Consider the following 56766-nt stretch of genomic DNA (forward strand, 5'->3'; position numbering starts at 1 on the left):
TAACCGTAGCGCGTGATGAGCGGCGTGGTGACACGTTTGACCAGCATGCCGGCAACGGCCACGGGAATCATCATCATGCCGGCGCGGAACGGCGAGAAGTTGAGGCTGACCTGCAGCAGCAGCGGCACCAGAAAGGGCATGCACGAGCTGCCCAGGCGCGAGAACAGGTTGCCCAACAAGCCGATGCTGAGAGTGGGGATTGAAAACAGTTTGGGCGAAAAAAGCGGGTCTGGCCGCTTGGTCGCATGCAGCCAATAGGCCGTCAGGCTGGCCATGCCGAAAACCAGCAGCACCAGCACACTCACCTGCTTCAGCCCCAGCCCCGATACGCCATCGACTGCCAGCGACACCGTGACCATACCAAACGCCAGAAACAGATAGCCGGTGATGTCAAAGCGCGGCATGTTGGTGCGCGGGTTGTGCTGCATGTAAAACAGCGTGGCAACGGCACCGATCAGGCCAACCGGGATGTTGATCAGGAACACCCAGTGCCACGTGGCCACTTCCACCAGCCAGCCGCCCAGCGTAGGCCCCACCAGCGGGCCGACGAGGCCGGGAATTGCAATAAAGCTCATGGCCTGCAGGAAGCGCTCCCGCGGATAGGCCCTCAGCACGGCAAGCCGGCCGACCGGCATGAGAAATGCGCCGCCAGCCCCCTGAAGCACACGCGCCATCACCAGCTGGTCGACGTTGCGCGCCAAGGCGCAGGCGATGGAGCCCAGCACAAACAGCGTGATGGACGCGACGTAGACACGCCGCGTGCCGAAGCGGTCGGCGATCCAGCCCGAGGCCGGTATCAGCATGGCCATGGTCAATGAATAAGCGACGACTACCGACTGCATGCGCAGCGGGCTTTCGCCAAAACTGCGCGCCATGGCCGGCAGTGCCGTGTTGACGATGGTGGCATCCAGCGTCTGCATGAAAAAACCTATGGCCACCAGCCACAGCAGCATGCGCAGGGATTTTTCTTCGCTCGGCGAAACGGGTTTGATCAGCATGAACTTTTACAGGGTCTGAAAGCAAAAAGCCGCCTCAGGGGCGGCTTTTAAAAGCAGGTAGGGGCCAGTCCTCAGGCAGAGAAGCTGGAGCCGCAACCGCAGGTGCTGGTGGCGTTGGGGTTCTTGATCACGAACTGGGCGCCTTCGAGGTCGTCCTTGTAATCAATCTCGGCGCCAACCAGGTACTGGTAGCTCATGGCATCGATCAACAGCGACACACCGTTTTTGGTCATGGTGGTGTCGTCCTCGTTGGTGATTTCATCAAAGGTGAAACCATACTGGAAGCCGGAGCAACCGCCGCCCTGAACAAACACGCGCAGCTTCAGGTCCGGATTGCCTTCTTCGGCGATCAGGTCCGCCACCTTGGCCGCTGCGCTGTCAGTGAAGACAAACGGTGAAGGCATTTCGGTCTGGATATTTTCAGCAACTGCGCTCATGTGGAACTCCGTATTCAGGGCTTGAAGAGTAATAGTACAGCAAATTGATCAACCATACCGGCCTCATGCCTTCATGCCAACCCGCTCACCGCGGGCACAGGCATGTTGGTACTTACTCCCTGCTTCTGGAGCATCAGCCGGCTATTGCCAATGGCGGGTTGGTATTGTCTGCGGCAAGCGTGAGCAGGGGTTTTTCTTCCATGCCCTGGCTGGTAGGTCGCAACTGACCAAAGATGACCGCGCCCTGGTGCATTTCGAGCGCCTTGTAGGATACGTCTCCCTGAATACTGGCCTTGGGCTGCAATTCCAGCAGTTCAGATGCATGAACAGGGCCCAGCACCTTGCCGTTGATGATGACGTGGTCGGCATGGATGCGGCCCGTCACGCTGGCCGACTCACTGATCACCAGAATGCTGGACGAGCCTTCAGCCGCACAGATGTCGCCCACCACATCGCCGTCAATGCGCAAACCGTCGGTGAATCTCAGATTACCTTCGATGGCAGTACCCTGCGCGATAAGGCTTTTGATGGGAGGCTGCTTTTTCTTGCCGAACATGTGCGTCATTCCTGTAAGTAAAGAAGCTATTTCAGCTTGAAGGTTTGCACGGAACGGGTGGCCGTTCCCTCTAAAACCTTCGCTGTAACAGTTTGTACCACGGCTTGCGGGGGCAAATCCAGAACCCCCTCAACCCGCCGGTACTGTTTGAGTTGCAAGACCTGTGCCCCGCCCGGCAGGGTGGTCGTCCAGGCTTTGCCGGAAAGCGTTCCATTCACGGTCATCTCCAGCTTGCCCTTGAATTCTGCCGCGCCCTTGACCGGCTGAATCACCAAAACCTGCCATTTGAGCTGGGAACCCGAGACCATTTCAGCCTGCAGACTGCGGATGGACACGCCATCTGCACCACTCGCGGGCAGCAATTTCTCGAAAAAACCCAGATCATCCCGCAACAAGAGGTTGTCAGCTTCGAGTTGGCGGATCTGGGCCGCCATTTTCTCCTGGGCGGCTTTTTCTGCCGTCAGCAGGCTGCCTGACGTGTTCGCGATGGACTGGGCCTTGTCGCGGTCCGAACGCAAGGCCTGCACCTCGGCGCGCAGGGTTTGCAACTCCTGCTTGGCATTGGTGTCCAGGCCGGCGATGCCCTTGCCGAATTCAAATGCCCAGAGCGCCACTGCGGCTGAAAAGCCCAGCATGACGGCGCCCAGCAGCCAGCGCAGGGGCCAGGGCAAGGCGCTGCGTACAGACATGCGGGGGGAACTGATGGTGAGGCGGCGGCGAAAGAGGCGGAATTTCAAAAGACGTTCTGCGTTTTTTCAAAGGAAAGGCATTGTGCACGCAAACCGGGCGCCGTCCGGAAAATTGGGACGTAAAGCGTCGTAACTGTTTGCACTCACTTACATTCTGAGGCTCAAACAACCTCAATTGATGCCCAATAAAAAAAGCCGCCAGGCAAAACCGTGGCGGCTTTTTTGCAGCAGGGCTGCAAGCGGGATTAACGCTTGCTGAACTGCTTGCGGCGGCGTGCTGAACGGAAACCGACCTTTTTACGTTCGACTTCACGGGCATCACGGGTCACAAAACCAGCCTGGCTCAGGGCCGGCTTGAGTGTGGTGTCATAGTCGATCAGCGCACGGGTGATGCCGTGGCGGATCGCACCGGCCTGGCCGGACTCGCCGCCGCCGTGGACGTTGACCATGATGTCAAACGTCTCGACGTGGTTCGTCAGGAACAGGGGCTGGCGGCAGATCATGATCGAGGTCTCGCGACCGAAGAACACCTGGATGTCACGGTCATTGATCGTGATCTTGCCAGTGCCTTTTTTGATGAACACGCGGGCGACGCTTGATTTGCGGCGGCCGGTGCCGTTGTTCCAATCACCAATCATTTGGCCGACTCCTTGACTGCATTGGCAGACATGCCTGCAATTTCCAGCACTTTGGGCTGTTGGGCGGTATGCGGATGCTCAGCACCACCGTACACCTTGAGTTTCTTGATCATGGCGTAACCGAGCGGGCCCTTGGGCAGCATGCCCTTGACGGCTTTTTCCAGGGCGCGGCCTGGGTGCTTGGCCTGCATGTCGCGGAAATTGGTGGCAGTGATGCCGCCTGGATAACCGGAATGGCGATAGTAGATCTTGTCGAGCGGCTTGGCGCCGGTGACACGCAGCTGGGCTGCGTTGATGATGACGATGAAGTCACCGGTATCGACGTGAGGCGTATAAATGGCCTTGTGTTTGCCGCGCAAACGGAGAGCAACTTCGCTGGCTACTCGTCCGAGGACCTTGTCGGTCGCGTCAATCACAAACCACTCGTGCGTCACGTCAGCGGGTTTTGCGCTGAACGTTTTCATGAGTTTTCTCTTTAAAGAAGGTTTGGCGGGTTCTTTTCTACGGTCGGCGTTCTTCTGTTGAGAACCTCTTAGGTAGGAATTTTCGGCAAGGAAGGCAAATAAAGGCCGTCCTGGCCATCTTCGCCGCGGAACCACATATGCGCTGCGAAGCCCTCGATTATATGAAATATCGACCGGGTTGGTCAATTTCCGTTTTTTGGGCCAAAACACGGGCAAATGCCGGTTTTGGCACCACTGGCAGGTGCCCGGGCAGGCTTCAAGCAGGTACCATCAAGCCATGTTTTCCTACCGCCACGCCTTTCACGCAGGCAACCACGCCGATGTGCTCAAGCACACCACGCTGATCGCGTTGATGAAGTATCTGACCCAGAAAGACACGGCGCTGACCGTGATAGACACCCATGCCGGGGCCGGCCTGTACCGCCTGGACGGCGATTACACGGAAACCAGCGGGGAAGCCAAAGACGGTGTTTTCAGGCTTTTCCAGAAAGCTGAAGCGCCCGCCGGGGCGCCTGCAGCCGCTGCAACATCCGTCAAAAAAACAAAGCTCGCAGCGCCCATTGTGCTGTGTCCCGCCCTTCAGGCGTACGTGGACATTCTGCGCGGGCTGAACCCGCAATTCGCCGAAAGCGGCAACCCCGCGCACCTGAAGATTTATCCCGGCTCACCCTTTATTGAGCAGCAATTCCTCAGCGGCCGCGACAAGCTCAAGCTCTTTGAGCTGCACCCGACTGACTACAAATCCCTTTCTGGCAATATTGAGCAACTCAGTGTCGGCCGCCAGGTTGCGGTGGCGCGCGAAGACGGCTTTGAGGCGCTCAAGACCTTTTTGCCCCCGCCTGCGCGCCGTGCCATGGTGCTCTGCGACCCGAGTTATGAGATGAAGTCTGACTATGGCCGCGTCAGCGTGTGCATGGCTGACGCCCTCAAGCGCTTTGCCACGGGTACCTATGTGGTCTGGTACCCCGTGATTCCGCGGCCGGAAGCGCATGACCTGCCGCGCAAACTCAAAACCCTTGCAGTGAAGGCCTCAAGAAGCTGGCTGAATGCCGTTCTAACCGTCAAATCAAGCAAACTGACAACCGATGAGGCAGGCGATGTGGTCCGCCCTGGCCTGCCCGCCAGTGGCATGTTCATCATCAACCCGCCACACACACTCAAGGGTGAATTGCAACTGGCCTTGCCGCAGATGGTGGCCTTGCTGGGCCAGGACCGAAATGCCTCATTCACACTAGAACATGGCGGCTGACGGATTGCTGTTGGCTTGATTCCAGCGGCGCTGCACCCACTGTCCTGATCCAGACCGGCCGATGACCACCATCCTAGTAGTTGAAGACGACGACGCGATTCGCAACAACATCGTGCGCCTGCTCAAGCTCGAGGGCTTTGACACCATCTCGGCACCGGACGGCAATGCGGGCCTGGAACGCGCCCTCAGCTTCAAGCCCGACCTGATCGTCTCGGATGTCAGCATGCCGGGAATGAACGGCTTTGAACTGCTGGCGGTCATACGCAGCGACAAGGCCACGGCCACACTGCCCTTTATCCTGCTGACCGCTCTGGACGACCGGGAAAGCATGCGCAAGGGCATGACGGGCGGTGCTGACGACTACCTCTCCAAGCCTTTTACGCGTACGGAATTGCTTGATGCCGTCAACGCGCAAATCAAAAAACGGGGCCGGGTTGAAGCCGTCATCCAGACAGAAGTCGCTGCCGGCGAAGAGCGTTTGCGCGCGGCCTTTGCGCACAGCATTGGCGGCGGCATTCCGCAGGCCTTCATGGTCGAGGCGCCCGAAGGCGCTGTCACCGAACAATTGCCCGATGCCACCGTGCTGTTCTCGGACATACGCAACTTCACATCACTGGCGGAAAAGCTGGGCTCCAGCGAAGTCGCTGAACTCCTCACCGAATACTTTGAGCGCGCCTGCCAGCCGGTCCTCAAAAACGGCGGCCGCAACGTCAAGTTCATAGGCGACGGGCTGATGGCCGTATTCACCGACAGCGCCAAAGGTTCACCCCTGCCGGCGGCGCGCCGGGCCGTGTCTGCGGGTCTGGCGATGGCACTGGCGGCACACGAATTCCGCGCCTGGCTTGAGCAGCGTTACCCGGATCGCGGGCTGCCGCCGTTTGCCATCGGGGTCGGCATACACACCGGGGAAGTCACGCTGTGCCAGCTCGGTGCCGTGCAAAGCAGGGAGACCGCGCCGATTGGAGACACCGTCAACACTGCGGCCCGGCTGGAGGCAGCCAGCAAGGAACTCGGCTGGACGGTGGTGGCCAGCACCGCCGTCCTGATCAGGGCCGGCGACGGCATATTGACCGGCTCCAGTACCTCGCTGGCCGTACGCGGCAAGGAACTGGTCGTGGATGTGCTTGAGGTCACAGGCCTGGTCACCACCATGGCCGACAAGGTTCACGGCATGGCCAGCCTGACAGAGCGGGCGCAGGAAATCAGCGAGGCGGTCAGGGCCAATTCGGCCATCACGGCGCGCGCCGTCAAGAGCGCCCTGGACGCCAAACTCGCGGCCCTCAAGGCACAGGGTTTTGACCCATCCGTCGCCACTGTGCGCCTCAAGGGCTACCGCATTACAGGCAAGATTGGCTCCGGCGGCATGACCGAGGTGTACCTGGCCGAGCGCGAAGCCGATGGCCTGCTCATCGTGCTCAAGGTGCTTGACTCGCGCGGCAAGGAGGCATCCGAACACCTGGTGCGCTTCATCCAGGAATACGCGCTGTTGTCGAAGATCGACCACCCGCACGTGATCCGCATTTACGACCAGGGCTTCACCGACGAGCACGCCTATATCGCGATGGAATATTTCGAACGTGGCGACCTGCGCAGCCACTTCGGTCCGGACCTCACCCAGCAGCGCGCGCTCCGGGTGATCGATGAAGTTGCTCAGGCACTCGATGCCATCCACCGGGCCGGCATCGTACACCGCGACATCAAGCCCGAGAACATCATGCTGCGCAAGGACGGCAGCGTCGCACTGGCGGATTTCGGCATTGCCAAATCCATGCTCAAGGCCGAAAGCATGGGCCTGACGCAAACACGCCACGGCGATGTCGTCGGCACGCCTTACTACCTCAGTCCCGAGCAGGCAGGCGGCAGGGGCGTCACCATACAGTCAGACCTCTACAGCCTTGGCGTGATGATGTTTGAAATGCTGGCCGGCAAGCGGCCCTATATTGCCGAATCGCTGGAACTGCTGCTTGCCAAACACATGAATGCCGAGACGCCCCCCCTGCCCGCGTCGTGCGCGCACCTGCAGACGGTTGTCAACAAGCTCATGCAAAAAGACCCTGCCGCACGCTATGGCTCGGCAGCAGAACTTCTGGCAGATCTCAGGCAGGCCAGTTGAAGGTCTTCAGGTATTTATTCCAGTTTCCATTAGAAGCGAGAACAAGGCGCAAAGTCGCAGACAGTGCTGTGGCACGGCAAGACGAAGCAACGCAGTTATCGTTTTTAATGGGAACTGGAATCAGTTGGTACGTGAGTTCCAGACGTGAAGCTCAAAAAAAGCTTCGCGCACATTGATCTTCAACTGGCTGAATACTGCGCGGGTCGCTGCCTCGGCGGCTCTTTCCCAGAGGCTGATGGCCTGCAGCTCTTCAGGCGTCCTGGCGTCGAGCGGGTTTTCTGCATGCAGCGACCTTGCGGCCAGCCACTCGACATAGGCGCCACAGACTTTCGAAGGACTGCCAAAGGCCGACTCCAGTACCTCCAGAAACTTCGCCTCAGCCTGCGTTCTCACGCTCTCGGGGAGACCATTGGCAGCTTGAAGGGATGCGTTGTATTTGGCAGCTTTTCTGTTGGACATAACACCAGGGGGGGATGCAAACTTACGGTCCTAAGTATTACACGACGGCCCGAATATCTTAATACTTCAGTTCAGTATTTCAGCGCCGCACTCTTGCCCCAGAACACCCGGTAAGCAAACACCGTGTAGCCGATGATCATGGGCAGCACCACCGCCGCCCCTGCCAGGATGACGGCCATGGCCTCTGGTGCAGTCGCCGCCTGCCAGATATTGACCTTGTCAATGACCAGCCACGGAAAGAGACTGTAGGCCAGGCCGTAAAACGCGAGCAAAAACACACCCACGGTCGCACCAAATGGCACCCAGGCACCGTACTCGTTGCCCTGCCCCAGCCGCACCGGCAGGCGTTGCAGGCTGCGGTAAATCACCCAGAACAGCACGCCCGTGGCGGCGGGAATCGGCAGCAGCAGGATGATGTTTGGGAAAGAAAACCATTTGGCAAAAATCACCGGGCTGACCAGCGGCGTTGCAACCGAGATGGCTGCAATGCCGGCCATGGTGAGCAGCAGGCTGGCTTTGGCCCAGCGCACCGCGCGCAGTTGCAGTTCGCCTTCTGATTTGATGATGAGCCAGCCCGCACCCAGCAGGCAGTAGGCCGCGACCAGCGCCAGGCCGATCACGGCGTTGAACAGCATGGTCCACCAGGTACTTGCAAAGCCGGTGATGAGCGAGCCCAGCATGTAGCCCTGGCTCCAGCTGGCCAGCAATGAGCCGCTGTAAAACATGCGGTTCCACAGGGGTTTGTAGCTGGCCCGCGCCTTGACGCGAAAGTCAAACGCCACCCCACGCAAAGTCAGGCCTATGAGCATGAAGGCAACCGGCAGGTACAGCGCACCCAGAATCACGCCGTGCGCCAGCGGAAACACCGTGAGCAAAATGCCCACGCCCAGCACCAGCCACGTTTCGTTGGCGTCCCAGAAAGGACCAATGCTGGCGATCATGGTGTCCTTGTCGTCATCGCTGGCGCGCCGCATCAGCACACCGACGCCGAGGTCATAACCGTCAAGAATCACATAGGCCAGCATGGCCAGGCCCATGACGACCAGAAAGACAATCGGCATCCATCCTGCAGCCTGCGTGAGGTCGGGTGCGAGATCAAGCATTGAGCGCTCCTTCTTTTTCAGGATAGTTCACGACGTTGAGTTCCTTCTCGGTGTCGCCCGCCGTCTGGTCGTCTTCGCCGAACGGCCTGTCTGCATGCTTGCGGTGCCGCGCCAGGTAAAACACCACAGAGACATATGCGGTGATCAGCGCAAGGTAAAGCGTGAGGTACATCGCCAGCGTGAGTGCAATGCGCGGCGCAGGTACTTTTGAGGCCGCATCTGCCGCCGTCAGCACACCCGTCACCAGCCAGGGCTGACGGCCTATCTCGGTCACGTACCAGCCGGCGATCAACGCGATCCAGCCGGCAAAAGTCATGGCGACGAGCACGCGCGCGTGCCAGACCGTCAGCGTGCGCCCTGAGTTCTTCTTCCAGGGAGCGAGCTGAAATGTGGTGGCCCAGCTCACCAGCAGCATCAGCATGCCCACCCCCACCATGATGCGGAAGGCCCAGAACACGGGCGCTACCGGCGGGTGCTTGCCTTCAAATTCATTCAGGCCCCTGACCTCACCGTCCCAACTGTGGGTGAGATAGAGCGAGGCGAGTTTTGGAATCGCGATTTCGTAGCGATTGCTCCTGGTCTTTTCATCAGGCAGCGCAAACAACACAGCAGGAACACCTTTTTCAGTCTGCCAGATGCCTTCCATCGCGGCGAGTTTGGCGGGCTGGTGCTCCAGTGTGTTCAGGCCGTGCGCATCACCGGCCAGGATCTGCAGCGGGATCAGAAACGCCGCCAGGTAAATGCCCGTCTTCAGCCCCGCCATCACCTCGGCACTGCGCTCACTGCGCAGCCAGCGGTAGGCAGAAATGCCCGCCACCAGAAACGCCACCGTCAGGCCGGAGGCCAGCAGCATATGCGTTAGGCGATAGGGAAAGGACGGGTTGAAGATCACGGCAAACCAGCTCGTCACATGGGCCTTGCCGTTGATCATTTCAAAGCCTGCCGGTGTCTGCATCCATGAGTTCAGCGCAAGAATCCAGAAGGCCGACAGCGTGGTGCCACCCGCCACCAGCAAGGTGGCAGTGGTGTGCATGCGCTCGCTGACACGTTCGCGCGCAAACAGCATCACGCCCAGCATGGTGGCTTCAAGAAAGAAAGCCGTGAGCACTTCATAAGCCAGCAACGGCCCGGCAATATTGCCGACCTTTTCCATATAGCCCGGCCAGTTGGTGCCGAACTGGAAGCTCATGGTGATGCCGCTGACCACGCCCAGCGCAAAGGTCAGCGCAAAAATCTTAACCCAGAACTGGTAGGCGTCCATCCAGTACTGCTCTTTGCTGCTGACAAAACGCAGCTTGAAGTACAGCAGTACCCAGCCCAGCGAAATGCTGATGGTCGGGAACAGGATGTGAAAAGTAATGTTGGCCGCAAACTGTAGGCGCGCCAGCAGGAAGGGATCAAGACCGTCCATGTTCAGTCCCTTGTATCTTCGCCATCGCTGCCATCCGGAACGTGGTCAGCAGGCATTTCACTCCGGGTCAAAACCGCTGCCGGTTTTTTCAAACCTTTGCCGGTCAGGCCCGCCACCACCTTGTCTTTGGTCTCCAGCAGCTTCTGCACCTTGGCGCCCATTTTCATCAGGCTCATCAAGGTAGCCGAATCCATCTTCTGCACATCGGCCAGCCAGCCCGTCATGAGCTCGATGAGGTCATGCATCTGCTTCATGCGCGCCTGGGCGTGGATGTCGTCCTGGCTGGCGGGCTGCTCCATCAGCGCATCACGCAGCATCGACAGGGTAGGGTCAATCTCGCGCTTGCGGCGCTCTTCAGCCAGCGTCCGAAAAATGGCCCACACATCTTCAGGCGCCTGGAAATACTCGCGTCTGTCGTTGGGCAGGTGTTGCAGCCGCACCAGGTTCCAGGATTGAAGCTCCTTGAGGCCCATGCTCACATTGGAGCGCGAAAAAGCCAGCGACTCAGCTATTTCATCAGCATTGAGCGCCCGTGGTGATACATATAACAACGCATAAATCTGCCCGACAGTGCGGTTAATGCCCCACCGGCTGCCCATTTCGCCGAAATGGAGGACAAAACGCTGGGTGAGTGGGGCGAGGTTCATGGCTGGATTTATTGAATTTTCAGTAATTACTGAAATTATAGGAACCCATCCAGATTTGTACCAGCGCAGGCCCGGAGTCGCCCTTGCAGCGGGTCGGCATTAACCGCGCGCCGCTGCTCCCGGACTTGATCCTGGGTAAGTGCCCCTTTTCAGGCCTCTGGTTTAGGCGCGCCGATCGCTTCGCAGAGCTGGTCAGTACATTTGCCCCAGCCTGCGTGAAAGCCCATCCTGTCGTGCACGTCGCGGTCAACGACCGACCAGTGTTGTATGCGTGCGGTGTAGCGGGTCTTGCCGCCCTCGTCGTCAAACGTCAGTACAGCCGTCATGAAGGGTTTGGCGGAAGGCTTCCATGCCTCCACATAAGCGTCGGTGAACACCAGGCGTCTGTTGGGCACCACTTCCAGGTAGACGCCGCGATTGGGGAACTCCGTGCCGTCGGGTACAGCCATCACGACAAGGCTTGAACCGCCGGGACGCACGTCCATTTCCACCCTTGACGTGGTCCACGGCCTGGGCGCAAACCACTGCTGGAGCAGTTTGGGGTCTGTCCACGCCTGGTAGACCTTGCCGGGCGGTGCGTCTATCAAACGGGTCAGTACAAGTTCGCATTCGGACGCGGGGGCGGAGTGGTGGTCAGTGCTCATGTCACCAAATGTACGCCCGACGGCGCCTGTTCGGAATCAGGGCGCAGGCTTTGGCGCACCAATCAGTTCGCAAAGCTGCTCGGTGGCCTTACCCCAGCCTTCATGAAAGCCCATCTTTTCATGTGCCTCGCGGTCGGCGGCGTTCCAGTGCAACACCCTTGCGGTGTAGCGCGTCTTTCCGCCTTCTTCTTCAAAGCTCAGCACGACCGTCATGAAGGGTTTGTCCGAGGGCTTCCACGCTGCGGTGTACGCATCGGTGAATACCAGGCGCTCGTTGGGCACCACCTCCAGATACACGCCGCGGTTGGGAAATTCTGTGCCGTCGGGGCCGCGCATCACGATCAGGCTGGCCCCGCCTGGCCGCACATCGGTTTCGGCGCGCACGGTCTGCCAGGGTTTGGGCGTGAACCACTGCACGATGAGTTCTGGTTGGGTCCATGCGTCATACAGCTTTGCGCGCGGCGCGGCAATCAGGCGGGTGAGGACAAGTTCGCGGTCAGAGGCCGTGGTGGCATTGCTGGCAGAGGTCATGAAGTTCTCCTTGATATCGATGAAGGTATTTAACAGGACTTTTCAGCCCTTGCCTGTACGACGAAGGAGCAAAAGGTTTATCGACACGCCGCTACAGATTTATCTGCGCCAACCAGCAAGCAAGACGTGAAATGTAAAGTCTTCTTTACATTTTTGATGATTGTTGCCGACCAAGACCGCACCGGGACTGGTTTTTTGACCCCAAAAGGCATTTCCAGGTGCCAAAAACGGCTACAGGCCAATAGATCCGCACGTAAGCAGCTACAAAATAAATAGCAGAATTCCTCAAACCAGCTCTGGCAGTGCTTTTACTGGTCAGGCCGAAGGCAGCGTGCCGGCGGGTTGAATGCAGGCCCGCGCGCTACTCGTTGGCAATGACGTTGCGCAATATGCCCACGTGCCCTACCTCTATCTCCACCACATCACCTGCGCGCATCCACACCGGTGGCTGGCGCCGGGCGCCCACACCGCCGGGCGTACCCGTGACGATCACATCGCCCGGTGACAGCGGCGCGATTGTCGACACATAGGCAATCTGCCGCGCGATGCTGTGGATCAGCATCTCCGTGGTGGCGTGTTGCATGACCTGGCCGTTGAGCCGCGTGGTGAGCGACATAACCGTGCCGAACGGAATCTCATCGGCGGTCACCAGCCAGGGGCCAAAGCCACCCGTGCGCCAGAAATTCTTGCCCGGGCCCCACTGGGAGGTGTGACGCTGCCAGTCCCGGATGGTCGCGTCGTTGTAGCAGGTATAGCCCGCCACATGCGCCGCAGCGTCTGCTTCAGGAATGTGCCGGCCGCCACGCCCGATGACAACCGCAATTTCGCCCTCGTAATCCAGTTGTGTGGAAATTTTCGGGCGCACGATGGGCTGGCCATGCGCGACCTGCGAGTCCGCCACCCGCAGGAAGAAGGTCGGCTGTTCGGTCACTTCGCGCTGGGTTTCCTGCACGTGCTCGTGGTAGTTCAGGCCGCAGCACCAGATCTTTCCCGGGTCCGGAATCACGGGGAGCAGCGTCGCATCTTCGAGCGCCATGTCCGGCTTGCGCCCCCTGATCAGTGTGTCGATCTCCGCCAGTAATGCCGGCTCCAGAATCTCCCTGATCGCGCTGTACCGGCCAGCAGAAGCGTTGACGATGTCGACAATGCCGCCATCAACGACTGCACCGAAGGATACGCGGCCGCTGTTCAAATAACTCACCAGTTTCATTGTTTTATCTCGTCAGTTGTCCGGACGGCGTCCATGCATGACGCCAATGCAATATGGCTAAGCCTCGCCCACAAGGATCTGCGCCAGCCAGTCCGTGACGATGCTGTTGCGCTCCGCCGCGTGGTTGTAGACGCAGTGAACACCGTCGGGCCAGTAAGCCAGGGATGCGGCATGCGCGCCGCGGAATTCGGTGATCTGCTGCGCCTGCTCGTTGGACACGAGCAGATCCTTGCCGCCCTGCACGCACAGCAGTTGTGCCGGCATGCTGCGGATGGCCTTCGGGAAATCCAGCGACTCATAGAACGAGGCCACGTCGATCTCGGGCCCGAGCATGCGACCCACGCGCTGCGTGACGCGCGGGTATTTGTCGTCTGTGCTTCGCTGCCAGACACCGCCGTTGTTCACGCAGGCCTTGACGCGCGCATCGGCAGCGGCAGCAGACATCGCCAGCGTGCCACCCATGCTGTGGCCGAAAACGCCGAACCTGTCCGGGTGCGCGCCGTGCGCCGCAAGCTCATCCATGGCAGATGACACCATTTGCGTGAAATCGGTCCGCAGACGGGAGCCATCCCGCAAGCGTGCAAGACCCTGCCCCGGCAGTTCCAGCAAACACACAGACAGCTTGCAGGCGAGAAAGGAAGGCACACTGCGCCAGAAGGCTTCACACCAGCCGTCCGCGCCGCCCCACACCAGCACGCAGGGTGCGGGCGAATCCGTGTTGTCAGGCCGGACAAACCAGCCCTGATGGCGTGCATCCTGAAACCTGAATTCCAGCGGCTGCACGTCGAGGCCGGAGGATTTCACCCCCTTGCCAAAGGCCTCGGCCTGGCGTTCGTACAGGGCCAGTCTTTGCGCCGGGGCCTCTTCAGCCCCTGCCTGCGCGAGGCGAAAACACGCGGCCGCCAGCAAATAGAAATCAGACGCTGGTACGGCACGCTGGCGCTGCTCCTGCAGGCGCGCGCGCGCGAGGTTGTCCTCAGCCAGGTGCTCAAGCACCTCAACCCACTCCGCACCTTCGCGCACACGGGCATCCAGCCGCAGGAAGTCGTCGATGGCCATGCCGTATTCGAGGGCACGTGCCACCGTATACGAGCGGAGCATGGCCTCGCCATGGGGCGAAGGCCCCTTCACGCCACCGTCCATTTCCGTGGCTTGTGTCCAGCTGTCGAGGGGAGAGATGCGCTCTGCAGCCATGCTCACAACAGCAGTCCGCCAAGTTTGGCCAGTGCTTGTTCCAGCGACGCAGAATCAGCCACAGACGCATGAACATAACGGTCCGGGCGCAGGATCACGGCAACAGCAGCGTAGGGATCCAGCAATGCGGCCTGGTCCGGTGAAAGCTCCACAACCTTCAGGCCAGGCCATTGCCCTGCCAGTGCTGCGGGGCTGGCCGCGCCGGTGAGAAAGCCTGCGCGCGCCACCAATGCGAAATCATGGCCCACCAGGTCGTCGAGGCGCTGGCCGTTGACCACGGGCTGCACAAACTGCCGGCCTATCCCGTTGTTGCCGTTCACCTCGCTCAGGCCCGGCCCGAGATGGGGGTTAGGCGGCGCAAAAGATTTCGGGTTGTCCTGCATGTCCTTCATGCGCGCAGCGATTTCCGTCGGGTCGCTCATCTGCACAAACTTGCCGGCCTCGATGGCACCGCGCGTGAAAGCTGTGACATGCGGCGCGCGTTCGCTTTCATAGGTATCCAGCAGCGCTTCGTCTGCGCGCCCCTGCAGCACGGCGGCCAGCTTCCAGGCCAGGTTCGAAGCGTCCCGCACGCCCGCGCACATGCCCTGCCCCAGGAAGGGCGGCATCCGGTGCGCGGCGTCCCCAGCAATCAGCAGACGTCCTGCCCGCCAGCGTTTGGCGATCAGTGACTCAAAGGTATAGACCGCCGAACGGATGATTTCTCCCTGGTCGCGTTTGATAGGGCGCACCGAGTTCTCGATCAGGTTCCAGATGTTTTCATGGCGCAGCATCTCGCGGGACGACTCGCCGTCGTGCACCATGAACTCCCACCGCAGCCGCTGGCCGGAAGCACCTGCATACGCGGGCCGGGCCGGGTCGCAGATCTGCGTGCTCACCGGCTCGAAACCCATGTCGGTGTGGGTGTTGACATTCACAACCAGCCAGCGCTGCTTGAAGCCGAGGTCTTCATGCGTCGCGCCTATCAACCTGCGCACCAATGACCTGGCACCGTCGCAACCCACCACGTAGCGCGCCCTGAGACTGACCAGCTTGTTGGAGACGACGTCTTCGGCCCGGACTGTCACGCCATCGGCGCCGGATTCGATCTCATACACGTCATGCATCAGGAACTGTTTGAAGCCGGGCGCACCGGCCAGCCGCTTGCGCATATGACCTTCCAGCGTGGGCTGGTAGAACATGTAGTCGCTGACCCAGCCATTCGGGCCACGCTCGCCGCCCCGCTTCCATTCCATCAGCAGCTTGCCGTCGCCATTGACAAAGCGCATGGCTTTGGTCTGCCCGGTGTCGGGCTCGAACGCGTCTGCTATGTCTATGCTTTGCAGCACGCGCATGACTTCGGCGTCGAGATGGCCTGCGCGGGCCAGATGATACACGTCTCCCTCACGTTCAAGAACGGCGACGCGCAGACCCTGCTGCACAAGAAGGTTGGCCAGCGTTGCGCCTACCGGGCCGTAGCCCACGATGGCAACATCAAATTGATCGGTCATCAAACGGTTTCCTTGGGTAGCAGTACTAAAGTCGCTTATTGAATCTTCAGGTCAAGGCTGGTGATCAGCTGTTTGTAGAACTCCTGTTCGCCCCTGATCTGGGTTGAAAAGTCGCTGCTGGAGCTATAGGCAGCCTGAATGCCCGTGGGCAGGCGGTTGGCGAAATCGGGGCTGGCCACCGCACGCCTGAAGGCATCGGAGAGCTGGCGCTTCAGTTCAGGCGATGTGGCCTTGGGCGCCAGCACACCGATCCAGGGCGTGGAGGCCGCCTTGATACCGGCTTCCTCGTAGGTCGGCACATCCGGCAGTTCGGGCAGGCGCGTCCGGCTGGCGACCGCCAGCGCCCTGACCGCACCGGATTTCACATGCGGCACGACAGCCGGTTCGGTATAGAGGTCAAGCCGGCCGCCGATGAAATCCTGCAATGCAGGGCCCATGCCCTTGTACGGGATCGCCTGCATCTGGATGCCTGCATTGCGGGTGATGGCGGCGACGGCCAGGTGGGTCAGGGTTCCATCACCGGGTGTCGCATACGTGTACTTGCCGGGCGCGGCCTTGGCCAGCGCTGCAAACTCGGCCCAGTTTTTTGCCGGGATGTCATTGCGTATCGCCATCACTGCCGAAATGTGCGCGAACTTGGCAATCGGATCGAAATCTGCCGGGGCGTAAGGCACAGCACGCAGCAGGGGCGTGATGCCCATGATGGCGGTCGTCCCTACCAGGAAAGTCCTTCCGTCTGTGGATTTCGCCACAGCCTCTGCTGCAATCACGCCCGAGCCGCCCGGGCGGTTCTCGATGATGACGGGAATCTTCAGGTCTTTTGACACGAGGTCACCCAGAACGCGCGCGGCGTTTTCAAGCCCATCGCCCGGCGGGAAAGGCACGACCAGTTTCAATGGGGAAGCGCTGCCCCCGATTTGCGCATGCGCTGCGAACGCGACGGCAATCAGGCTGGCGGAAAAAGTTCTACGTAACATGTGTTGTCTCCTTGTTTAAATTTTTCACAGGGGCGTCGCCTGGAGTCAGGTCCCGCGCCCCATCCGTATAGCCATCTCGGCTCTCCATTGCTCACGCGGCTTGAACCCCGGGAGCGCACGCGCATGCCGCTCCACCCAGGCGAGCAGTTCGTTTGTCGGAAGGTCGATGGGGGCTTCGACACGGCACGGCTGCGACACATACCACGGCGTATCGACATACAGCTCAAGACGGTTCCCCTCCGGATCGCGGCAATACAACGAAACCGCATTGCCATGGGTGACTGCAACCAGCTCATCGACGTTTTTCGCCTTGAGCTGCCTGTACAGCTCCTGCAAAGCCTCCAGCGAGTCGGCCTTCAATGAAATCTGGTTGATCACATTGAAATGGTCTTCCGGCGGACGCCCTGACACCAGAACGATCTGGTGGTGCTCATCGGGATCCCTGCTGAGGAAAACCAGGCGCGCGACACCGCCCTTCACCTGCAGGTTCCCGCGATCCGTCTCGGTGAAGCCGAGCACCGACGTGTAGAAATTCGCCTGTGTATCCATATCTCTGGCGAAAAGCCCGACGTGAGAGAACTTCAGGGAGGGCACGAGCTTGTCTTGTGATTTCATAATTGTCATATTGTGACAATAATTGAAATTATGTCCATCATTCATTTCTCAGTAGAAACCCTTGTTGTCGATATAAAGAAATCACGATTGTTTTGCACGGCGTTCAACGTCCGTCGGCTTTCGAAGCCCTAGAATCACCAGCCATATGCGGCGCACATTCCCATGACCGACGAATCCGGTTCCAGCCTTACCCGAATGCTCGCAATCCTCGATCTCTTCACTCTGGATCGATTCGAATGGACGGTGGACGGGCTCTCGGAGGTCACGGGATACACCAGTTCCTCGACCTATCGTTATGTCCGGGCACTGGGGCGTGCCGGACTGCTGGCCCGCATGCCCGGCGGCACCTACGTGGTGGGCGCCAAGATCATTGAGCTGGAGACGCTCGTCAAGCGTGTCGACCCGGTAGTCACGGCCGCCTTGCCGGTGCTGGAGGACCTGGCCCGGCAGACAGGTTGCAGCTGCCTGCTGTCCAGCGTTTATGGGGACCACCTCATCAACGTCGCACACGTGCAGGGCGCAGAACCCGTGGACATTACCTATGCACGAGGCGAACCGTTGCCGTGGTTCCGCGGAGCCCCGGGCACCGCAGTACTTGCATTCATGCCGGCGTCGCGGGTACGCAAGCTGTTCAACAAGTTCGGCTCAACAGGAGACGATCCAAACGCGTGGACCGACTGCCGCAACAGGCTCAAGGAGGCCCGCCTTGCAGGATTCTGCGTGAGCCATGGAGAGCTGCAAACCGATCTGGTCGGCTTCGGCGTTCCGGTGATGCCGGAAGGCGAGCCTATCGGCAGCATTTCACTGGTATGCACACGCAGCCGTGCAGAACTTCTCGACAGGCGAGCCATTGGCCAGTTAATGGTCGAACGGGCGACGGCTCTCGGAAAGAAGATTTCGGAGCACCGCGCCTAGCCACGCGTGATGGCGCGCAAGGCATCGAAGGCGCTGCCATCGGCTTGAGTCCCCCGCGCGAACCTAGTCCAGCTTCACATTCGCCTGGCGAATCACCTTGCCCCACATCGCGCGATCAGCGTTGATGAAGGCGGTGAATTCGGCTGGCGTATTGCAGCGCAACTCGCCGCCGTAGTCACGCCACTTCTTTGCGAGCTCCTGCGACTGGCAGGCCTGCTTCATCGCATTGCTCAACTTGTCGAGGATGGGTTGTGGTGTGCCAGCCGGTGCCAGCATGCCCTGCCATGCGATGGGCGCGTAATCGGGCAAGCCGGCTTCAGCAAAGGTCGGCACGGCCGGAAAGCTCGGGTGACGCTCCTTCCCGGTGATGGCCAGCAGCTTGAGCTTGCCTCCCCTGATGGGACCGGCCGCTGCGGGCAGACCGTCAAACATCAGTTGCACCTGGCCGGCCAGCAGGTCGTTGTAGGGGCTGGTGCTGTTGTAGGGCACCAGGTTCGTTTTGACCTTTGCCGCGTCGTTGAACCAGACACCCGACAGGTGTGAGTAGCTGCCTATGCCCGATGTCGCCACCGACACCGATTCGGGCTTGGCCTTGAGTTCTGCAATCAGCGCCTTCGCATCCTTTGCCTGCACGCCGGGGTTGGCAATCAGGCCGGTATTGAGGATGCCCAGCAGGCTGATGGGCGCGAAGTCTTTTTCAGCATTGAAAGGCAATTTTGAAAACAGGTGCGGCACCACCGACAAGGAACTGGTCGTGCCGATGTAGAGCGAATATCCATCAGGCGCTGCGCGGGCTGCGGCTTCTGTGCCGATGATGTTGGAAGCACCGGGCCGGTTCTCGACCACAAAAGTCTGCCCCAGGATTTTGGTCAACTCGGCCGCGATCTCGCGTGCGTTCGCATCAGGGCCACTGCCTGCGGGGAAAGGCGCGATGATGCGCACGGGCTTTGAAGGGTAGTCCTGCGCTTGCGCGGCGAGCGGGGCGCAGACCAGCAGGGCTGCAGATGCGAAAGTGAGAAGAGTCGAAAGGCGGGGTTTGAAAGTCTTGGTCACAAAGGTCTCCATTTAATATTTTGATAATAAATACGCAAAACAATCGTACTATAAGTCTTTCAATTATCAATATATGATAATATTTACACAAATTAGAATGACGCATGCATGCAACAGCTCTTGAAGGAGACATGGTGGAGAAAAACTCACAACACGCTGGCCGACTGAGCCTGCAATTCAGCCACCTGGGCATTTACGTGACCGACCTGCCAAAGATGGCGGCGTTTTACAAACAGGCGCTTCAGTTCACGCAGACCGATTTCGGCGACCTGGGCCCCGTGCAACTGGTGTTCTTGAGCCGTGACCCGAGCGAGCACCACCAGATCGTGCTGGCCACGGGCCGGCCAGCAGACATGGCTTTCAATGTCGTCAACCAGCTGTCGTTTCGTGTGCCCGACCTGCAGACGCTGCGCGCGTTTCACAAACGCACGCTGGCCCATGGCGCAACAGACATGCATCCGGTGACACATGGCAATGCGATTTCCATCTACTGCCGCGACCCCGAAGGCAACCGTCTGGAAATCTTCATGGACACGCCCTGGTACTGCGACCAGCCGCTGCGCGAGCCCATTGACTTTACCGAGACCGACGAGGCCATCATGGCGCGCGCCGAGGCCATTGCCAAACGCCTGCCGAAATTCATGTCGCGGCAAAAGTGGCAAAGCGAAGTGGCAAAACGAATGGAAGAAGACCAGCGTGCCTGATACCGACAGCTCTCCGGTGTTCGATGTGGCCATCGTGGGCTACGGCCCCACAGGCGCAACGCTGGCCAACCTGCTGGGCAGTGCCGGGCTGTCGGTGCTGGTCATCGAAAAAGAAGCGGACATCTTCCCGCTGCCACGCGCCATTCACTTTGATGGTGAGGTGATGCGCATCTTCCAGAGCCTGGGTTTGAAGCAGGAGGCGCTGGCCATCTCGCGCCCCGGCATCCAGGGCATGCATTTTGTAAACGCCGCGAACGAGACCCTGATGATTCGCGGCGGCACGGCCGCACTCGGCCCGCACGGCTGCGCCAACAACTACTACTTTCACCAGCCTGAACTTGAAGCCCTGCTGCGCAAGGGCTGCCAGCGCTTTGCCAACGTCACGGTCTGCCTTGAGCATGAACTGCTCTCTGTGACACAGGATGGTACCCTTGCCACGCTGTCTGTGCACAAGCACAGTACCCATCAGGCAGTCACATTCCAGGCGCGTTATGTGGTGGGATGCGACGGCGCGCGCTCGCCGGTGCGCAAGGCCATGGGCAGCCCGCTTGTTGATCTGGGCCTTCGTCAGCCCTGGCTTGTATTTGATGTGGTACTGAAACGCGATGTCGCCCTGCCCGCCCACACCGTGCAGATCTGTGACCCCGCGCGCCCCATGACGTTTTGCAACGTGACCGGCAACCGGCGCCGCTGGGAGATCATGGTCATGCCCGGCGATGACCATGAAGAACTGGTCAAACCCGGCAGCCTGTGGAAGCTGGTTTCGCGCTGGGTCACGCCAGCAGATGCACAGCTTGAACGCGCTGCGATCTACACCTTTCACTCTGTCATCGCGACAGGCTGGCGCAAAGGCCGGCTGCTTCTGGCCGGCGATGCCTGCCACCAGACACCCCCCTTCCTGGGTCAGGGCATGTGCGCGGGCATACGCGATGCCGCCAACCTGGCCTGGAAGCTGGAAGCCATCACACAGGGCCGGGCCACTGATGCCCTGCTGGACAGCTATGAAGAAGAGCGCTCACCACATGTGCGCTCGCTGATAGAGCTGGCCGTCAAACTGGGCGGCATCATCCAGACCACAGACCCGGCAGAGGCAAAGGCCCGCGACGAAAAGTTTGCCGCAGGTGGCCCCGAGATTTTCGAGTTGCCCGCGCAATCGCTGGGCGGCAGCCATTTTCAGAATGCCAGCCACAAGGCTGTGGGCCGCCCCTTCCCGCAGCCACGCCTTGCTGACGGGCGCTGGCTTGATGAGGTGCTCGGCAGGCGCATGACCGTCATGGGCCGCAGGGATGTCATTGCCAGGGTGTCGACCGAAGTTAAAAGGCAGTGGCGCGACCTGGACATGCAGGTACTGGACACGCCTGATAATGCGGTGAACGACTGGCTGCAGACCCACCAGGTCGCGGCTGTCATCATCCGCCCTGACCGCTACGTGCTGGGCGTGGCCCGCAATGCGCAGGAGCTTGAAGATCTATCCCGCCACCTGCCTGCCCCACACAAACTGCGCGAGGAAGCCGCCCTGTGAGTGAAGAAAAAACTGCTTCAGGCCTGAGCCGCATGCTCGGCGTGCTGGACCTGTTTGACGACAGCATGTTGACGCGCACGGCCGAAAGCATCGCCGAAGAGATGGGCGTCTCCATCCCCACCGGCTACCGCTACGTGCGCCTGCTGGTCGAGGCCGGCCTGCTGCAGCGTGTCGAGAACTCTCATTACACGCTGGGCCCGCGCATCATCCTGCTGGACCACTACATCCGCAAGGCCGACCCGGTGCTCCGCGAAGGCATTCCCATCATGCGTGAGCTGGTAGAGACCACCGGCTTTGATTGCGTCAGCTCCAGCCTCTTCGGCGACCAGTTGCTGGACACCCACCGCGAATACAGCGGTGTGCCCGCAGCACTGGCCTACGGCAGGGGGCGGCCGCGCCCGCTGTTCAGGGGTGGCGCGCCAAAAGTCATCGTCGCGGGTTTTCCGCCGGCACAGTTGCACAAGCTGTTTGATGCGCACAGGGCAGAGGCCGTACAAAACGGCCTGCCCGGCGAGTGGAGCGACTTTCGCCGTTACTACGCCGCCATACGCAAGGCGGGGCACTATCTTTCAAACGGTGAACTTGAACCCCACCTGGCTGCACTGGCAGCACCCATCGCCAAGGCCGACGGCGGCACATGGGGAGCCATCTCGCTGGTGCTGGAGACCTCGCGCCTCGCCATCGTCGACACCGACAAACTGGCCAGGCTGGTGATGGACGCTGCGCAGCGGCTCAGCGCCCGTCTAAACTGATCCCGACTCCACCTGTCTCAACTGATTTTTCAACTACACAACCGGACAAACAAATCATGAAGCTCATCAGCTTTAAACACGGCGGCAAAAATACATTCGGTGCTGTCAACGGCGACAGGATCATTGACCTGCAGCCCGCCTTCGCTGGCCGCGCAACCGACCTGAAGTCGCTGATTGCAGCAGACCTGGTGGCAGAAGCCGCAGCCTTTGCCAAAACCGCTAAGTCCACGCTGGCACTCGCCGATGTTGAACTGCTGCCCGTCATTCCCAACCCCGGCAAGATTGTCTGCGTGGGGCTGAACTACGGCGAACATGTGCGCGAAACCGGCCGCGAGATCACCGAAAGCCCTGCGCTGTTTTTGCGCCTGAATGAATCGCAGGTCGCGCATGGCCAGGACATCATCCGCCCGCGTGAATCCCACCGTCTGGACTATGAAGGCGAGATCGCCGTCATCATCGGCAAGGGCGGCAGGCGCATTTCGGAAGCTGATTCGTGGAATCACATTGCAGGCTACAGCTGCTACAACGACGGCAGCATTCGCGATTGGCAGGTCGCTACCAGCCAGTGGACGCCAGGCAAGAACTTCTGGCGCACCGGGGCCTTCGGCCCGTGGATGGTGACCTCGGACGAGATCAAACCCAACCAGCAGATGACGCTCACCACGCGCCTCAATGGCCAGGAGCTCCAGCGCGCTACGACAGACATGATGATCCACAGCATTCCGCGCCAGATCGCCTACATCTCGACCTTCATTCCACTGGAAGCTGGCGACGTGATCGTCACGGGAACGCCAGGCGGGGTGGGTAACAAGCGTACACCGCAGCTGTTCATGAAGCCTGGCGACGTTGTCGAGATTGAGGTGGATGCCGTGGGTATTTTGCGCAACGGGATTCGGGACGAGGTGTAAGCGCTACTCAGGGGGCAGTACCGCGCCGCTGTGCGCTGGTATGGCACCCTGCACTTCCACGCTGGGTTTGCCCGGCCTGACAGCAAAGAAAATTGCTATTAATTCAGTAGCTTCTCACGTACGTATCTATTGGCTTGCAGCCTGATTTGGCATCAAAAAAGGCCTTTTTTTCGCCTTTTTTGAGGTCCAAAACCCTCAAAATCAGTTCCTGAGCCGGTTTTGGTCGAAATGTTAAGTTGCAGGTTAACTTTCAGGATCTATCGCAGGAGGGTGACATGGGTCACCCACTATCATTCACGCGATGCAAGACGCCACGCCGCCCGATACCATCCACCCCGCACAAAGCTTTATCGGCCGCTGGCAAGGCGTCACCGCCAGTGAGTTGTCCACCGCGCAAAGTTTTGTGCGCGAGCTTTGCGAGCTGCTGAGCGTTGCGGTTCCCCATGCCACCGCCGAGCAGGACTACATGTTCGAGCGCCCCATTACCTTTAACCACGGCGACGGCAGCAGCAGCCCCGGCCGCATCGACTGCTATCGAAAAGGGCATTTCGTACTGGAGGCCAAAAAGCTCAAAGCCCCCACACACACCAAAGGGTTTGACGGTGCCTTGATGATGGCGCGCGCCCAGGCTGAAAACTATGCCCGCGCCCTGCCGCCAGAAGACGGCCGCCCGCCCTTTTTGCTGGTGGTGGATGTGGGTAATGTCATCGAGGTGTATTCAGAGTTCACCCGCAGCGGTGCCACCTACACGCCCTTTCCCGACCCGCGCAGCCACCGCATTCCGCTCGCCATGCTGGCCGATGCAGACGTGCGCGAGCGCCTCAAACGTATCTGGACAGACCCCGAAAGTCTGAACCCCACGCGCGCGAGTGCCCGCGTCACCAGGCAAGTCGCCACGCAACTGGCAGAGCTGGCACGCTCGCTTGAACAGTCTGGCCACCGGGCTGACCACGTGGCGGCGTTTCTCACGCGCTGCCTTTTCTCCATGTTTGCCGAAGACGTTGAACTGTTGCCCAGGGTAGAGGGCAAAGGCGGCTTTCTGAATTTGCTCCAGACTCACCGCGACAACCCCGCCGCACTGGAGCAAATGCTGCGCGTGCTCTGGACCGACATGGACCGTGGCGGTTTCTCGGCCGCACTGGCCACGCAGGTGCTCAAGTTCAATGGCAAGCTGTTCAAGGAGTCGGGCGCAAGCGGCTATTCGCTGCTTCTGAACAAGGAGCAGATCGAACGCCTGATCAACGCAGCCAGGGCCAACTGGCGCGAAGTCGAGCCCGCCATTTTCGGGACTTTGCTCGAACGCGCCCTGGACCCGACCGAGCGCCATGCCCTGGGCGCCCACTACACGCCTCGCGCCTACGTCGAGCGCCTGGTGTTGCCAACCGTGGTGGAGCCGCTGCGCGCTGACTGGCTCAATGCGCAGACAGCGGCCCTGGTGCTGGCACGCGAGGCCGCCGAACTAACCGGCAAGGACCACGACAAAAAGATGGAAGAGGCGCGCGCCGAGGTGCGCAGGTTTCACCACCAGCTGTGCACCACCAGCGTGCTGGATCCCGCCTGCGGCAGCGGCAACTTTTTGTATGTGACCCTGGAGCATCTCAAGCGCCTTGAGGGTGAAGTGCTCAACCAGCTGGCAGACCTGGGCGAGACGCAGGACAAACTCGGCTTTGAAAGCGAAACCGTCACGCCGCAGCAGCTTCTGGGTGTGGAGATCAATGAACGCGCCGCTGCGCTGGCCGAACTGGTGCTGTGGATTGGCTACCTGCAATGGCACATCCGCACACGCGGCAACAAGGCTGTGGCTGAACCCGTGGTGCATGACTACGGCAACATCGAGCACCGCGATGCCGTGCTGGCATGGGCTGACAGCGATCTGGCCTACGACGCGGACGGGCAACTCCTGAGCCGATGGGATGGCAAGACGTTTAAAACGCACCCCGTCACGGGGGCCCTGGTGCCTGATGAGGCTGCGCTGGTGCCGCAGTGGAAGTACATCAAACCAGCTCAGGCAAAGTGGCCCCAAACTGATTTCATCGTCGGCAACCCGCCATTCATCGGTGCCAGCACCATGCGCGCCGCCCTGGGCGATGGCTATGTAGAGGCACTGCGCAAGACCTGGCCCGACGTGCCTGAGAGTGCTGATTTCGTGATGTACTGGTGGCACCACGCGGCCTGCGCCGTGCGTGATGGCAAGGCTCGCCGGTTTGGTTTCATCACGACCAACAGCCTGCGCCAGACCTTTAACCGTAGAGTGGTTGACGCTCAATTGTCACCCCCCCCCGCAAAACGACAATTCAAAACCAGCCGTCTATCGCGCTTGTATTTGCCATCGCAGACCATCCCTGGGTAGACAGCGCCAATGGCGCTGCGGTGCGCATTGCGATGACGGTTGGCGCACGCAGAGACGATGTCAGCCTGAATGATGTGCCAGACCTCAATGTGCTGGCCAACCTGAACGTTGCGAATGGCAGGCTGCTGACAGTCATCGCCGAGAAAACCGTTGAAGAAGGCGAAGTCGCAGTCACGCTGACCGAGCAATGGGGCGAGATTCATGCAGACCTCAGCATAGGCGCAAACGTGGCGTCAGCAGAGCCGCTTAAGGCCAACGAAAATCTCAGCAATCGCGGTGTACAACTTTTCGGTGCGGGCTTCATAGTCACGCCCGAGGAGGCCACTGCATTCACACTGCAGGGGTCGCAAAACATTATTCGCGAATACCGTAATGGCAGAGACCTGACCGAAGCGCCGCGTGGCGTAAAAGTCATCGACGCGTTTGGTCTGAGCGCAGAGCAGTTGCGTACGCAGTTTCCAGATGTGTACCAATGGCTACTGGAGCGAGTGAAACCCGAGCGAGATCAAAACAACCGCGCAAGTTACCGCGATAGCTGGTGGATTCATGGGGAACCACGCAAAGTGATGCGCAAGCAGCTCGCTGGACTACCTCGCTATATCGCTACCGTTGAAACTGCAAAGCACCGCACGTTTCAATTTGTAGACGCAAGCATATTGCCGGACAACATGCTGATCGCCATAGCCAGCAACGACGCGCTCCACTTGGGTATTCTTTCCAGTCGCGCGCACGCAGCGTGGGCATGGGCAAACGGCGGCTCTATTGGCATGTATGTTGGCAATGTCCGCTACAACAAATCCCGCTGCTTCGAAACCTTTCCCTTCCCCGATCAAGACACAGGCCTGACACCCGCGCTGCGTCAGCGCATCACAACGCTGGCCGAGCAAATCGACGCACACCGAAAACACCAGCAGGCAATGCATACCGGCCTGACGCTCACCGGCATGTACAACGTGCTCGAAGCGCTGCACGAAGGACGGGAACTGACGACCAAAGAAAAGACCATACACACGCAGGGCCTGGTCGCCGTGCTGAAAGAACTTCACGATGAACTGGATGCCGCCGTACTCCAGGCCTATGGGCTGCAAGCCAACATGGGCACTGACGAACTTCTCACCCATCTGGTCGCCCTGAACGCGAGGCGCGCCGCAGAAGAAAAAACAGGGCACGTTCGCTGGCTGCGACCCGAGTTTCAGAATCCAGCGACCGCCAGCGCGCAAGCCGCTGGCAGCAAGCAGGCCGAGATGCCGCTTGAAACACCCCAAAAGAAAATGCCTGCCGGCAAGTCTTCAGAAACCGACACAAGCCAGGTCTGGCCAGCCAGCCTGCCCGATCAGGTGCGGGCATTGGCGCTGGTGCTGGGCAGCCAGCCGGGCGTCCTGACGATTGCCGACATAGAAACCCGCTTCAAGGGCCGGGGCCCCTGGAAGAAAAGCCTGCCGCGCATCCTCGACACGCTCGCAGCCGTCGGTCGGGCACGGCGCGAAGGGGATGGCTGGCGAGCCTAGGGCACAGGAGGGTGTTCAGGAAACCAGTCGCAAACGTGCCTTTGCTATTAATTCAGTAGCTGCTCACGTCCGTATCCATTGGCCTGCAGCCCGATTTGACACCTAAAAATCGCCTTTTTAGAGCATTTTTGACGCTCCAAACCACGGTTTCGACCAAAAAGTTAACCTGCAACTTAACATTTACCCAAAATGTTAAGTTGGAAGTTAACTTTTAAATTCAGGCTTCAGCCCGCCAGTACCTGCCCATAGCCCGGAATATGCGCCTTGAGCTTGAGCAAATCGAGCATGTTGCGCGTCGTGCAGGCTGATGTCGAGGTCACAGGAATGCCCAGCCTGTCCTGCGCCATCTGCAGCGCCGGAATGGACTGCATCTGCACACAGGCCGACAGCACCACCACATCCACATTGGCGGTGTTGAGCTTTTTGACATCGTCAAGCAGTTGCATGGGGTCACGCCTGCCGACTTCGAGGTTGTCGGGGATCTCGAAGCAGATGCTGTCCTGCACTTCTATGCCTTCGCTCTCTATATAGGCGACGACCTTGGCGGTGAGCGGTTTCATATAGGGCGCCATGAGGGCGATTTTTTTGGCATTGAGCTTTTTCAGGCCGTAGATCAATGCGCCGGCGGAGGTCATGACTTCGGCGTCGGAGTTGTTCTCGCGGCAGATGCGTTTGAAGTCTTCTTCAACCTGGCGGTGGTAGCCCAGGCCCTGGGCCATGATGGCGACGAGGCAGGCTGTAGACATCACATCGACTCTCGCGTCGGCAAGTTCGGCGGCGCAGCGCAGGCCTTCCTTGTTCATGTTGGCAAGCTCTTCTGGCGTGACCTTGTGCATGCGCATGCGGCTGGAATGAAAGGTGAAGCGCTCCGGGTACAGCGCTTCACGGGCGCGCAGCATGGCGGGGATCTCTGTCTCCATCGTGGTGTTGGAGCTGGGCACGATCTGGCCTATGCGGTAGAGGTGTTTCATGATTTGAATTTCTGGAGTGCGTCCACCATGGCCTGCGGGATGGGGGCGCGCTTGCGCACCTCGCGGCTGATGCAGATGGGTGAAAAGCGGCCGGTGAAAATCCGGCGGCCGTCCTTTTGGCTGGCCTCTACACGGATGTCGTAGCTGTGCTCGCGTATGGCAGACACGGTGCAGTGCATGTCGAATTCGTCTTCAGGCCAGAGCGCGCCGTGGAACTCCATGTCCAGGCCCTTGCAGGGTGTGTCGACATTGAGACTCTTGACCCACTGGAAGTAGTTGCCTTCGCCGAGTTCGTTGAAGAAGTAATTGACGGCAATCAGCATGTACTCGTTGAACTTGCCGGTGAAGACCACACCTGCCGGGTCGCAGTCGGCCCAGCGCACGCGCTTGGTCACCACCAGTGGCAGGGCCGAGCTCACCGTCTCATAACTTTTGTTCACGCCGGGTGCCCGCTTTCTTCGGGATGTGCAGCCTTTTTGAAGACGCCTGCCTGTTCAAACTGCGCAAACAGCTCGGGGTATTGCTGCGCCAGCCGGTCATTGCCCACGCGCCCGGTACGTGTCATGAAGGCATGAATAAATTCAAGCGCTGTGTAGCGCTGCATCCACTCGCCGATGTTTTCGTACCAGAGGTAGGACTTGCGCGAGGCCGTCAGCAGCTTGTCTTTTTCGGGGCCGCGCCTTTGCACAAAGGTTGCCAGCCGCTGCAATGCCGTTGGTTCGGCACTGCCGGCAGGCGCATCCTCGGTGAGCGCCTCTGCCAGCGCAATCGAGTCTTCCATCGCAATGCGCGTGCCCGAACCTATCGAGAAATGCGCGCTGGTCTGCGCATCGCCGATCAGCACGTGTTTGCCCGCCGTCCAGTTGCTGCTGCGCGTGACCGGGAACTGCCGCCAGTTCGAGTTGTTGGAGATCAGCTTCTCACCAGCCAGCTCGGGCGCAAAGACTTTTTCGAACAACTGCTGCCGCTCATCGTCGCTCATGGCGTCCATGCCCAGCTTGAGCCAGGTGGCGTGATCGCACTCGGTCACAAAGGTGCTGCCCGTCGCGCAATAAGGGTAGTAGTGGGCCACGAACGCGCCGCCCTGGTACTGCCTGAACACCAGCGCTGATTTCTCGAACACCTTGCGTGTGCCGAACCAGGCGAAGTGGTTGGTCAGAAAAGACTTGGTGGTGCCGAACGCTTCTTCATATGCCGCGCGCACCACGGAATTCACGCCATCTGCGCCGATCACCACATCTGCATCGCCCAGCCCCAGCGCCGCCAGGTCGTCCGGGTGCGAGATGCGCTGGCCGAAGCGTACATCGACGCCCACCGCTGCAGCGGCGTCCTGCAACACATGCAGCAGGTCTATGCGTGCAATGGCACCACCTTTGGAAGGGTGGTTGATGTCTATGGGCTGCTCCTTGAGGTTGATGGTCTGGCAACCCGTGAAGGTCATTCGAGCAATGAGCTTTTCATACACATCCGCATCGGCCGCCTGTATGCGCGCCAGGCCCGAGTCGGCGAGCACCACACCAAACCCAAAGGTGGAGTCGGCCACGTTCTGCTCAATGACGCTGACCTGCCACGACGGTTTGCGCTTTTTGACCAGGATGGCGGTGTAAAGCCCGGACGGGCCACCACCGACGATGGCGATCTTCATGATGTCACCCCTTCTATGTCCTGAATCGAGAGTGTGTCGTTGTCAAAGTGGGTGATGCGCCCCACCAGCCCGCCGGTCAGCGCGCCATGCCAGACAGCAGGCTTGAAGCCGAGTTCCTTGCGTTTGAAGTTCAGGGTCGGGCTGCCGGTGATGCGGAAGTAACCCAGGCGAGGGCCGTCAACCTTGCAGTCGGCCTGTTTGCGGGCGTGATCGACCAGCGGCAAAAACTCGGGTACGTTGAGGACAAAAATTGCGGGCATCATGCCACTCCTTCCAGTTCACCGGCTTTTTCAAACTCTTCGGCCAGAGTCCCGGCCTTGCCTGACCAGACCTGGTCAATCTTCGTGAAAGGTGTTGTCGCGCCTGCATCCTCCAGCGCGATGGCCGCCTCCATCGTGCGCGCCGCATCGTCGAGGTCAACCTGCCCGAAGGGCCTGACCTGCCAGGTGATCTCCAGCGAATAGCCGTTGGGGTCGTCAAAATAAATCGACTCGATGACCTCATGGCGTATCTGGTACTTGACCTCGATGCCGGCCGCTTCGATCTTTGCACGCGCGGCGAGCAGGTCTTCACGCGAGGTGACGCGCCATGCGGTGTGTGAAGCGCGGTAGCGATAGTCATCACGCACTTCAACAAAGTCGGGCGGCGTGGTGCCTATGTAATAAAAGAACGCAATCGTGCTGCCGTTGCCGCTGTCAAAAAAGAAATGCAGAAAGTCGGCATGGTCTTCAGGGCCCCAGCCGCGTGCCGAGATCGCATGGACCAGCGGAAGACCCAGCAGGTCACGGTAGAAGTGGACCGTCTCGGCCAGCTTCCAGGTGGGGCGGGCAGTGTGGTGTACCCCGGCAATCGGGATGGGTTTTTGTACGGGTTGGGATGCAGTCATGGGTTGTTCCTTCGCTTTGGTTAATTCAGACCGTGACGGCGTTTTCGGCCGCCAGCTTTTGCACAATCATTTCCTTGAGCCGGGGTTTGCTGAGCTTGCCCGCGTTGGTCAGTGGCAGTTCAGCCAGCACCTCGACGCGCTCCGGCCATTTGAATTTGGCCAGGCCCTCCTTCTGCAGGAAACTGCCAAGCCCGGCAACGTCAGGTGCGGCCATGCCTTCGCGCACGGTGATGAAGGCACAGACACGCTCGCCATAAACCTTGTCGGGCATGCCGATAACGGCGGCCGCTGTGATGGCCGGATGCCGGCAGACCATCATCTCGACCTCTTCGGAATTGACCTTTTCACCGGCGCGGTCCACCACATCCTTGGTGCGGCCCCTGAACTGGTAATAACGCTTGCCGCCTATGTCGCGGAAGAGCATCAGGTCGCCTGATCTGTACATGCCGCCGCTGGTAAAGGTCTGGGCGTTGCGTTCGGCCGCATCGTAGTAGCCATGAATGGTGTACGGGCCCGAGAAGGCGCATTCGCCCTCAACACCTTCTTCGGTGATTTCTTCTTCTGTGCCTATCTTGTAAAGCCTGACCTGGTCATGTGCGGAGACAGGCACGCCGACCATGCTGTCCTTGACCTCCTGCGGGTCGCTTTCACGCGTGAGCATGATGACACCTTCGGTCATGCCGAAGATGTGGTGCACGGGCGCCTTCAGCAGCTGGCGCAGGACGGGCGCGCTGTTGGCACTGATGACGCCGCGCAGTTTGTCCAGCGGCAGCTTGCCGGATTCGATGGCCGGTTTCAGCCGTTCTGCGATCGGCCCGGCAATCACGGTCCAGGTAGGCTGGCAGCTTTTGAAGATGTCACCCAGTGCTTCGGGCGACAGGCTGGTCGCCACCGCCACCGTACCGCCCCTCAGCAGGAAAGGGCCGAAGCAGCAACCCATGTTGAGGTTGTGCATCATGGGCAGCGGCATGAAGAGGCAGTCATCAGGCGTATAGCCGCAAAAGTCTGCCACCGCGCGCATGTTGTAGATGTACTCGTTGTGAAAACGCGGAATGATCTTGGGCACACCCGTGGTACCGCCCGACAGCTGGAACACCGCAACCTGGAAGGGGTCGAGTTCTACCTTCGCCAGCAGCTTGCGCGCATCCTCCAGCGGCATGGCAGCGATCAGTTCGCGCAGGTGCAGCGCCTTGCCGCGCTGCTCACCTCGCGCCTGTACCGTCCACTGCATGCTGGGGATGCTCTCACGCATGCGCTCCGCAAAGGCCACGTCGTCAAACTTCGCATCATCACCCTGCACAAAATGCATGCGCGCCGCCGCATGTTTGCCGAGGTAGCCGATCTCGCTTTCGCGGTGCGCAGCCAGCGTGCAGACAGGAATCAGCCCGGCCTTCAGGCAGGCAATAAAACCAAACACCAGCTCGTTGCAGTTGCCGAGCTGGAAGATGACGCGGTCCAGCGGCTGCAGCCCCATGCGAAGGAATGCTGCGCCCAGTCTGTCGGTCATGGCGTCGAGTTCGGCATAGGTCACCTCGCCTTCGCTGCCCCTGAGCGCCATGCGGTCAGCATGCGCGGCAAACGAGGCACGAAAAGCCCCGGGCATGGTTTCACGGGTGAGTGCCCCCGCGTCGAGATAACGGCGCAGGTCTGCCAAAGGCGCGTAAACGACGCCTGGCAAGGGCTCTCTGACCTGGTACTGGGTGCTGCTGGACATGCGGATTCCTGGTGAATGGCTGCTCGGGCTTGTTCGGACTTTTTACTCGGGCTTCAGGCCCAGAGACTTGATGACCCCGCCGAACTGACCGACCTCGCTTTTGACGAACTTCTGCGCATCGGCCATGCTGCCCGGCGTCGCGTAGGTGCCGAACTCATTGAACTTGCTGATGACATCCGGCATGGCCATGGCGGCGTTGATCTCGGTGTTCAGGCGCTGCATGATGGCCACCGGCGTGCCCTTGGGCGCATGCATGCTGAACCAGCCATAGACATTGAGACCGGGCACGGTCTTGTTGGCCAGCGGAATGCCTTCCATGCCGGGCAGTTCGGTTTCCGCAGCGATGGCCAACGCGCGCAGGCGACCAGCCTTGACCAGCTGGATCAGCGGGCCGGCGCCATCGACATAAAAAGCCGTATCGCCATTGACCACGGCCTGTATGCCCTGCCCGGTATTGGCAAACGACACCTGCTGGAATTTGGCGCCCATCTTCATCCCGGCCATCTCTGCTGCAAGGTGGGGAATGGACGTACGCGTAGGGTTGCCAATCGCCACTTCGCCCGGCCTGGCCTTGGCCATCGCAATCGCGTCCGCCAGGTTTTTGGCCGGGTTGGCGGCGTTGGTCACGAACAGCATGGGGGTCTTGCCGGCCATGGCGAAAGTTTCGAAGTCACGCTCGACCTCGTAAGTCGCTTCCTTGTAGGTAAAGGGGGTGACCACCACTACAGCCGCCTGCGCCAGGGCGATGGTGTACCCATCGTTCGGCGAGGCCTTCAGTGCATTCATGGCAACGATGCCGCCCGCACCTGGCCGGTTCTCTATGACCACCGCCTGCCCCAGGGCACGGTTCAGCTTGTCGCCGATGATGCGGGCGGTGAGGTCAGGCGCGGAGCCCGCCGGCGCAGGGACGAGGATACGTATCGCTTTCTGCGGCCAGGCGGCGGTTTGTGCCAGTGCTCCGGCGACGGTCATGCCGGCCAGCAATGCGGTCGCGGTGAGCTTGAAGAAGGTTTGACGATTCATGGGGTTTGTCTCCGGTAGTTTTAGATAGCAATCAACAGAAATAATCAGGAATGAATCAGGCGGCTGGCGCTTCATGCAGCCACTGCTGGACCATGCGCCCAGCCAGCACCTGGCCGGACTCTTCACCCTCGGCAAGTGCCTGGCCGTGGTGGTTGCCGCGTACTTTCTCAGAGCGCTTGTTTGTCGCGCCTATCGATGCGTAAATGGCCGCCATGTCAGACGGAAAGGCCGCCTGGTCGCCGGTGTATTCGATGACGAAGGAAGGCAGGGTCAGCTCCGCCCCGCATTTTTCAAAGCTCGCATTCGACGATATGCCTGACCAGGTAGACAGCCACGACTCGGGCGTGACCATGCGGGCGAAACCGACGCTGCCGAGGTTGGAAGCAAAAGGATCGCGCCCCCAGAGCGTGCCGACTTCGCGGTCAGAAGGGTCGATGGACAGATCCCAGCAGCGCAGGTCGGCGTCGGTACGCCAGATCTGGAAAATCTGGGTGTGCGCTGCAACGCGTTTGACGGCCGCAGATGCACCGCCCTCCTTGACCTGCTTGCGCGCGGCATTGCGCACCGCCAGCATCTCTTTGGCCTGTGCATCCAGCCTCTCAACCCGCGCACGCTGGGCGGCGCGGTAGCGGGCGATGAATTGGGCTTCATATGTCGAAGAAGCAGGCGCAGGCACAAAACCATTGGCGGCATCGAAAGGGTCCAGCGTGCTGTCGACCGAGAGCGGGTTGTTTTCGTCGGTGACAGACGGATCAATGCCGTTCATGAGCAGCTTGCCCTGGCCGGGGTGTGGCGATACAAAGATGAGGTCGCTGGGCACAGGCATGTCTGCTGTCGCCAGCTTGACGGGCCGGCCGCTGGGTGAATGGGTGATGCGCTTTTCGGGCGCACGCAGGGCCTGCTGTGTGTAGAAGGCGTAGAGGCCTGCACCGCCCGAGTTGCCCAATAGCACGATACGCGTGAAGCCCAGGCTGCGCAGGTGCACCATGCCGGCCGCCACGTCGAGGATGGCGAGTTCATGTTCCAGGCGCAGGTCAGTGCCAATGGCACGCGGGGCCTGCACCCAGGCGGCACAACCGGCGTCGAGCACATCGGGGACCAGGTAAGGCGTGCCGGTGAATTCACGCGGGTGCATCAGGCAGACGACGGTTGTTTCATGGCCGGTGCGGCTGTACAGCAGGCCCAGGGTGCGCTGGTCGTCCGCGGTTCTCAGACTGAAAGGCCTTGTCGTGAAGGGCGTGGCCATGCGCGCGGGGTTCCAGCCTGCGCCACGCAAACCTGCGGTAACCTTGCCTTTGGGGATGTCAGCCACTGAAGCTCCAGATATAATTTAGACAGTCACAATTAAACAATTGTGAGACTCACAATAAAATAAGGAAAAACCCTTGGATGGCTAAATCCGCCCATCACCCCGACAGCCGGGCCAAGCCGCATGCAAGCAAAGGCGCGAAAGCCACACCAGCGCTGGCATTGGCGGCTGTGGATGGCCAGGTGCGCAAACGCGGCCGACCCAGGCTGGATGCACAGGCCGACAACGGCGCACCGGCGCTGTCGCGCGAGCAGATCCTCGACAGGGCCACGACGCTCGCCAAGGTCGAACCGCTGGGTGAGATTTCCATGGTCGGGCTGGCGCGCGAACTCGGCGTGACGCCGACCCTGATTCATTACTACATCGGCAGCCGCGACGACCTGATCTCGGGCGTGGCCAACCGTTATTTCAGGGAGCGCCTGTCGCGCCTGCAGCCCCTGACCGGCAACTGGAAAGAAGACCTGCAGCGCGAGGCCACGCAGTCATTCGAGATGGGTGTCGAATACGGCGGCGTGCTGCGCTACATGATGTCGCACAACCGCTTTCGCCTGTTCCAGCAGGTGAGCGCAGGCGAAACCGACTACGGCATGGTGTACCTGAACCGCATGGCGGGCATCTTCAGGAACGGCGGCTTCACGCCGCAGCAATCAGCCATCGGCTATCACCTGCTGTCGCAATATGTGATGTCGTCGTCGTATGCAGAAGTGAGCCGGCAGCTGCCGGGCTTTCACGAGGCCTATATCCGCCACCAGATCGAGTCGCACACTGAAGATGAGTTGTCGGGTGCGCGTTATTTTGCAGAAGCGTTCTCCACGCTGGACTCGGCCACCTCCTTCCCCGAAGGCCTGCGGCTGCTCATAGGCAGTTTTGAAAGCTGGCTGAAACCAGCCGGCTGACAGACTCTAAACAGACCCTGTTTAGCGGCCTTTGCGCGGCGCCGGTTTACGCACCACGCGCCTGACGGGTTTGGGCGCAGGCGGCAATTCTTCAACCACCGGCGTTGATTCAGGCACCAGCAGGACGACCTGCTTGAAGCCCAGCCCCAGCATGCCCAGTTCTTCTGCCGCAGCACGGCTCACGTCGATGATGCGGCCGCGGCTGTAAGGTCCGCGGTCCGTGATGCGAACATCCACTTCACGCCCGTTGACGAGGCTGCGTACACGCACCATCGTGCCGAAGGGCAAGGTACGGTGCGCGGCAGTCAGTGCATGCATGTCGTAACGCTCTCCACTGGCGGTACGCCTGCCATTGAAGCCCGGGCCATACCAGGACGCATGACCACGCTGGAATTCGCGCGGCACCTCGCCGTTCAGCAAACCGGGCTGCGGGACTTCATCGGCAAGCGAAATGCCGGGGGTGGATTCAGAAGGTGTACCGGCTGCCTCGGGGTTTTGCGAGGGACGAAAGGGCCGGCTCACAACCGCGGGCCTTGCCTGATCTGTTGACAGCGAGGGGGAAACTGCAATTTGTACCGGTGATATGGGTGCGGTCGTACAGGCCATCAGAAGGGCCGAAACGCAGCCTGCAAGGGCCAGCCTTATCAAGTGATGCAGCATGCCGGCCTTGTATGCTGAAGCCAGTCAGGCCAGCTGCAACCTGCGAACAATCTCGGTCGTCGCCGCAGCCTGGTTCATGGTGTAGAAATGAATGCCGGGCACGCCCGCCGTGCGCAGCTGGTCACACAGGTCGGTGATCACATCAAGGCCAAAGCTTTTGATGGAATCGACATCGTCACCAAAAGCCTGCAGGCGCAGGCGAATCCAGCGGGGTATCTCGGCGCCGCACGCGTCGGAAAACCGCATGAGTTGCGTCGAGCTGGTGATCGGCATGATGCCGGGCACCACGGGCACATCGGCGCCCAGCCTGGCCGCATCGTCAACAAAACGGAAATAGGCGTCGGAGTTGAAGAAGTATTGCGTGATCGACGAGTTCGCACCCGCCTTGACCTTGGTCACATAGGCCTGCAGGTCTGCATCGGCCGACTTGGCCTGCGGGTGGATTTCGGGATAGGACGCGACTTCGATATGAAAGGTGTCGCCAGTCTCTGCGCGTATGAAAGCCACCAGATCGCTGGCGTAATGAAACTCGCCACCTGCGCCATAACCGCTGGGCAAATCGCCCCGCAAGGCGACCAGGCGTCTGACGCCCATCTTCTGCAAAATGCCGAGCTGCTCGCGCACCGTGGCCTTGGTAGCACCCACACATGAAAAATGGCTGGCGGCATCGACGCCTTCGGCGAGGATTTCACCAACTGTGCCGAAAGTGCCGTCCTGTGTAGAACCGCCCGCACCGAAAGTGACCGAGCAAAAGTCAGGTTTGAGCGCATAGAGCGACTGGCGCGTCACGCGCAGCTTCGCCGCGCCTTCAGGCGTCTTGGGCGGGAAAAATTCAAGGCTTATCGGCAAGGTCATCTCAACTCCCGGATTCTTCTATTTTCTATTCGGCACCATCTGCCTCGTCGGGCTGGTCCTGTTCATATTTTTTCTTGCGCTTGCTGCGTGCGGGGCCGTGCTGGCCGGCGTGGGCCTCTTCAGAGTCTTCATGCGCGGCATGCAGGGCGCGCAACTCGCTGCGCGGCGTGCGCTTGGGAATGTTGCGTACGGGCGCAGCAGCGAGGGGCTTTTCTTCAGCGGCTACGTTGTGCTGCTTCTTCCCGTGAATGAAAAACTCGCGGTTGCCATCGCCCCCCTCAATCGCGGATTCCATCCAGCCCAGCACATCGACACCTACTTCGGCGCAGGTGTCACGCAAACGCTTTTCGACAAACGCGAAATGCGCCGGGTCGCGCACAATGCCGCCCTTGCCTATCTGGCCGGGCTGCAGTTCGAACTGCGGCTTGACCAGCATGAGCAGGTGGCCGTCGGCCTTCAGCAAACGCGCAACGGCGGGCAGCACCAGCGTGAGCGAGATGAATGACAAATCGCCCGTAAGGAAATCAAAGAGCGGGTTGAAGCCATCGTCACCTTCGGGGCCTGCGCCCTCTCCATCGAAGTCTTCCCCGTATTCATCGTGGTCACCCAGGTCTTCACCACCGTTTTTAATATGTACAGCGCGGCGGTAATGTTCGGCCAGGTCGTCCGCTGTCAGTGATCGCGCATTCACACCTTCGATGCAGACCACCCGTTCATCTGCACGCATGGTGGCGTGCAACTGGCCGTGACCTACATCCACGCCCACAACCTGCGCCGCACCGTTTTGCAACAGGCAATCGGTAAAGCCGCCGGTAGACTGGCCAATGTCAAGGCAGCGCAGCCCTTCCACGTTCAGCTTCGTCGCCTTCAGCGCGCCTTCAAGCTTGAGCCCGCCACGCGAGATGTATTTGGCCTCTGTGTTGTCGAGCACCTGCAGTTCAGCGGAGGCCGGAATCTCGTCACCGTTCTTGGCAACCCGCTTCCACGCCGGGGCGACCTCGCCCTCAACCAGCACGCGCCACTGCACACCAGACCCAATCAGGCGCTGGGCCTGGGAACGGGTGGTGGCAAAGCCGTGTTCGACGAGGAAGAGGTCAGCGCGCAATGTGTGGATCCAATAGCAATCTCAAGGGCGTAGCGAGCGCCCGTCAGCCAAGGCGCGGGTGGCTGCGAACCGGAACGTACTCAAGGTACGTGAGGATTCGCAGACGGGCCCCGCAACGCAGGATCACGGGCGCGCAGTAGCCACTAAATCAATAGCGGTAGGTGTTGGCCTTGTATGGGCCGGCTTTGGACACGCCAATGTAGGCAGCCTGTTCGTCGCTCAACTCGGTCAGCATCGCGCCGACTTTCTTCAGGTGCAGGCGTGCAACTTTCTCGTCAAGGTGCTTGGGCAGCACATAGACCTTGCCGACTTCATAGTCAGCCTGCTTGGTGAACAGCTCGATCTGGGCGATGGTCTGGTTGGCAAAGCTGGAAGACATGACGAAGCTGGGGTGGCCCGTGCCGCAACCGAGGTTGACGAGACGGCCCTTGGCCAGCAGGATGATGCGCTTGCCGTCAGGGAAGATGACATGGTCGACCTGTGGCTTGATTTCTTCCCAGGTGCATTTCTCGAGTGCAGCGACGTCGATTTCGTTGTCGAAGTGACCGATGTTGCAGACGATGGCCTGGTCTTTCATCTTCGCCATGTGGTCATAGGTGATGACGTTCTTGTTGCCGGTGGCGGACACAAAGATGTCGGCCTTGTCGGCTGCGTATTCCATGGTCACGACCTTGTAGCCTTCCATCGCAGCCTGCAGCGCGTTGATGGGGTCAATCTCGGTGACCCAGACCTGTGCGCTCAGTGCGCGCAGGGCCTGTGCAGAACCCTTGCCCACGTCGCCGTAACCCGCGACCAGGGCGACCTTGCCGGCAACCATGACGTCGGTGGCGCGCTTGATGGCGTCGACCAGTGATTCGCGGCAACCATAAAGGTTGTCAAACTTGGACTTGGTGACGGAGTCGTTCACGTTGATGGCGCGCAGGGCCAGCGTGCCCTTGGCAGACATTTCATTCAGACGCAGCACGCCGGTGGTGGTTTCTTCGGTCACGCCGATGATGTTCTTCAGGCGGCGGCTGTACCAGGTCGGGTCCTGCGCGAGCTTGGCCTTGATGGAGTTGAACAGGCAGATTTCTTCCTCGCTGCCGGGATTATTGAGCAGGCTGGCGTCTTTTTCGGCCTTGGTGCCCAGGTGCATCAGCAGCGTTGCATCGCCACCGTCGTCCAGGATCATGTTCGGGCCTTCTTCAGGCGTGCCCTTGGCACCGCTGAATTCAAAAATACGGTGGGTGTAATCCCAGTAGTCGGCCAGGGTTTCACCCTTGATGGCGAACACGGGGGTGCCGGCTGCGGCAATCGCTGCAGCCGCGTGGTCCTGCGTCGAGAAGATATTGCAGGAAGCCCAGCGCACGTCGGCGCCCAGGGCCTGCAGCGTTTCGATCAGCACGCCGGTCTGGATGGTCATGTGCAGCGAACCGGTGATGCGCGCGCCCTTGAGCGGCTGGGCCTTGGCGAATTCTTCGCGAATGGCCATCAGGCCGGGCATTTCGGTCTGGGCGATATTGAGTTCCTTGCGGCCCCAGGCGGCAAGGGAGATGTCGGCAATGATGTAGTCGGCGACAGGTTTCAGAACGGCGTTCATTTGATAACTCCAGAAGTCATAGGTCAAATTGGGCAGGATAGCCACGAGCTTGCGTTTCAGGGGGAAGTTTTGTTGGACTCACCCGGCCTGATAGCGCATGCGGGTGAGCGTGGTTGCAAATGAAAGTCCTGAGCCTAGACCACGTGGAGTGGGTTGCAACGCTCCTCAGGAAGCCACTATTGTAGCCAAAACAGGCGTTGTCCGCCAGGCGGGTGCCCGGCGTGGGAGAATTTCATGATGCAGGAAATAACGCTCTGGCCTCTGGCTGACCGCCGCCGAATCAAGGGCGTTTTCACGGACATCGACGACACGCTGACCACCGATGGCGCCATCACACGCGACGCACTGACTGCGCTCGGCGAATTGCGCGAGGCCGGTATCCCGGTCATCGCCATTACGGGCCGGCCCGTCGGCTGGAGCGAACCTTTTGCGCAAAGCTGGCCGGTCGAAGCCATTGTGGCGGAGAACGGTGCGGTTGCCCTGCAGCTTGCAAATCCAGAGGGACTGCCCGCAGACGTCGATGCGCGCAACCTACTGTTGAAACGATACCAGCAGGACAATGCGACGCGCCTTGCCAATTACGCGCAGATGCAGCAGGTGCTTGAACGCATCGAGCACGAAATCCCCGGTGCCCGCCGGGCCACAGACTCATCAGGTCGCGAGACTGATATCGCCATAGACCACAGCGAGTTTGAGCATCTCGATGAAGCGCAGATTGCCGCCGTGGTCGCGCTCATGCGCAGCGAAGGCATGAATGCCACCGTCAGCTCCATCCACATCAACGGCTGGTTCGGCACGCACAACAAGTGGCAGGGCGCGCGGTGGATAGTGCGCGAGTTGTGGGGCCGTGACCTGGAAGCCGAGATTGCCCATTGGGCGTTTGTGGGGGACTCGACCAACGACGTGCTGATGTTTGAAGCTTTCCCGCAATCCATAGGTGTGGCCAACGTGCGGCGCTTCGAAGCGCAGCTGGCGCACAAGCCGCGCTATATCACGCGGGGGGAGCGCGGTGCGGGCTTTGCAGAAGTAGCGCAGGCACTGCTGGCAGCCCGGTAAGCTGAACCGTTAACACCCCAGGTTACGCCCAGCCTGCGCGCAGGAAAGAAGCCTGCTTAATTGGGCTTGGCCAAACCGAGCTTGTCGATGAGCACTTTTTCACGGCCCACCGTGTCCTGCGCAAATTTTGTGTAATCGGCAGAGCTCAGGTAATTGGGCAGCATGTCGTAACGCGCCAGTGACGCCACATAGCTGGGTTCTTCCATGGCTTTCTTGAATGCGTCATGCAGGCGCCTGACCACATCTGGCGGCGTACCCTTGGGCGCGCCAATGCCGAAGGGCGAGTTCTGGACGATGTCGTAACCCAGTTCTTTCAGCGTGGGCGCGTTGGGGAACTTGTCGAGGCGCTTCTCGCCCCAGGTGTTGAGCACGCGCAGCTTGCCAGCTTCGACCTGCGGCGCAAAACCGGTGCTGTCGGCGGCGGCCATCAACTGGCCGCTCACCACGGCCAGCATCAGGTCGGCACTGCCTTTGTAGGGCACATGCTGCAGCTGTATGCCGGCTTTTTGTGCCACCAGCTCGGTCGTGAGGTGCGGGCTGGTGAGTGTGCCGGTAGACCCGTAAGTCAGCTTGCCCGGGTTTGCCTTGGCATAGGCCACGAAGTCGGCCCAGGTCTTAAGGGGCCCGTCAGCCGGGACCACGATGCCGAAGGCGTAGCCTGTGACGTTGATGACGTAACTGATGTCCTTGACCGGGTCCCAGTTGATCTTGGTGGTGTAGCCGATGCGGAAAACGCCGAGCGGAATTTGCGCGACGGTGTACCCATCGGCCTGCGCGCTCTGCAACTGCTGCGCGGGCAATGTTCCGCCAGCGCCTGGCTTGTTCTCGACGATCACCGGCTGGCCCAGAATCTTGCCTGCGTTGTCGGCCAGCGAGCGCATGGTGATGTCAGTCGGGCCGCCTGCCGGGAAGGCAATCACGAGTTTGATGGGTTTGTTCGGGAAGGTGTTTTGCGCAAGAACCGGCTGACCCATGGCGATAAGGGCCAGTGCGGCGGCGGTGTGCAGGATGTGGCGACGTTGCATAAAAACTCCCCGTGGATGGTGGCAATCGCTGCATCTTGCGCGACAACACCGCCGGGCGCATCAGGGGAACACCTGAAGCCCTGTCGCGCCTGCGTCAGGGGTTTCAGCCATATGCCGGCAAACGGGCGACTAAACCCGCGCCAGAACGCTTTTCAGTGCATTGCCGGTATGCGTACCCAGTTTGACCACCGTTTCAGGTGGCGCAGAGGCCACCACAGTACCGCCGGCATTACCCCCATCCGGCCCTAGGTCAATGACCCAGTCGGCCTCGGCAATCACGTCCAGGTCGTGCTCGATCACCACCACGCTGTGGCCGCCGTTGACAAGACGGTGCAGCACGTGGATGAGTTTTTCAACATCGGCCATGTGCAGGCCCACGGTCGGCTCATCGAGCACATAAAGCGTGTGCGGTGCCTTCTGCCCACGGCGTGTGATGTCGTCGCGTACCTTGCTCAGCTCGGTCACCAGCTTGATGCGCTGCGCCTCGCCACCCGACAATGTTGGTGAAGGCTGGCCAAGGGTCAGATAACCCAGCCCCACATCCTTCAGCAGTTGCAGCGGGTGGCTGATATTGGGCATGGAGGCGAAAAACTCCACCGCCTCATCGACCTCCATCTTCAGCACTTCGCCTATGCTCTTGCCGCGCCATGTCACAGCCAGCGTCTCGGGGTTGAAACGTGCGCCATGGCAGGTTTCGCAGAGCACTTTCACGTCCGGCAAGAAGCTCATGCCGATGGTGCGCACTCCGGCACCCTCGCAGGTCGGGCAGCGGCCCTCGCCGGTGTTGAAGCTGAAGCGCCCTGCCGCGTAACCACGTGCGCGTGCTTCCAGGGTGTCGGCAAACAGTTTGCGAATCGTGTCCCAAAAGCCGATGTAGGTCGCCGGGCACGAACGCGGTGTTTTGCCGATCGGTGTCTGGTCGACTTCCAGCACACGGTCTACCACCTGGTAGCCGTCTATGCTTTCGCAGCCCGTCCATGCAGGGTGCTTGCCTGCCGCATCCGCATCGCGGCCGGCCTTGGTAGAACGCTGCATCACAGCCGCATGCACATTGGTCAGCAACACATCGCGCGCAAGTGTCGATTTTCCGGAGCCCGACACACCTGTCACCGCCACAAGCCGATACAGCGGCACGTCAATGCTCACATCTTTCAGGTTATGCAGTTCAGCCTTTGTGACCTTCAGCCATGAGGTAAACGGGCTGGCCGTCACGGGCGCCGCGTTGCGCAGGGCGCTGGCTGTAGCCGCAGCAGCTTTCAACGCAGCTGCCTTGAGCAGTGCCTGCTTCTGTTTGCTCACGGGTTTGGCGGATGCCGCCCTGGCGTCCACCGTGATGCTTGCAACCGCCTCGGCGCCCTCACGCGTTTCCCGCCTGACTTCCAGCGGGTGAATCAGCGGCTTGGCCAGATAGCGACCCGTCAGCGAATCAGGTACGGTGGCCAGGTGCGCTGCTGTGCCCTGCCCGACCAGCCGGCCACCGCGTTTACCCGCGCCGGGGCCGATGTCGATGATGTTGTCGGCGCGACGAATGGTGTCTTCGTCATGCTCGACGACCACCAGCGTGTTGCCGCGCTCGCTGAGCTTGCCCAGGGCGCGCAGCAAGATCTGGTTGTCGCGCGGGTGCAGGCCAATCGTCGGTTCATCAAGCACATAACAAACGCCCTGCAGGTTGGAGCCCAGCTGCGCCGCCAGGCGTATGCGCTGCGCTTCACCACCCGACAGCGTGGGCGCACCACGGTCCAGCGTGAGGTAGCCCAGGCCCACGTCTTCAAGAAACTCAAGGCGTGACCTGATCTCGGGAATCAGGTCACGCGCGATGCCACTTTCGCGGCCGACCAGCGCCAGCTTCTCGACCCAGGCGCGCACGTCGGTCACGGACAGGCGCGCGATTTCGGCAATACCAACGCCGGCAAACTTGACGGCTCTGGCCTGCCTGTTCAGCCGGGTGCCTTCGCAGCCGGGGCAAACCGCATCGACCACGTCTTCGGCTTCGGGCTCCTCAAAACTTTGTTCGCGGCCCTTGTTGTCATCGTCGCGCACCGAGTCGTCAAACACCTTGCGCTGTTCTTTGGTGAGCTTTACACCAGTGCCTACGCAATCCGGGCACCAGCCATGTTTGCTGTTGTAGCTGAACAGGCGCGGGTCAAGTTCGGGGTAAGACGTGGCGCATACAGGGCAGGCGCGTTTGGTAGACGCTGCCTCCAGCGTGCCTATGCCTTTGGTGGAGGTACCGGCCAGCATCGCACCTTTCAGGCCATCCAGCGGAGCCAGTACATGCACCACACCCTTGCCGTGCTGCAGTGCGACAGCCAGTGCGGCGCGCAGCACAGCTTCGTTTTCAGGCGAGACGTGGATATCGGCTATCGGCAGCTCGACCGTGTGCTCCTTGAAGCGGTCAATGCGCGGGAAGCCGGTGGTGGGCAAGAACTCGCCATCAACGCGCAGGTGGGTGTAGCCGCGTGGCCGCGCCCAGTCGGCGAGTTCTGTATACACACCCTTGCGTGCAATCACCAGCGGTGCCAGCAGGCCTATGTGTTTGCCGCGATAGGCCTTCATCAGCTGCGCGGCGATGCTCTCCGGGCTTTGCGGCATCACGGCTGCGCCGTCTTTCGTGCAGTGCTGCACACCCAGCTTCACGTAAAGCAGGCGCAGGAAATGCCAGACTTCGGTTGTCGTGCCCACGGTAGACTTGCGCCCGCCGCGGGAAAGGCGCTGCTCTATCGCCACCGTGGGCGGAATGCCGTACACCGCATCCACCTCAGGCCGCCCCGCCGGCTGCACGATGCTGCGTGCGTAGGCATTGAGTGATTCCAGGTAACGCCGCTGTCCTTCGTTGAACAAAATATCAAAGGCCAGGGTGGACTTGCCCGAGCCCGACACGCCGGTGACCACGTTGAACTTGCCGCGCGGAATGTCGACCGACAGACTCTTGAGGTTGTTCTCCTTGGCGTTGACGATCTGTATCAGATTGCTGAACGCAGGGCGGGTCTTCCACGCCCTGGGTTTGGCTTCTTCAACGCCATACACCCGGCCCATCGCGGCTTCGTACTCGCGCAGGGCTTTGGCGGTATGGGATGTCGGGTGCTCGCGCACCTGTTCAGGCGTACCTTCCGCCACCAGAAGGCCGCCGCCTTCGCCGCCTTCAGGGCCAAGGTCAATCAGCCAGTCGGCCGAGCGGATCACGTCAAGGTTGTGCTCGATGATGATGAGTGAATGACCCGCATCAAGCAGCTTGCGCATCGCGCGCATGAGCTTGGCGATATCGTCAAAGTGCAGGCCTGTCGTCGGCTCATCAAACAGGAACAGGGTGCCGCGACCAGGCGTCTTCAGTGCGAGAGCCTGTTTGCTGGCGCTTTGGGTCTTGCTGGCATCGGCCAGAAAACCTGCGAGCTTGAGCCTCTGCGCCTCACCGCCCGACAGCGTGGGCACCGGCTGGCCCAGCTTAACGTACTCAAGTCCCACATCAACAATGGGTTGCAGGGCACGCACAACTTCGCGGTCCTGCGCAAACAGCTGAACCGCCTCGCTCACCGTCAGGTTCAGCACGTCAGACACATTCATCACGCTGGGCATGGCCTGGCCAATCGCCTTGCGCTCAATGGTCACTTCAAGTATCTCGGGGCGGTAACGCTTGCCATCGCAGTCCGGGCAACGCAGGTACACGTCGCTCAGGAACTGCATCTCCACATGCTCAAAGCCGGAACCACCGCAGGTCGGGCAGCGGCCATCGCCGTTGTTGAAGCTGAATTTCGACGAGGTATAGCTGCGCTGCCGCGCCAGAGGAGCCTGGGCAAACAGGTCCCGCACGGCATCCCATGCACCCACGTAGCTGGCCGGGTTGGAGCGCGCGGTCTTGCCAATCGGCGACTGGTCGACAAACACTACATCGGTCAGGTGATCAGCGCCCATCAGGCGGTCATGCAGGCCCGGCGTTTCAGTCGCCTTGCCGAACTGGCGCAAGAGTGCCGGTGCCAGAATGTCCTGCATCAGGGTGGACTTGCCCGATCCGCTGACACCGGTCACGCAAACAAGACGCTGCAGGGGGAAGTCAACCGTCAGGTTTTTCAGGTTGTGGTCGCGCGCGCCCTCAAGAATGAGGCGCGGGGTGTTGTCAGTCACCGGGCGTTTGAAACCCATGCCAACTCTTTTGCGTGAACCGAGATAGTCACCCGTCAGCGTGTTCGCATGTTTGAGGTCTTCGGGCGTGCCGTCAAACACAATCTGGCCACCCTTCTCGCCCGGGCCGGGGCCCATGTCTATCATGCGGTCAGCCGCCAGCATGACGGCCGGGTCGTGCTCGACCACCACGAGCGTGTTACCGGCATCGCGCAAACGGTGCATGGCCTGGGTGATGCGGTTCATGTCGCGAGGGTGCAGGCCAATCGAGGGCTCATCCAGCACAAACAGGGTGTTGACCAGCGAGGTACCCAGCGCAGTCGTCAGGTTTATGCGCTGCACTTCGCCGCCCGACAGCGTACGGCTTTGCCGGTCCAGCGTGAGATAGCCAATGCCTACATCACACAGGTACTTGAGCCGGGTCTGGATTTCATCAAACAGCGCCTTCAGCGCCTTCTGCTCGGCATCATCACCCACCGCCGCAATCGACAGGCTGGCCGAGAACTTCTGCAGCCGGTCAATGGGCAGGCGCATCAGGTCGTGCAAAGCCAGGCCAGGAAGCGCCTCCAGCTGTTCACGACTCCACTGCACACCCACGGGCATGAAACGTTCAGACGGCGGCAATGCGGCATCAGCCGCTTCCTTGGTGCCCAGACGCCACAGCAATGACTCAAGCTTGAGGCGTGCGCCGTTGCAGGTTTCACACGTCGTGTAACTGCGGTACTTGGACAGCAGCACGCGGATGTGCATCTTGTAGGCCTTGCTCTCGAGGTACTCAAAAAAGCGCTTGATGCCAAACCAGTGCTGGTTCCATTTGCCGTTCCAGCCGGGCGAACCATTGATGACCCAGGCCTGCTGCTCGGGCGTGAGTTTGTACCAGGGCGTGTCGCGCGGGATGCCTGCTGTTTCGGCATGGCGCATCAGGTCATCCTGAGCCTCTTTCCAGGCCGGGGTCTGCATGACCTTGATGGCGCCTGAACGCAACGTGAGTTTTTCATTGGGAATAACAAGGCCGTAGTCCACGCCGATCACGCGGCCAAAACCCTTGCAGGTGGTGCATGCGCCCATGGCGGAGTTGAAGGAAAACAGCGATGGCGTGGGCTCGGTGTAACGGGTGTCGCTCTCGGGGCAATGCAGGCCGGTTGAGAAGCGCCACATCTCCTCGACCGCTGCCGTGCCGGCGTCTGCTTCTCCGACATGCGTGACATACACATTCAGACGCCCGCCGCGTTTGAGCGCCGTTTCAATCGCCTCAATGGCGCGGGCTTTTTCAATCGACTGGATGCGAAAGCGGTCAGCCACCACATCGAGCAGCTTGTGCGGCCCGGCAGGGGTGGCGACATCGCGCTGTGCATGCACCCTGGTAAAACCGCTGGCCGACAGCCACTGCTCCAGCTGTTCTTCGCTGGTGTTGCCGGGCAGTTCCACCGGGAAGGTCATGACCACACGATCAGTGTCTTTGGTACGCGCCATGATCTCTGCGTAAATCGATTCGGGGCTGTCATGGCGCACGCTCTGGGCCGTCTGCCTGTCAAACAGCTGGGCCGAGCGGGCGTACAACAGCTTCAGGTGGTCGTTCAGCTCGGTCATGGTGCCGACGGTTGAACGCGAGCTGCGCACCGGGTTGGTCTGGTCAATCGCAATCGCCGGTGGTACGCCTTCCACCTTGTCAACGGCAGGTTTGTCCATGCGGTCAAGGAACTGCCGGGCGTAGGCCGAAAAAGTCTCCACATAACGGCGCTGGCCCTCGGCAAACAGCGTATCGAACACCAGCGACGACTTGCCGGAGCCGCTGGGGCCGGTCACGACGGTCATTTCATTGGTACGGATATCCAGGTCGATGTTTTTGAGGTTGTGCTGACGCGCGCCGCGAATGCGGATGGTTCCCTGGGACATGTATGAGGTGCTTTCCTGAAGAGGTCAAACATTCTAGGCAACAGACCTCGCCGAGCGGACCATGTGGTTATCACGCGCGCATTGCCCACAGTTACAAAATCCGGACGGCGTACCTCGACCGGCCACCCAGGAAACAAGACATGAAAAAGGCAGTAGCCGGGCTGAGCCCAAGCCGCGACAAAGTCCAGACTGCGCTGGAAGGCATCAAAAAACTGGATATCGGTGGTCTCGAAGTGAGCTACAGCACCGACGACCACACCGGCCTTGATTTTGCAAACCTGTCAATTATTGGCAGTGACGGGAAATTCAAGCGCTGACACTGTGCACGCTGTGTCCCCGCTGGACCGCGTATCCAGGTCAGTAGTACAGCGCGTTCTCCAGCTCAAGAAACTTCTCGGGGCCCACCGCTTCGCGGATCTTCGGCGCCAGCTCCTTGAGCTTGTCGATATCGCCCGCAGCCTCAACCGCCAGATTCAGCCTGAACCCGCGCAAACCAAGGCCGGCGGTCAGGCGGATGGCAATGGGGTAGGCCTTGGAATAGTGAGCCTGCGCACTGAGTGTGGGATGGCCATCGGCGGTTTGTGAGAGTTGGGCAGTCTCCTGACGCGGCGCAGCAACTGCCGCCGCAACGGCAGGAGCAGCCGCACTGGAAGCGGGCGCGGGGGCAGCAGCGGGTTGTGCCGAGTGAAGCGCCAGCAATCCAAGTGAGACAAGATGCTGCACATCATCAGGCGTCACACCCAGACCGGCGGTGGCCTTCAGAACTTCTTCGGAGTCTCGTTTACCGTCAAACAGGATGAAGGCGGAACGCTGGCGTGGAGTGAGTGCCACGGAACGATTGTGAAGGGCGCCATGGCCCAGTTCTGTTTTTATGTAAAGCATCGGCTTGTCTCCTGTTATGTCCGCAGCAACTGCTGCCGGCACGCGGTCATTTGCCCTGGGCGACGCTTGTTATGGTTTATTCGTCTTCATTTCAATTTAACCCATTTTTCAGGGCTGCGCATTAGTGTTAAGGATATGTAAAGCCGTTCATTACAGGAAATGGGAAACAGTCCTACGAAGCTCTAGGCCGAATATGAATCAGACGTCCGGACACTGCCGTGTTTTTCGCCACTGATGTCAATGTCACCACCCTTGTTAAGGAGGAATATGGCCAGCCCGGCAAACACGATAAAACCCAAAACAATCTTCCACATTTTCAAATTCCCTCCAAAAAAAAGCCCCCGCCATGTGACGGGGGCCTGATATTTACTGATTGCTCGAACGGGCACCGGCACAAAGGCAGGTGCTGCCATCACCAGCTTTAGTCGTGGGCGTAGATGTCCACGTCTTTGGTTTCCCTGACGAACAGCATGCCGACCACAAAGGTCATGCCGGCAATGATGATGGGGTACCAGAGGCCGTTGTACATGTTGCCGGTCTGCGCCACGATGGCAAACGCCGTCGTAGGCAGCAAGCCACCGAACCAGCCGTTACCGATGTGGTATGGCAGGCTCATGGAGGTGTAACGGATACGGGTGGGGAACAGTTCGACCAGCATGGCAGCGATCGGACCGTACACCATGGTCACCAGCAGTACCAGATAGAACAGGATGGCCGTGACCTTGAACTTGTCAACCTTGGCAGGATCGGCCTTGCTCGGGTAGCCTGCGGCCTTCAGGTCGTCAGCCACGGCCTTCTTGAACTCGGCATCTTTCTTCTTGGCATCATCAGCGCTCAGGCCCTTGGCGGCGTAGCTCGAAATGGAAGTCTCACCGATCTTGATGCTGGCAACAGTACCTGCTGGCGCGGCAATGTTGTCATAGCTGACCGATGCGCCTGCCAGCACCTGTTTGGCGATATCGCATGAGCTGGTGAACTTGACGGTACCGGTCGGGTTGAACTGGAACGAGCACTCGTTGGGGTCAGCCGTGACGGTGACCTTGTTCTTGGCTTGTGCAGCGGCGAGGTCAGGATTGGCAGCCTTGGTCAGCGCGCCGAACACCGGGAAGTAGGTCACAACAGCCAGCAGGCAGCCGGCCATGATGATGGGCTTGCGGCCAATCTTGTCGGACAGCATGCCAAACACCACGAAGAACGGGGTGCCGAGGATCAGCGAGTAGGCCACCAGAATGTTGGCGGTCGGGCCGTCAACCTTCAGCGCCTGCGTCAGGAAGAACAGCGCGTAGAACTGGCCGGAATACCAGACCACTGCCTGGCCGGCGGTCAGGCCGATCAGGGCCAGGATGACGATCTTCAGGTTTTTCCACTGGCCGAAAGATTCGGACAACGGTGCCTTGGATGTCTTGCCTTCAGCCTTCATTTTCTGGAAGGCTGGCGATTCGTTCATGGACAAACGAATGTAGACAGACACGGCCAGCAGCAGGATGGACACGATGAACGGAACGCGCCAGCCCCAGTCTGCAAAAGCAGCTTCGCCAATCGCGGTACGCACACCCAGAATCACCATCAGGCTCAGGAACAGGCCCAGGGTTGCCGTGGTCTGGATCCAGGAGGTGTAAGCGCCGCGCTTGTGCTGCGGCGCATGTTCAGCCACATACACGGCAGCACCGCCGTACTCACCACCGAGTGCCAGGCCTTGCAACATGCGCAGCGCAATCAGGATCACCGGAGCGGCAACGCCTATCGATGCATAGCTGGGCAGCAGGCCGACGATGAAGGTCGACAGGCCCATGATGACGATGGTGACCAGGAAGGTGTATTTGCGGCCAATCATGTCGCCCAAGCGGCCGAACACCAGTGCGCCAAAAGGACGCACGATGAAACCGGCAGCAAAAGCCAGCAGCGCAAAGATGAACGCAGAACCCGCGTCCAGTCCGCTGAAGAACTGCTTGGCAATGATGGCAGCGAGTGAGCCGTACAGGTAGAAGTCGTACCACTCGAATACCGTGCCCAGCGAAGAAGCGAAGATGACCTTCTTCTGCTCCGCTGACATCGGCCTGTTGTCGATTGCTGTAGCCATATGTTGTGTCTCCAAATAATGAATGCCTCCGGCGTGGAAGCTGAGCAGATTATTCGGAGAGTCGCTGACCCAGCTCTGACGTGAAAATAACAGGAGCTTGCGCCAAACTTATACGGGGCTGACAACTCAAGGGGAAACCCTTGAAAAACTTTTCAGCATGCGAATCCACCCCGGGAAAACGCTTAGTTCTTTCGTGTGATGCCCGTCTGAACCTTACGCACGCCATCCCAGCCATCGCCTGCGAACCATTCACCCCCAGTGAGGTAGTCACGCAGCATGGGCAATGCATCCATGCCCCAGAAAATTTTCCCGTCAACTTCAAGCGCAGGCACGCCGAAAACATTTTTTGAAATCGCTTCTTCGGTATTGTTTTTCAGCAATGTCTTTGCCTCTTCGGGTTGCAGGTGGATCTGTGACGCCAGCTGCTGCGACAGGGCCTCAAGCCGCTGCGCATCGGCGGCATCCGCACCGCCTTGCCAAACGTGGCGAAAGATGGTCTCGCAGACATAGCGATTGGGCGTACCCGTTTCTTCAGGCGAAGAGCAGGCAGTCGCCAGGCGCAGCAACGCCAGCGGGTTGAATGGATGTGCCAACGGCATCTTCAGATCAATGCCCTTGCTGTGCGCAAGCCAGAGCACCTGACGATAAGTCCAGTCGCGCTTGGGTGCTATCTCTGCAGGCCCCAGTTGCCCGTAGTGCTTGAGCATGCCGGCAAACAGCACCGGCTTGTAACTTACGCTGTGGCTCACACCGGCAAGGGCTTCAGGCATGTGCTCGAACGCCAGATAGGCGTAAGGTGAAATGAAGTCCAGGTAAAACGTGATGTGTTTCATGCGCGGGCTCCGTTGTGTCGCAGGATGATCAGGACTGCAATGCGGCCATACGCTGGCGTATCAGCGACCAGACAGCACGCTTGCCGTCGTTACCGGCGCTGCTCCAGCCTGCGATTTCGTTGCGCGTGCGGAAGCAACCCATGCACATGTCGGTCACCGTACTCATGCGGCAGACCGAGATGCAGGGCGAGGGCACTTCGGAATCTGCACCGACCGTGTCCGCCCGCATGGTGACAAGCGTGATGGCGCGTTGCAACGCCAGCTTCTCTTCGTCGGTATCGACCGCGAAGTCGCCAACCGGCCCGCCTGTCAGTCGCTCCAGGTCCTGCGGCGACAGACGGAAAACCGCATGCGGATGTCCGGCCGCTGCCCAGATTTCATCAAAGCGGAACAGCGAACGGTCAATCAACACCACGGTGGGTGTCGCATGCGCCAGCGGAGAAACGCCGCCTATGGAAAAGCCCGTGCGGCTTTTGACAAACTCTGCATCTGCACGGCCCAGACGTTTGCCATCGGGGCAAACCAGCGCCTCAACCTTTTTTTCATCCACCCGTTGGTCGCCTGATGTGATGACCAGCACGGCCACCTCATCAGAGCGGCGTCTGAACACAATGCTCTTGGCGATCTGCCCCACAGAAATGCCAAGCGCATCGGCTGCCTGCTGGGCGGTGCGCGCCGCATCGTCAAGCATCACCGGCGTGTGGGGATGCCCTTTGCTTTCAAGCAAAGCGGCAACGCGCTGCACACCTTCGGGCAAGGACACCAGTTCAGCTCCACACACGTCAAGAGCCCCCACGTTCGCTCACTTTGTGTAACTCTCTGCCCCCCGAGGGGGCTGTGCTTGCTTGGGGCGGCCCTGCGCGGCGCACTATGCAGCCCTCTTGTTCAACAAAGCCGTAGCCGCACGTGAATTCGGCTTGCGCCCGAGGAAGTCGCTGATGAACTTGCCCGCATCAATCAGTTTGTCAAGGTCAATGCCGGTATTGATACCCATGCCGTGCAGCATGTAGACCACGTCTTCGGTGGCGACATTGCCGGTCGCACCCTTGGCAAACGGGCAGCCACCCAACCCGGCACAGGAGGTGTCGAACTGCCAGATGCCAAGCTCCAGAGCCGCAAGCGTGTTGCCCAGTGCCTGGCCGTAGGTGTCATGGAAGTGGCCCGATACGCCGTCAACCGCGTAGTGCCTGAGCGCGGCTTCCATCGCTTTCTGCACTTTGATGGGCGTACCCACACCAATCGTGTCTGCGATGCCGATGTGTTGCACGCCGATACCCTTCATCAGCTGCGCGACCATGCCCACACGGTCTGGCGCGATCTCGCCTTCATAGGGGCACCCCACGGTGCAGGAAATCGCGCCCCGCACGGCGATATTTTTGGCCTTGGCTGCTTCAACCAGGGGGCGGAAGCGCTCAATGCTTTCTTCAATCGAACAGTTGATATTGCGCTGGCTGAAGGTCTCACTGGCCGACGCAAACACCACCACTTCATCAGGCCTTGAAGCGACAGCCGCTTCAAAACCCTTCATGTTGGGCGTCAGCACTGAATAACGCACACCCGGTTTACGGTGTATGCCTGCCATCACCTCGACCGCATCGGCCATCTGCGGCACCCACTTGGGCGACACAAAACTGGTGACTTCAATTTCGGTCAGTCCCGCGTCCTGCAGACGGTGTATCAGTTCTATTTTCACAGCCGCTGGAACGGGCGTCTTTTCATTCTGCAGGCCATCGCGTGCGCCAACTTCAACGAGCTTTACTTTCGAAGGGTATTTCATACGCCTAGTATCCTTTTTTCCTGTCAACGACGCCCGGCAGGTTGCCTATATCCGCACCGCCTTCCAGGGCGCGGATTTTGCCCGCTATCTGGGCAATGCTTTCGTCGCGCAAGGTGCGGGCCGAGGTGTGCGGCGTGACTGTTATTTTCGGGTGTTTCCAGAACGGGTGAGCGGCAGGCAGTGGCTCGGTGCGAAACACATCAAGTGTGGCGCCCGCAAGCCGTCCACTGTCTATCAGCGCAATCATGTCTTCATCAATCAGGTGCCCGCCGCGTGCGACGTTCACGACATAGCCACCCGGCAAAAGGCGGCTCAGGGTGTCCCTGTTCAAGATGTTTTCGGTCTCGGGTGTGAGGGGCAACAGGCAAACCAGAATGCGCGTCGCCGCCAGAAAGTCATTGAGTCCATCAGAACCCGAAAAACACCTCACACCTTCAACAGCCTTTGCAGAACGACTCCATCCCAAAACTGGAAACTCGAACTGCGTCAGCGCACGGCTAACCCGCTCGCCCAGCACCCCGAGGCCCATCACGCCGACAGGGAAGTCCTCACGCGAACGCGGTTTGCGGTAAGACCATTTGCCAGCCGCCGCATCGGCCTCATAGCCATCGAACTCGCGGAAATGCCGTATCACGGCGTGGCACACATACTCGGCCATCTGCACCGACATGCCCGCATCATCCAGCCTCACTACAGGCACATTCGCAGCCAGGCGCAACTTTGCCAGCGCATCGACGCCTGCGCCAATATTGAAGACGCCTTTCAGCGCCGTCTGTTCGTCAAACAGCTGTTGGGGCGGAGCCCAGACTACCGCGTAGTCAGCAGGGGTCGACCCACGCGCCCATTCTTCAATCACGGCATCCGGAAACGCAGCCTGAAAACCCTGCAGCCAGGGAAGGGGATTCGTGTCAGTCAAACAAAAAGTAATGCGCATGCCAGGTATTAGACCAGTCGGTCCGAGCCATTTCAGGCAACAGCCACCGCAATCTTGAGCAGCTCCGCCCCCTCAGCCACCTGATCGCCGGGCGCATAAAGCAACTCCTCGACCACGCCATCGGCAGGCGCTGCAATCGTGTGTTCCATCTTCATGGCCTCCATCACCGCCAGCGGCTGGCCCTTGCTGACCTTGTCACCGGCCTTCACGCCGAACGACACCACCTTGCCCGGCATGGGCGCGGTCAGGCGTCCACCCTCGGTCGGGCCCTGGCCCGCGTGCGCCAGCATGTCGATCACCGTGATCTGCGTGGCGCCCACAGGTGAAAACACATGAGCGACTTCACCCTGCCGGTACACCGTGGCCTTCATGCGCCGGCCCGCAAACTGGACATCCACGCCCTGTACGGTTTTGACGAACACCAGCAGCCCCGACACGTCACCCATCGCCATGCGCAACGCACCGTCATGCAGGTAGGTCAGTTCAGCCTTTGCCGGCTCGCCATGAAATTCAAACTCGAAGCGGCGCACATTCACGCCATGTGAACGCCAGCCATCGCGGCGGCTGAAGGGGTCCTTGCCTTCCAGTGCTTTCTCATCCAGCAAGGTTTGCGCCACGGCGCTGGCCGCAGCCATGGTCAGGCCCACAAGCTCCTGATTGAACAGCACAGCCGTTTCACGCGGTATCAGCGCGGTATCAAGATTGGCAGTAGCAAACGACGGGCTGCGCACCACGTAACGCAAGAACTGCACATTGGTACTCAGGCCCACGATGCGGGTCTGCGCCAGCGCTTCGTCAAGCCGGGCCAATGCTTCTTCGCGCGTCTTGCCATGCACGATGAGTTTGGCCACCATGGAGTCATAAAAGGGCGAGATCGCATCGCCCTGCCGCACGCCGTCATCCACACGCACATCGCTTCTTTCAAAGCTGGTGCACGCCGGTTTGTCGTACACATGCAGCTTGCCGGTTGCCGGCAGGAAGTTGTTGTCTGGCGTTTCGGCGCAGATGCGCGCTTCAATCGCGTGGCCGTTGATGCGCAAGGCATCCTGGGCCAGCGGCAGCTTGCCGCCTGCGGCCACCAGCAATTGCCACTCGACGAGGTCCAGCCCGGTAATCGCTTCCGTCACCGGATGTTCCACCTGCAACCTGGTATTCATTTCCATGAAATAGAACTTCATTAAAGGTGGAGCCCCCACACTCGGCACTGACGTGTCCTCGCTGCCCCCCGAGGGGGCGCCCGCTTGCTTGGGGCGGCCCGGCGCGGCGCTCGGTTCCGCACGCTGCTCAACAATAAATTCAACCGTGCCCGCACCGACGTAGTTCACAGCGCGCGCTGCAGCCACAGCGGCTTCGCCCATTTCCTTGCGCATGGCTTCCGTCATGCCGGGCGCCGGGGCTTCTTCCAGCACCTTCTGGTGACGGCGCTGTACCGAGCAGTCACGCTCGAACAAATACACATAGTTGCCATGCGTATCGCCGAACACCTGTATTTCTATATGACGCGGGCGCTGGGCATACTTTTCAACCAGCACGGCGTCATCGCCAAAGCTGTTGATGGCTTCACGTTTGCACGATGCCAGCGCAGCATCGAAGTCTTCAGACTTTTCAACCGCACGCATGCCCTTGCCGCCGCCGCCCGCGCTGGCCTTGATCAGGACGGGGTAACCAATGCGGTCCGCCTCTTTTTTAAGCAGCACGGGGTTCTGGTCGCTGCCGTGGTAACCAGGCACCAGTGGCACGCCGGCTTTTTCCATCAGTTGCTTCGATTCAGCCTTCAGGCCCATGGCCTTGATGGCCGATGGTGGCGGGCCGATGAAGACCAGCCCGGCATCGCTGCAGGCCTGGGCAAACTCTTCGTTCTCGCTCAGAAAGCCATAGCCGGGGTGAATCGCTTCTGCACCCGTAGCCTTGGCCGCTTCAATGATGCGTTCCCAGCGCAGGTAGCTGTCTTTGGGTGCGCTGCCGCCAATGTGGATGGCCTCGTCGCAGTAGCCCACATGCTTGGCCGAAGCATCAGCATCTGAATAAACCGCCACCGTCTTGATGGCCATGCGCCTTGCGGTCGCTGCAACCCTGCAAGCTATCTCACCGCGATTTGCAATCAATATCTTTTTAAACATGTTCGTCTTTTCTTGAAAAAGGTGACTTCAGGGTCAGGGCATTGGTCGTGCCAGGGTCTGGCCTGCCGCTGAAGATGCGGGCCACGCGTGAAAACAGCTGGCGCAGAAACCGCCAACAAACTCGAATCAGCCAGATGCTGAGCGCCAGCACCAGGGCCAGCAGCACCACAAAAACAATCGGGTGGGCAATTGCCATCCACAGGCCCAGCGGCACCAGGCCATCTTCAAGCAGAGATACACCAATATTGCTGAATGGCTCAGGCGAGG

General features: G+C 60.2%; 52 protein-coding genes, 2 pseudogenes and 1 riboswitch (2 of these 55 running past the window's edge). Of the genes and pseudogenes, 12 read left to right on the forward strand and 42 right to left on the reverse strand.

From position 1 onward, the window contains the following. The 6 genes from mdtD to rplM all read right to left on the reverse strand — a co-directional run. On the reverse strand, nucleotides 1-998 hold the 5' portion of the coding sequence (mdtD, locus tag HYX42_RS14895) for a multidrug transporter subunit MdtD (RefSeq protein ID WP_293404367.1). The gene continues 442 nt to the left of window position 1, outside the view; only the first 998 of its 1440 coding nucleotides appear in the window; its start codon is at nucleotides 996-998; its stop codon lies off the left edge, out of view. 71 nt (nucleotides 999-1069) lie between these two features. Further along, on the reverse strand, nucleotides 1070-1435 hold the full coding sequence (gene erpA / locus HYX42_RS14900; protein WP_293404369.1) for an iron-sulfur cluster insertion protein ErpA: 366 nt from the start codon (nucleotides 1433-1435) through the stop codon (nucleotides 1070-1072). A 133-nt stretch (nucleotides 1436-1568) separates the two neighbouring features. Continuing rightward, the gene (locus HYX42_RS14905; protein ID WP_293404371.1) at nucleotides 1569-1991 is read right to left on the reverse strand and encodes a polymer-forming cytoskeletal protein; all 423 of its coding nucleotides are present in this window, start codon (nucleotides 1989-1991) and stop codon (nucleotides 1569-1571) included. A gap of 26 nt (nucleotides 1992-2017) precedes the next feature. Next, on the reverse strand, nucleotides 2018-2728 hold the full coding sequence (locus HYX42_RS14910) for a DUF6776 family protein (RefSeq protein WP_293404373.1): 711 nt from the start codon (nucleotides 2726-2728) through the stop codon (nucleotides 2018-2020). Nucleotides 2729-2925: 197 nt separating this feature from the next. Further along, nucleotides 2926-3318, reverse strand: coding sequence for a 30S ribosomal protein S9 (gene rpsI, locus HYX42_RS14915; protein WP_293404375.1), 393 nt, complete (start codon nucleotides 3316-3318; stop codon nucleotides 2926-2928). Beyond that, nucleotides 3315-3782, reverse strand: coding sequence for a 50S ribosomal protein L13 (gene rplM, locus HYX42_RS14920; RefSeq protein WP_293404377.1), 468 nt, complete (start codon nucleotides 3780-3782; stop codon nucleotides 3315-3317). Before rplM ends, rpsI begins: the two co-directional genes overlap by 4 nt. Nucleotides 3783-4059: 277 nt before the next feature. On the opposite strand from rplM, the gene rlmJ reads away from it, so the two are divergent. After that, nucleotides 4060-5031 (forward strand): 23S rRNA (adenine(2030)-N(6))-methyltransferase RlmJ, encoded by a 972-nt coding sequence (gene rlmJ, locus HYX42_RS14925; RefSeq protein ID WP_293404379.1) that lies wholly within the window; start codon nucleotides 4060-4062, stop codon nucleotides 5029-5031. Between the two features lie 61 nt (nucleotides 5032-5092). Continuing rightward, nucleotides 5093-7144 (forward strand): protein kinase, encoded by a 2052-nt coding sequence (locus tag HYX42_RS14930; protein WP_293404381.1) that lies wholly within the window; start codon nucleotides 5093-5095, stop codon nucleotides 7142-7144. 120 nt (nucleotides 7145-7264) lie between these two features. On the opposite strand, the gene HYX42_RS14935 is transcribed toward HYX42_RS14930, so the two are convergent. The 11 genes from HYX42_RS14935 to HYX42_RS14985 all read right to left on the reverse strand — a co-directional run bounded on the left by HYX42_RS14935 (nucleotide 7265) and on the right by HYX42_RS14985 (nucleotide 17425). After that, nucleotides 7265-7603, reverse strand: coding sequence for a hypothetical protein (locus tag HYX42_RS14935; RefSeq protein ID WP_293404383.1), 339 nt, complete (start codon nucleotides 7601-7603; stop codon nucleotides 7265-7267). A gap of 71 nt (nucleotides 7604-7674) precedes the next feature. Next, on the reverse strand, nucleotides 7675-8706 hold the full coding sequence (locus tag HYX42_RS14940) for a cytochrome d ubiquinol oxidase subunit II (protein ID WP_293404385.1): 1032 nt from the start codon (nucleotides 8704-8706) through the stop codon (nucleotides 7675-7677). Beyond that, entirely contained in the window at nucleotides 8699-10117 is a 1419-nt protein-coding gene (locus HYX42_RS14945; RefSeq protein WP_293404387.1) for a cytochrome ubiquinol oxidase subunit I, read from the reverse strand. The genes HYX42_RS14940 and HYX42_RS14945 overlap by 8 nt, the downstream gene beginning before the upstream one ends. A gap of 2 nt (nucleotides 10118-10119) precedes the next feature. Further along, nucleotides 10120-10764: a GbsR/MarR family transcriptional regulator gene (locus tag HYX42_RS14950; protein WP_293404389.1), complete on the reverse strand. Its 645-nt coding sequence runs from the start codon at nucleotides 10762-10764 to the stop codon at nucleotides 10120-10122. Nucleotides 10765-10913: 149 nt separating this feature from the next. Then, nucleotides 10914-11408 carry an SRPBCC family protein gene (locus HYX42_RS14955; protein ID WP_293404391.1) on the reverse strand — a complete coding sequence of 165 codons (495 nt, stop codon included), beginning with the start codon at nucleotides 11406-11408 and terminating at the stop codon, nucleotides 10914-10916. 36 nt (nucleotides 11409-11444) lie between these two features. Continuing rightward, nucleotides 11445-11939, reverse strand: coding sequence for an SRPBCC family protein (locus HYX42_RS14960; protein ID WP_293404393.1), 495 nt, complete (start codon nucleotides 11937-11939; stop codon nucleotides 11445-11447). 361 nt (nucleotides 11940-12300) lie between these two features. Then, entirely contained in the window at nucleotides 12301-13149 is an 849-nt protein-coding gene (locus HYX42_RS14965) for a fumarylacetoacetate hydrolase family protein (protein WP_293404395.1), read from the reverse strand. A 57-nt stretch (nucleotides 13150-13206) separates the two neighbouring features. Further along, nucleotides 13207-14343, reverse strand: a complete 1137-nt coding sequence (locus HYX42_RS14970; protein WP_293404553.1) for an alpha/beta fold hydrolase — start codon at nucleotides 14341-14343, stop codon at nucleotides 13207-13209. A gap of 2 nt (nucleotides 14344-14345) precedes the next feature. Beyond that, nucleotides 14346-15833, reverse strand: coding sequence for a bifunctional 3-(3-hydroxy-phenyl)propionate/3-hydroxycinnamic acid hydroxylase (locus HYX42_RS14975; protein WP_293404397.1), 1488 nt, complete (start codon nucleotides 15831-15833; stop codon nucleotides 14346-14348). A gap of 35 nt (nucleotides 15834-15868) precedes the next feature. After that, a complete protein-coding gene (locus HYX42_RS14980) occupies nucleotides 15869-16810 on the reverse strand; it encodes a tripartite tricarboxylate transporter substrate binding protein (RefSeq protein WP_293404398.1) in 942 nt (313 codons plus the stop codon). 45 nt (nucleotides 16811-16855) lie between these two features. Continuing rightward, the gene (locus HYX42_RS14985; RefSeq protein WP_293404399.1) at nucleotides 16856-17425 is read right to left on the reverse strand and encodes a VOC family protein; all 570 of its coding nucleotides are present in this window, start codon (nucleotides 17423-17425) and stop codon (nucleotides 16856-16858) included. A gap of 162 nt (nucleotides 17426-17587) precedes the next feature. Between HYX42_RS14985 and HYX42_RS14990 the strand changes: the two genes are divergently transcribed. Continuing rightward, nucleotides 17588-18340, forward strand: a complete 753-nt coding sequence (locus HYX42_RS14990; RefSeq protein ID WP_293404400.1) for an IclR family transcriptional regulator — start codon at nucleotides 17588-17590, stop codon at nucleotides 18338-18340. 63 nt (nucleotides 18341-18403) lie between these two features. On the opposite strand, the gene HYX42_RS14995 is transcribed toward HYX42_RS14990, so the two are convergent. Further along, nucleotides 18404-19393 carry a tripartite tricarboxylate transporter substrate binding protein gene (locus tag HYX42_RS14995; RefSeq protein WP_293404402.1) on the reverse strand — a complete coding sequence of 330 codons (990 nt, stop codon included), beginning with the start codon at nucleotides 19391-19393 and terminating at the stop codon, nucleotides 18404-18406. 131 nt (nucleotides 19394-19524) lie between these two features. On the opposite strand from HYX42_RS14995, the gene HYX42_RS15000 reads away from it, so the two are divergent. From HYX42_RS15000 to HYX42_RS15025, 6 genes are all read left to right on the forward strand, one after another. Continuing rightward, entirely contained in the window at nucleotides 19525-20097 is a 573-nt protein-coding gene (locus HYX42_RS15000) for a VOC family protein (protein ID WP_293404554.1), read from the forward strand. Beyond that, nucleotides 20090-21619 (forward strand): bifunctional 3-(3-hydroxy-phenyl)propionate/3-hydroxycinnamic acid hydroxylase, encoded by a 1530-nt coding sequence (locus tag HYX42_RS15005; protein WP_293404405.1) that lies wholly within the window; start codon nucleotides 20090-20092, stop codon nucleotides 21617-21619. Before HYX42_RS15000 ends, HYX42_RS15005 begins: the two co-directional genes overlap by 8 nt. Next, nucleotides 21616-22371 (forward strand): IclR family transcriptional regulator C-terminal domain-containing protein, encoded by a 756-nt coding sequence (locus HYX42_RS15010; RefSeq protein WP_293404407.1) that lies wholly within the window; start codon nucleotides 21616-21618, stop codon nucleotides 22369-22371. The genes HYX42_RS15005 and HYX42_RS15010 overlap by 4 nt, the downstream gene beginning before the upstream one ends. 56 nt (nucleotides 22372-22427) lie before the next feature. Continuing rightward, nucleotides 22428-23279, forward strand: coding sequence for a fumarylacetoacetate hydrolase family protein (locus HYX42_RS15015; RefSeq protein WP_293404409.1), 852 nt, complete (start codon nucleotides 22428-22430; stop codon nucleotides 23277-23279). A 301-nt stretch (nucleotides 23280-23580) separates the two neighbouring features. Next, nucleotides 23581-25629: a DNA methyltransferase gene (locus HYX42_RS15020; RefSeq protein ID WP_293404411.1), complete on the forward strand. Its 2049-nt coding sequence runs from the start codon at nucleotides 23581-23583 to the stop codon at nucleotides 25627-25629. 20 nt (nucleotides 25630-25649) lie between these two features. Beyond that, entirely contained in the window at nucleotides 25650-27137 is a 1488-nt protein-coding gene (locus HYX42_RS15025; protein ID WP_293404413.1) for a type IIL restriction-modification enzyme MmeI, read from the forward strand. Nucleotides 27138-27361: 224 nt separating this feature from the next. Here the strand turns inward: HYX42_RS15025 and HYX42_RS15030 are convergent, their stop codons facing one another. The 8 genes from HYX42_RS15030 to HYX42_RS15060 are packed head-to-tail and all read right to left on the reverse strand — an operon-like array spanning nucleotide 27362 to nucleotide 34622. Next, entirely contained in the window at nucleotides 27362-28108 is a 747-nt protein-coding gene (locus HYX42_RS15030) for an Asp/Glu racemase (RefSeq protein ID WP_293404415.1), read from the reverse strand. Continuing rightward, nucleotides 28105-28548 (reverse strand): thioesterase family protein, encoded by a 444-nt coding sequence (locus HYX42_RS15035; protein WP_293404417.1) that lies wholly within the window; start codon nucleotides 28546-28548, stop codon nucleotides 28105-28107. Before HYX42_RS15035 ends, HYX42_RS15030 begins: the two co-directional genes overlap by 4 nt. After that, nucleotides 28545-29753, reverse strand: a complete 1209-nt coding sequence (locus HYX42_RS15040) for an FAD-dependent monooxygenase (RefSeq protein ID WP_293404419.1) — start codon at nucleotides 29751-29753, stop codon at nucleotides 28545-28547. The genes HYX42_RS15035 and HYX42_RS15040 overlap by 4 nt, the downstream gene beginning before the upstream one ends. Then, nucleotides 29750-30013 (reverse strand): hypothetical protein, encoded by a 264-nt coding sequence (locus tag HYX42_RS23260; protein ID WP_366931156.1) that lies wholly within the window; start codon nucleotides 30011-30013, stop codon nucleotides 29750-29752. The genes HYX42_RS15040 and HYX42_RS23260 overlap by 4 nt, the downstream gene beginning before the upstream one ends. Then, the gene (locus HYX42_RS15045) at nucleotides 30013-30639 is read right to left on the reverse strand and encodes a VOC family protein (RefSeq protein WP_366931157.1); all 627 of its coding nucleotides are present in this window, start codon (nucleotides 30637-30639) and stop codon (nucleotides 30013-30015) included. The genes HYX42_RS23260 and HYX42_RS15045 overlap by 1 nt, the downstream gene beginning before the upstream one ends. A 25-nt stretch (nucleotides 30640-30664) precedes the next feature. After that, nucleotides 30665-32353 carry an AMP-binding protein gene (locus HYX42_RS15050; protein ID WP_293404421.1) on the reverse strand — a complete coding sequence of 563 codons (1689 nt, stop codon included), beginning with the start codon at nucleotides 32351-32353 and terminating at the stop codon, nucleotides 30665-30667. A gap of 42 nt (nucleotides 32354-32395) precedes the next feature. Then, on the reverse strand, nucleotides 32396-33376 hold the full coding sequence (locus HYX42_RS15055) for a tripartite tricarboxylate transporter substrate binding protein (RefSeq protein WP_293404423.1): 981 nt from the start codon (nucleotides 33374-33376) through the stop codon (nucleotides 32396-32398). Nucleotides 33377-33431: 55 nt separating this feature from the next. Then, the gene (locus tag HYX42_RS15060) at nucleotides 33432-34622 is read right to left on the reverse strand and encodes an alpha/beta hydrolase (RefSeq protein WP_293404555.1); all 1191 of its coding nucleotides are present in this window, start codon (nucleotides 34620-34622) and stop codon (nucleotides 33432-33434) included. A 143-nt stretch (nucleotides 34623-34765) separates the two neighbouring features. Between HYX42_RS15060 and HYX42_RS15065 the strand changes: the two genes are divergently transcribed. Beyond that, on the forward strand, nucleotides 34766-35581 hold the full coding sequence (locus tag HYX42_RS15065; protein WP_293404425.1) for a TetR/AcrR family transcriptional regulator: 816 nt from the start codon (nucleotides 34766-34768) through the stop codon (nucleotides 35579-35581). A gap of 21 nt (nucleotides 35582-35602) precedes the next feature. On the opposite strand, the gene HYX42_RS15070 is transcribed toward HYX42_RS15065, so the two are convergent. From HYX42_RS15070 to ahcY, 4 genes are all read right to left on the reverse strand, one after another. Next, complete coding sequence (locus tag HYX42_RS15070) at nucleotides 35603-36241, reverse strand: septal ring lytic transglycosylase RlpA family protein (protein ID WP_293404427.1); 639 nt, start codon at nucleotides 36239-36241, stop codon at nucleotides 35603-35605. 24 nt (nucleotides 36242-36265) lie between these two features. After that, nucleotides 36266-37096 carry a methylenetetrahydrofolate reductase [NAD(P)H] gene (gene metF, locus HYX42_RS15075; protein ID WP_293404429.1) on the reverse strand — a complete coding sequence of 277 codons (831 nt, stop codon included), beginning with the start codon at nucleotides 37094-37096 and terminating at the stop codon, nucleotides 36266-36268. A 25-nt stretch (nucleotides 37097-37121) separates the two neighbouring features. Next, a complete protein-coding gene (locus HYX42_RS15080; protein ID WP_293404431.1) occupies nucleotides 37122-38201 on the reverse strand; it encodes a TlyA family RNA methyltransferase in 1080 nt (359 codons plus the stop codon). A gap of 148 nt (nucleotides 38202-38349) precedes the next feature. Further along, nucleotides 38350-39780 carry an adenosylhomocysteinase gene (gene ahcY, locus HYX42_RS15085; RefSeq protein ID WP_293404434.1) on the reverse strand — a complete coding sequence of 477 codons (1431 nt, stop codon included), beginning with the start codon at nucleotides 39778-39780 and terminating at the stop codon, nucleotides 38350-38352. A 98-nt stretch (nucleotides 39781-39878) separates the two neighbouring features. Beyond that, a riboswitch (S-adenosyl-L-homocysteine riboswitch) is annotated at nucleotides 39879-39953 on the reverse strand. Between the two features lie 64 nt (nucleotides 39954-40017). On the opposite strand from ahcY, the gene HYX42_RS15090 reads away from it, so the two are divergent. Beyond that, nucleotides 40018-40836, forward strand: a complete 819-nt coding sequence (locus HYX42_RS15090; RefSeq protein ID WP_293404556.1) for an HAD-IIB family hydrolase — start codon at nucleotides 40018-40020, stop codon at nucleotides 40834-40836. 56 nt (nucleotides 40837-40892) lie between these two features. Here HYX42_RS15090 and HYX42_RS15095 read toward each other — a convergent pair whose 3' ends face one another. Both HYX42_RS15095 and uvrA read right to left on the reverse strand, forming a co-directional pair. After that, complete coding sequence (locus HYX42_RS15095) at nucleotides 40893-41861, reverse strand: tripartite tricarboxylate transporter substrate binding protein (protein WP_293404436.1); 969 nt, start codon at nucleotides 41859-41861, stop codon at nucleotides 40893-40895. A 129-nt stretch (nucleotides 41862-41990) separates the two neighbouring features. After that, a complete protein-coding gene (uvrA, locus tag HYX42_RS15100; RefSeq protein ID WP_293404438.1) occupies nucleotides 41991-47873 on the reverse strand; it encodes an excinuclease ABC subunit UvrA in 5883 nt (1960 codons plus the stop codon). Nucleotides 47874-48028: 155 nt separating this feature from the next. On the opposite strand from uvrA, the pseudogene HYX42_RS15105 reads away from it, so the two are divergent. Then, nucleotides 48029-48190, forward strand: a pseudogene (locus HYX42_RS15105) (amino acid ABC transporter substrate-binding protein); the annotation flags it as partial. Between the two features lie 40 nt (nucleotides 48191-48230). Here the strand turns inward: HYX42_RS15105 and HYX42_RS15110 are convergent. The 10 genes and pseudogenes from HYX42_RS15110 to HYX42_RS15150 form a co-directional block, all read right to left on the reverse strand. Then, entirely contained in the window at nucleotides 48231-48755 is a 525-nt protein-coding gene (locus tag HYX42_RS15110; protein ID WP_293404440.1) for a hypothetical protein, read from the reverse strand. A 182-nt stretch (nucleotides 48756-48937) separates the two neighbouring features. Next, nucleotides 48938-49168 (reverse strand): hypothetical protein, encoded by a 231-nt coding sequence (locus tag HYX42_RS15115; RefSeq protein WP_293404560.1) that lies wholly within the window; start codon nucleotides 49166-49168, stop codon nucleotides 48938-48940. 8 nt (nucleotides 49169-49176) lie between these two features. Further along, nucleotides 49177-50835 carry an MFS transporter gene (locus HYX42_RS15120; protein ID WP_293404442.1) on the reverse strand — a complete coding sequence of 553 codons (1659 nt, stop codon included), beginning with the start codon at nucleotides 50833-50835 and terminating at the stop codon, nucleotides 49177-49179. 182 nt (nucleotides 50836-51017) lie between these two features. Then, complete coding sequence (locus HYX42_RS15125; protein ID WP_293404444.1) at nucleotides 51018-51668, reverse strand: 2-hydroxychromene-2-carboxylate isomerase; 651 nt, start codon at nucleotides 51666-51668, stop codon at nucleotides 51018-51020. Nucleotides 51669-51696: 28 nt separating this feature from the next. Next, the gene (locus HYX42_RS23265; RefSeq protein ID WP_366931159.1) at nucleotides 51697-51897 is read right to left on the reverse strand and encodes a DUF1289 domain-containing protein; all 201 of its coding nucleotides are present in this window, start codon (nucleotides 51895-51897) and stop codon (nucleotides 51697-51699) included. A gap of 60 nt (nucleotides 51898-51957) precedes the next feature. Further along, nucleotides 51958-52449, reverse strand: a pseudogene (locus tag HYX42_RS23270) (YbaK/EbsC family protein); the annotation flags it as partial. 87 nt (nucleotides 52450-52536) lie between these two features. Beyond that, complete coding sequence (locus HYX42_RS15135; protein ID WP_293404448.1) at nucleotides 52537-53445, reverse strand: hydroxymethylglutaryl-CoA lyase; 909 nt, start codon at nucleotides 53443-53445, stop codon at nucleotides 52537-52539. A gap of 4 nt (nucleotides 53446-53449) precedes the next feature. Next, nucleotides 53450-54379, reverse strand: a complete 930-nt coding sequence (locus HYX42_RS15140; protein WP_293404450.1) for a glyoxylate/hydroxypyruvate reductase A — start codon at nucleotides 54377-54379, stop codon at nucleotides 53450-53452. Between the two features lie 32 nt (nucleotides 54380-54411). Beyond that, a complete protein-coding gene (locus tag HYX42_RS15145; RefSeq protein WP_293404452.1) occupies nucleotides 54412-56499 on the reverse strand; it encodes an acetyl/propionyl/methylcrotonyl-CoA carboxylase subunit alpha in 2088 nt (695 codons plus the stop codon). Next, nucleotides 56492-56766, reverse strand: partial view of a DUF4126 domain-containing protein gene (locus tag HYX42_RS15150; protein WP_293404454.1) — the final stretch only. 397 nt of this gene lie beyond the right edge of the window; the window shows 275 of its 672 coding nt (coding positions 398-672); the start codon falls outside the window, past its right edge — the gene reads right to left on this strand; it ends in the stop codon at nucleotides 56492-56494. Before HYX42_RS15150 ends, HYX42_RS15145 begins: the two co-directional genes overlap by 8 nt.

Source organism: Polaromonas sp., from assembly GCF_016185115.1.
GTDB lineage: Bacteria > Pseudomonadota > Gammaproteobacteria > Burkholderiales > Burkholderiaceae_C > Polaromonas.

Excerpts from the sequence above, each read along its gene's own strand:
- HYX42_RS15020 (WP_293404411.1), top strand. The coding sequence starts at position 23,581 with ATGCAAGACGCCACGCCGCCCGATACCATCCACCCCGCACAAAGCTTT.
- HYX42_RS15065 (WP_293404425.1), top strand. The coding sequence starts at position 34,766 with ATGGCTAAATCCGCCCATCACCCCGACAGCCGGGCCAAGCCGCATGCA.
- HYX42_RS15110 (WP_293404440.1), bottom strand. The coding sequence starts at position 48,755 with ATGCTTTACATAAAAACAGAACTGGGCCATGGCGCCCTTCACAATCGT.
- HYX42_RS15045 (WP_366931157.1), bottom strand. The coding sequence starts at position 30,639 with ATGACTGCATCCCAACCCGTACAAAAACCCATCCCGATTGCCGGGGTA.
- rpsI (WP_293404375.1), bottom strand. The coding sequence starts at position 3,318 with ATGATTGGTGATTGGAACAACGGCACCGGCCGCCGCAAATCAAGCGTC.
- HYX42_RS14975 (WP_293404397.1), bottom strand. The coding sequence starts at position 15,833 with ATGACCGATCAATTTGATGTTGCCATCGTGGGCTACGGCCCGGTAGGC.
- HYX42_RS14905 (WP_293404371.1), bottom strand. The coding sequence starts at position 1,991 with ATGTTCGGCAAGAAAAAGCAGCCTCCCATCAAAAGCCTTATCGCGCAG.
- HYX42_RS15120 (WP_293404442.1), bottom strand. The coding sequence starts at position 50,835 with ATGGCTACAGCAATCGACAACAGGCCGATGTCAGCGGAGCAGAAGAAG.
- HYX42_RS14930 (WP_293404381.1), top strand. The coding sequence starts at position 5,093 with ATGACCACCATCCTAGTAGTTGAAGACGACGACGCGATTCGCAACAAC.
- HYX42_RS14980 (WP_293404398.1), bottom strand. The coding sequence starts at position 16,810 with ATGTTACGTAGAACTTTTTCCGCCAGCCTGATTGCCGTCGCGTTCGCA.
- HYX42_RS15030 (WP_293404415.1), bottom strand. The coding sequence starts at position 28,108 with ATGAAACACCTCTACCGCATAGGCCAGATCGTGCCCAGCTCCAACACC.
- HYX42_RS14960 (WP_293404393.1), bottom strand. The coding sequence starts at position 11,939 with ATGACCTCTGCCAGCAATGCCACCACGGCCTCTGACCGCGAACTTGTC.
- HYX42_RS15095 (WP_293404436.1), bottom strand. The coding sequence starts at position 41,861 with ATGCAACGTCGCCACATCCTGCACACCGCCGCCGCACTGGCCCTTATC.
- HYX42_RS15070 (WP_293404427.1), bottom strand. The coding sequence starts at position 36,241 with ATGCTGCATCACTTGATAAGGCTGGCCCTTGCAGGCTGCGTTTCGGCC.
- metF (WP_293404429.1), bottom strand. The coding sequence starts at position 37,096 with ATGACCTTGCCGATAAGCCTTGAATTTTTCCCGCCCAAGACGCCTGAA.
- HYX42_RS15135 (WP_293404448.1), bottom strand. The coding sequence starts at position 53,445 with ATGAAATACCCTTCGAAAGTAAAGCTCGTTGAAGTTGGCGCACGCGAT.
- HYX42_RS14985 (WP_293404399.1), bottom strand. The coding sequence starts at position 17,425 with ATGAAATCACAAGACAAGCTCGTGCCCTCCCTGAAGTTCTCTCACGTC.
- HYX42_RS15040 (WP_293404419.1), bottom strand. The coding sequence starts at position 29,753 with ATGAAGATCGCCATCGTCGGTGGTGGCCCGTCCGGGCTTTACACCGCC.
- uvrA (WP_293404438.1), bottom strand. The coding sequence starts at position 47,873 with ATGTCCCAGGGAACCATCCGCATTCGCGGCGCGCGTCAGCACAACCTC.
- HYX42_RS14935 (WP_293404383.1), bottom strand. The coding sequence starts at position 7,603 with ATGTCCAACAGAAAAGCTGCCAAATACAACGCATCCCTTCAAGCTGCC.
- HYX42_RS14945 (WP_293404387.1), bottom strand. The coding sequence starts at position 10,117 with ATGGACGGTCTTGATCCCTTCCTGCTGGCGCGCCTACAGTTTGCGGCC.
- HYX42_RS14955 (WP_293404391.1), bottom strand. The coding sequence starts at position 11,408 with ATGAGCACTGACCACCACTCCGCCCCCGCGTCCGAATGCGAACTTGTA.
- HYX42_RS15090 (WP_293404556.1), top strand. The coding sequence starts at position 40,018 with ATGCAGGAAATAACGCTCTGGCCTCTGGCTGACCGCCGCCGAATCAAG.
- HYX42_RS15145 (WP_293404452.1), bottom strand. The coding sequence starts at position 56,499 with ATGTTTAAAAAGATATTGATTGCAAATCGCGGTGAGATAGCTTGCAGG.
- rlmJ (WP_293404379.1), top strand. The coding sequence starts at position 4,060 with ATGTTTTCCTACCGCCACGCCTTTCACGCAGGCAACCACGCCGATGTG.
- HYX42_RS23260 (WP_366931156.1), bottom strand. The coding sequence starts at position 30,013 with ATGCCCGCAATTTTTGTCCTCAACGTACCCGAGTTTTTGCCGCTGGTC.
- HYX42_RS14965 (WP_293404395.1), bottom strand. The coding sequence starts at position 13,149 with ATGAAACTGGTGAGTTATTTGAACAGCGGCCGCGTATCCTTCGGTGCA.
- HYX42_RS14970 (WP_293404553.1), bottom strand. The coding sequence starts at position 14,343 with ATGGCTGCAGAGCGCATCTCTCCCCTCGACAGCTGGACACAAGCCACG.
- HYX42_RS15050 (WP_293404421.1), bottom strand. The coding sequence starts at position 32,353 with ATGTCCAGCAGCACCCAGTACCAGGTCAGAGAGCCCTTGCCAGGCGTC.
- HYX42_RS14990 (WP_293404400.1), top strand. The coding sequence starts at position 17,588 with ATGACCGACGAATCCGGTTCCAGCCTTACCCGAATGCTCGCAATCCTC.
- HYX42_RS15060 (WP_293404555.1), bottom strand. The coding sequence starts at position 34,622 with ATGGCCACGCCCTTCACGACAAGGCCTTTCAGTCTGAGAACCGCGGAC.
- HYX42_RS15000 (WP_293404554.1), top strand. The coding sequence starts at position 19,525 with ATGGTGGAGAAAAACTCACAACACGCTGGCCGACTGAGCCTGCAATTC.
- HYX42_RS14950 (WP_293404389.1), bottom strand. The coding sequence starts at position 10,764 with ATGAACCTCGCCCCACTCACCCAGCGTTTTGTCCTCCATTTCGGCGAA.
- HYX42_RS14940 (WP_293404385.1), bottom strand. The coding sequence starts at position 8,706 with ATGCTTGATCTCGCACCCGACCTCACGCAGGCTGCAGGATGGATGCCG.
- HYX42_RS15125 (WP_293404444.1), bottom strand. The coding sequence starts at position 51,668 with ATGAAACACATCACGTTTTACCTGGACTTCATTTCACCTTACGCCTAT.
- HYX42_RS15115 (WP_293404560.1), bottom strand. The coding sequence starts at position 49,168 with ATGGCAGCACCTGCCTTTGTGCCGGTGCCCGTTCGAGCAATCAGTAAA.
- ahcY (WP_293404434.1), bottom strand. The coding sequence starts at position 39,780 with ATGAACGCCGTTCTGAAACCTGTCGCCGACTACATCATTGCCGACATC.
- HYX42_RS15055 (WP_293404423.1), bottom strand. The coding sequence starts at position 33,376 with ATGAATCGTCAAACCTTCTTCAAGCTCACCGCGACCGCATTGCTGGCC.
- HYX42_RS15140 (WP_293404450.1), bottom strand. The coding sequence starts at position 54,379 with ATGCGCATTACTTTTTGTTTGACTGACACGAATCCCCTTCCCTGGCTG.
- HYX42_RS23265 (WP_366931159.1), bottom strand. The coding sequence starts at position 51,897 with ATGCGGGCGGACACGGTCGGTGCAGATTCCGAAGTGCCCTCGCCCTGC.
- erpA (WP_293404369.1), bottom strand. The coding sequence starts at position 1,435 with ATGAGCGCAGTTGCTGAAAATATCCAGACCGAAATGCCTTCACCGTTT.
- HYX42_RS15015 (WP_293404409.1), top strand. The coding sequence starts at position 22,428 with ATGAAGCTCATCAGCTTTAAACACGGCGGCAAAAATACATTCGGTGCT.
- rplM (WP_293404377.1), bottom strand. The coding sequence starts at position 3,782 with ATGAAAACGTTCAGCGCAAAACCCGCTGACGTGACGCACGAGTGGTTT.